Annotated in this window: 56 protein-coding genes (2 of these 56 only partly in view); 27 read left to right on the forward strand and 29 right to left on the reverse strand. The window is 68.2% G+C overall.

Annotated elements, in window-relative coordinates:
- The 4 genes in view from NP4_RS27770 to NP4_RS27785 are tightly spaced (each overlapping or abutting the next) and all read right to left on the reverse strand, a layout consistent with a single transcriptional unit that may run on beyond the window.
- Positions 1-284, reverse strand: partial view of an NAD(P)/FAD-dependent oxidoreductase gene (locus tag NP4_RS27770; RefSeq protein ID WP_068004006.1) — the beginning only. The gene continues 943 nt to the left of window position 1, outside the view; only the first 284 of its 1,227 coding nucleotides appear in the window; it begins with the start codon at positions 282-284; the stop codon falls past the left edge of the window.
- The gene (locus NP4_RS27775; RefSeq protein ID WP_062512194.1) at positions 281-463 is read right to left on the reverse strand and encodes a rubredoxin; all 183 of its coding nucleotides are present in this window, start codon (positions 461-463) and stop codon (positions 281-283) included. The genes NP4_RS27770 and NP4_RS27775 overlap by 4 nt, the downstream gene beginning before the upstream one ends.
- Complete coding sequence (locus NP4_RS27780; protein WP_068004008.1) at positions 460-636, reverse strand: rubredoxin; 177 nt, start codon at positions 634-636, stop codon at positions 460-462. The genes NP4_RS27775 and NP4_RS27780 overlap by 4 nt, the downstream gene beginning before the upstream one ends.
- Positions 633-1,829, reverse strand: coding sequence for an alkane 1-monooxygenase (locus NP4_RS27785; RefSeq protein WP_068004011.1), 1,197 nt, complete (start codon positions 1,827-1,829; stop codon positions 633-635). The genes NP4_RS27780 and NP4_RS27785 overlap by 4 nt, the downstream gene beginning before the upstream one ends.
- A gap of 73 nt (positions 1,830-1,902) precedes the next feature.
- Between NP4_RS27785 and NP4_RS27790 the strand changes: the two genes are divergently transcribed.
- Complete coding sequence (locus NP4_RS27790; protein ID WP_245997590.1) at positions 1,903-2,550, forward strand: TetR/AcrR family transcriptional regulator; 648 nt, start codon at positions 1,903-1,905, stop codon at positions 2,548-2,550.
- Here the strand turns inward: NP4_RS27790 and NP4_RS27795 are convergent.
- Positions 2,540-4,483, reverse strand: a complete 1,944-nt coding sequence (locus NP4_RS27795; protein ID WP_068004016.1) for an AfsR/SARP family transcriptional regulator — start codon at positions 4,481-4,483, stop codon at positions 2,540-2,542. The genes NP4_RS27790 and NP4_RS27795 overlap by 11 nt on opposite strands.
- A gap of 95 nt (positions 4,484-4,578) precedes the next feature.
- On the opposite strand from NP4_RS27795, the gene NP4_RS27800 reads away from it, so the two are divergent.
- Positions 4,579-5,457, forward strand: a complete 879-nt coding sequence (locus NP4_RS27800; RefSeq protein ID WP_068004017.1) for an alpha/beta fold hydrolase — start codon at positions 4,579-4,581, stop codon at positions 5,455-5,457.
- Between the two features lie 20 nt (positions 5,458-5,477).
- Here NP4_RS27800 and NP4_RS27805 read toward each other — a convergent pair whose 3' ends face one another.
- Both NP4_RS27805 and NP4_RS27810 read right to left on the reverse strand, forming a co-directional pair.
- Positions 5,478-6,347, reverse strand: a complete 870-nt coding sequence (locus NP4_RS27805) for an alpha/beta hydrolase (protein WP_068004018.1) — start codon at positions 6,345-6,347, stop codon at positions 5,478-5,480.
- Between the two features lie 34 nt (positions 6,348-6,381).
- A complete protein-coding gene (locus NP4_RS27810; protein ID WP_068004029.1) occupies positions 6,382-6,804 on the reverse strand; it encodes an OsmC family protein in 423 nt (140 codons plus the stop codon).
- A 354-nt stretch (positions 6,805-7,158) separates the two neighbouring features.
- Here NP4_RS27810 and pdxS point away from each other — a divergent pair, with 354 nt between their 5' ends.
- Entirely contained in the window at positions 7,159-8,079 is a 921-nt protein-coding gene (gene pdxS, locus NP4_RS27815) for a pyridoxal 5'-phosphate synthase lyase subunit PdxS (protein WP_062512188.1), read from the forward strand.
- Here the strand turns inward: pdxS and dnaE are convergent, their stop codons facing one another.
- A complete protein-coding gene (gene dnaE, locus NP4_RS27820) occupies positions 8,080-11,592 on the reverse strand; it encodes a DNA polymerase III subunit alpha (protein WP_082876281.1) in 3,513 nt (1,170 codons plus the stop codon).
- Between the two features lie 85 nt (positions 11,593-11,677).
- Here dnaE and NP4_RS27825 point away from each other — a divergent pair, with 85 nt between their 5' ends.
- Positions 11,678-12,619 carry a LysR family transcriptional regulator gene (locus NP4_RS27825; RefSeq protein WP_068004031.1) on the forward strand — a complete coding sequence of 314 codons (942 nt, stop codon included), beginning with the start codon at positions 11,678-11,680 and terminating at the stop codon, positions 12,617-12,619.
- A 55-nt stretch (positions 12,620-12,674) separates the two neighbouring features.
- Here the strand turns inward: NP4_RS27825 and NP4_RS27830 are convergent, their stop codons facing one another.
- The gene (locus tag NP4_RS27830; protein ID WP_068004034.1) at positions 12,675-13,277 is read right to left on the reverse strand and encodes a nucleoside/nucleotide kinase family protein; all 603 of its coding nucleotides are present in this window, start codon (positions 13,275-13,277) and stop codon (positions 12,675-12,677) included.
- Positions 13,278-13,367: 90 nt separating this feature from the next.
- Here NP4_RS27830 and NP4_RS27835 point away from each other — a divergent pair, with 90 nt between their 5' ends.
- Positions 13,368-14,189: an acyl-CoA thioesterase gene (locus tag NP4_RS27835; protein WP_068004037.1), complete on the forward strand. Its 822-nt coding sequence runs from the start codon at positions 13,368-13,370 to the stop codon at positions 14,187-14,189.
- A gap of 6 nt (positions 14,190-14,195) precedes the next feature.
- On the opposite strand, the gene NP4_RS27840 is transcribed toward NP4_RS27835, so the two are convergent.
- A complete protein-coding gene (locus NP4_RS27840) occupies positions 14,196-18,113 on the reverse strand; it encodes a Pls/PosA family non-ribosomal peptide synthetase (RefSeq protein ID WP_068004040.1) in 3,918 nt (1,305 codons plus the stop codon).
- Between the two features lie 225 nt (positions 18,114-18,338).
- On the reverse strand, positions 18,339-19,061 hold the full coding sequence (locus tag NP4_RS27845; protein WP_068004042.1) for a GAP family protein: 723 nt from the start codon (positions 19,059-19,061) through the stop codon (positions 18,339-18,341).
- An 18-nt stretch (positions 19,062-19,079) separates the two neighbouring features.
- Here NP4_RS27845 and NP4_RS27850 point away from each other — a divergent pair, with 18 nt between their 5' ends.
- Positions 19,080-20,366: a sensor histidine kinase gene (locus NP4_RS27850; RefSeq protein ID WP_245997588.1), complete on the forward strand. Its 1,287-nt coding sequence runs from the start codon at positions 19,080-19,082 to the stop codon at positions 20,364-20,366.
- Positions 20,363-21,001, forward strand: coding sequence for a response regulator (locus NP4_RS27855; protein WP_068004044.1), 639 nt, complete (start codon positions 20,363-20,365; stop codon positions 20,999-21,001). The genes NP4_RS27850 and NP4_RS27855 overlap by 4 nt, the downstream gene beginning before the upstream one ends.
- On the opposite strand, the gene NP4_RS27860 is transcribed toward NP4_RS27855, so the two are convergent.
- Positions 20,998-22,797 (reverse strand): APC family permease, encoded by a 1,800-nt coding sequence (locus NP4_RS27860; RefSeq protein ID WP_425464077.1) that lies wholly within the window; start codon positions 22,795-22,797, stop codon positions 20,998-21,000. The genes NP4_RS27855 and NP4_RS27860 overlap by 4 nt on opposite strands.
- A gap of 102 nt (positions 22,798-22,899) precedes the next feature.
- Between NP4_RS27860 and pdxT the strand changes: the two genes are divergently transcribed.
- Both pdxT and NP4_RS27870 read left to right on the forward strand, forming a co-directional pair.
- The gene (gene pdxT / locus NP4_RS27865; protein ID WP_068004046.1) at positions 22,900-23,535 is read left to right on the forward strand and encodes a pyridoxal 5'-phosphate synthase glutaminase subunit PdxT; all 636 of its coding nucleotides are present in this window, start codon (positions 22,900-22,902) and stop codon (positions 23,533-23,535) included.
- Positions 23,536-23,609: 74 nt separating this feature from the next.
- Positions 23,610-24,362 carry a YebC/PmpR family DNA-binding transcriptional regulator gene (locus tag NP4_RS27870; protein ID WP_068004048.1) on the forward strand — a complete coding sequence of 251 codons (753 nt, stop codon included), beginning with the start codon at positions 23,610-23,612 and terminating at the stop codon, positions 24,360-24,362.
- A gap of 69 nt (positions 24,363-24,431) precedes the next feature.
- Here NP4_RS27870 and NP4_RS27875 read toward each other — a convergent pair whose 3' ends face one another.
- Positions 24,432-25,001: a TetR/AcrR family transcriptional regulator gene (locus tag NP4_RS27875; RefSeq protein WP_245997586.1), complete on the reverse strand. Its 570-nt coding sequence runs from the start codon at positions 24,999-25,001 to the stop codon at positions 24,432-24,434.
- Positions 25,002-25,090: 89 nt separating this feature from the next.
- Between NP4_RS27875 and NP4_RS27880 the strand changes: the two genes are divergently transcribed.
- From NP4_RS27880 to NP4_RS27890, 3 genes are read left to right on the forward strand one after another with little or no spacing between them, the layout of a single operon-like run.
- Positions 25,091-26,254, forward strand: a complete 1,164-nt coding sequence (locus tag NP4_RS27880) for a GDSL-type esterase/lipase family protein (protein ID WP_068004053.1) — start codon at positions 25,091-25,093, stop codon at positions 26,252-26,254.
- Positions 26,227-27,291: a hypothetical protein gene (locus NP4_RS27885; protein WP_068004057.1), complete on the forward strand. Its 1,065-nt coding sequence runs from the start codon at positions 26,227-26,229 to the stop codon at positions 27,289-27,291. Before NP4_RS27880 ends, NP4_RS27885 begins: the two co-directional genes overlap by 28 nt.
- A 17-nt stretch (positions 27,292-27,308) precedes the next feature.
- The gene (locus NP4_RS27890; RefSeq protein ID WP_068004060.1) at positions 27,309-27,869 is read left to right on the forward strand and encodes an HIT family protein; all 561 of its coding nucleotides are present in this window, start codon (positions 27,309-27,311) and stop codon (positions 27,867-27,869) included.
- Here the strand turns inward: NP4_RS27890 and NP4_RS27895 are convergent.
- Entirely contained in the window at positions 27,808-29,262 is a 1,455-nt protein-coding gene (locus NP4_RS27895; protein WP_176580399.1) for an alpha/beta hydrolase, read from the reverse strand. The genes NP4_RS27890 and NP4_RS27895 overlap by 62 nt on opposite strands.
- 145 nt (positions 29,263-29,407) lie before the next feature.
- On the opposite strand from NP4_RS27895, the gene NP4_RS27900 reads away from it, so the two are divergent.
- Positions 29,408-29,707 (forward strand): DUF7427 family protein, encoded by a 300-nt coding sequence (locus tag NP4_RS27900; protein ID WP_147287914.1) that lies wholly within the window; start codon positions 29,408-29,410, stop codon positions 29,705-29,707.
- Between the two features lie 57 nt (positions 29,708-29,764).
- Here NP4_RS27900 and NP4_RS27905 read toward each other — a convergent pair whose 3' ends face one another.
- Positions 29,765-31,075 (reverse strand): DUF2254 domain-containing protein, encoded by a 1,311-nt coding sequence (locus NP4_RS27905; RefSeq protein WP_068004066.1) that lies wholly within the window; start codon positions 31,073-31,075, stop codon positions 29,765-29,767.
- 42 nt (positions 31,076-31,117) lie between these two features.
- Between NP4_RS27905 and NP4_RS27910 the strand changes: the two genes are divergently transcribed.
- The 5 genes from NP4_RS27910 (at position 31,118) to ruvB (ending at position 34,472) form a co-directional block, all read left to right on the forward strand.
- Entirely contained in the window at positions 31,118-31,627 is a 510-nt protein-coding gene (locus NP4_RS27910; RefSeq protein WP_068004069.1) for an O-acetyl-ADP-ribose deacetylase, read from the forward strand.
- Between the two features lie 37 nt (positions 31,628-31,664).
- Positions 31,665-32,126, forward strand: coding sequence for an acyl-CoA thioesterase (locus tag NP4_RS27915; protein ID WP_068004072.1), 462 nt, complete (start codon positions 31,665-31,667; stop codon positions 32,124-32,126).
- Positions 32,127-32,209: 83 nt separating this feature from the next.
- A complete protein-coding gene (gene ruvC / locus NP4_RS27920) occupies positions 32,210-32,779 on the forward strand; it encodes a crossover junction endodeoxyribonuclease RuvC (RefSeq protein ID WP_068004076.1) in 570 nt (189 codons plus the stop codon).
- Positions 32,776-33,381, forward strand: coding sequence for a Holliday junction branch migration protein RuvA (ruvA, locus tag NP4_RS27925; protein WP_068004081.1), 606 nt, complete (start codon positions 32,776-32,778; stop codon positions 33,379-33,381). The genes ruvC and ruvA overlap by 4 nt, the downstream gene beginning before the upstream one ends.
- 5 nt (positions 33,382-33,386) lie before the next feature.
- Positions 33,387-34,472 carry a Holliday junction branch migration DNA helicase RuvB gene (gene ruvB, locus NP4_RS27930; protein ID WP_068004082.1) on the forward strand — a complete coding sequence of 362 codons (1,086 nt, stop codon included), beginning with the start codon at positions 33,387-33,389 and terminating at the stop codon, positions 34,470-34,472.
- Here the strand turns inward: ruvB and NP4_RS27935 are convergent, their stop codons facing one another.
- Together NP4_RS27935 and NP4_RS27940 are read right to left on the reverse strand one after the other, a co-directional pair.
- Positions 34,473-35,039 carry a DivIVA domain-containing protein gene (locus tag NP4_RS27935; RefSeq protein ID WP_068004085.1) on the reverse strand — a complete coding sequence of 189 codons (567 nt, stop codon included), beginning with the start codon at positions 35,037-35,039 and terminating at the stop codon, positions 34,473-34,475.
- 61 nt (positions 35,040-35,100) lie between these two features.
- Complete coding sequence (locus NP4_RS27940; RefSeq protein WP_082876286.1) at positions 35,101-35,766, reverse strand: TetR/AcrR family transcriptional regulator; 666 nt, start codon at positions 35,764-35,766, stop codon at positions 35,101-35,103.
- Between the two features lie 36 nt (positions 35,767-35,802).
- Between NP4_RS27940 and NP4_RS27945 the strand changes: the two genes are divergently transcribed.
- From NP4_RS27945 to NP4_RS27975, 7 genes are all read left to right on the forward strand, one after another.
- Positions 35,803-37,296 carry a flavin-containing monooxygenase gene (locus NP4_RS27945; protein WP_068004087.1) on the forward strand — a complete coding sequence of 498 codons (1,494 nt, stop codon included), beginning with the start codon at positions 35,803-35,805 and terminating at the stop codon, positions 37,294-37,296.
- Positions 37,297-37,470: 174 nt separating this feature from the next.
- Positions 37,471-37,857, forward strand: a complete 387-nt coding sequence (gene yajC, locus NP4_RS27950; RefSeq protein ID WP_068004089.1) for a preprotein translocase subunit YajC — start codon at positions 37,471-37,473, stop codon at positions 37,855-37,857.
- A gap of 96 nt (positions 37,858-37,953) precedes the next feature.
- Positions 37,954-39,714 carry a protein translocase subunit SecD gene (gene secD, locus NP4_RS27955; RefSeq protein ID WP_068004092.1) on the forward strand — a complete coding sequence of 587 codons (1,761 nt, stop codon included), beginning with the start codon at positions 37,954-37,956 and terminating at the stop codon, positions 39,712-39,714.
- A 1-nt stretch (position 39,715) separates the two neighbouring features.
- On the forward strand, positions 39,716-40,909 hold the full coding sequence (gene secF, locus NP4_RS27960) for a protein translocase subunit SecF (RefSeq protein WP_068004096.1): 1,194 nt from the start codon (positions 39,716-39,718) through the stop codon (positions 40,907-40,909).
- A 2-nt stretch (positions 40,910-40,911) separates the two neighbouring features.
- On the forward strand, positions 40,912-42,594 hold the full coding sequence (locus NP4_RS27965; RefSeq protein ID WP_068004100.1) for an ABC transporter substrate-binding protein: 1,683 nt from the start codon (positions 40,912-40,914) through the stop codon (positions 42,592-42,594).
- Positions 42,595-42,629: 35 nt separating this feature from the next.
- The gene (locus tag NP4_RS27970; RefSeq protein WP_068004104.1) at positions 42,630-43,202 is read left to right on the forward strand and encodes an adenine phosphoribosyltransferase; all 573 of its coding nucleotides are present in this window, start codon (positions 42,630-42,632) and stop codon (positions 43,200-43,202) included.
- Positions 43,203-43,254: 52 nt separating this feature from the next.
- Entirely contained in the window at positions 43,255-43,665 is a 411-nt protein-coding gene (locus NP4_RS27975; RefSeq protein ID WP_068004107.1) for a hypothetical protein, read from the forward strand.
- A gap of 6 nt (positions 43,666-43,671) precedes the next feature.
- Here NP4_RS27975 and NP4_RS27980 read toward each other — a convergent pair whose 3' ends face one another.
- Positions 43,672-43,974: a hypothetical protein gene (locus tag NP4_RS27980; protein ID WP_068004112.1), complete on the reverse strand. Its 303-nt coding sequence runs from the start codon at positions 43,972-43,974 to the stop codon at positions 43,672-43,674.
- A 93-nt stretch (positions 43,975-44,067) separates the two neighbouring features.
- The gene (locus NP4_RS27985) at positions 44,068-44,667 is read right to left on the reverse strand and encodes a TetR/AcrR family transcriptional regulator (RefSeq protein WP_082876287.1); all 600 of its coding nucleotides are present in this window, start codon (positions 44,665-44,667) and stop codon (positions 44,068-44,070) included.
- 161 nt (positions 44,668-44,828) lie between these two features.
- Here NP4_RS27985 and NP4_RS27990 point away from each other — a divergent pair, with 161 nt between their 5' ends.
- Together NP4_RS27990 and NP4_RS27995 are read left to right on the forward strand one after the other, a co-directional pair.
- Positions 44,829-45,275: a nitroreductase/quinone reductase family protein gene (locus tag NP4_RS27990; RefSeq protein ID WP_082876288.1), complete on the forward strand. Its 447-nt coding sequence runs from the start codon at positions 44,829-44,831 to the stop codon at positions 45,273-45,275.
- Between the two features lie 152 nt (positions 45,276-45,427).
- Positions 45,428-47,029 (forward strand): ABC-F family ATP-binding cassette domain-containing protein, encoded by a 1,602-nt coding sequence (locus NP4_RS27995; RefSeq protein ID WP_068004114.1) that lies wholly within the window; start codon positions 45,428-45,430, stop codon positions 47,027-47,029.
- On the opposite strand, the gene NP4_RS28000 is transcribed toward NP4_RS27995, so the two are convergent.
- From NP4_RS28000 to NP4_RS28045, 10 genes are all read right to left on the reverse strand, one after another.
- Positions 47,007-47,336, reverse strand: a complete 330-nt coding sequence (locus NP4_RS28000) for a YnfA family protein (RefSeq protein WP_373863876.1) — start codon at positions 47,334-47,336, stop codon at positions 47,007-47,009. The two genes, NP4_RS27995 and NP4_RS28000, sit on opposite strands and share 23 nt — an antisense overlap.
- A gap of 119 nt (positions 47,337-47,455) precedes the next feature.
- Positions 47,456-48,637, reverse strand: a complete 1,182-nt coding sequence (locus NP4_RS28005; RefSeq protein WP_082876289.1) for an acyl-CoA dehydrogenase family protein — start codon at positions 48,635-48,637, stop codon at positions 47,456-47,458.
- Positions 48,634-49,257 (reverse strand): flavin reductase family protein, encoded by a 624-nt coding sequence (locus tag NP4_RS42820; protein ID WP_245997584.1) that lies wholly within the window; start codon positions 49,255-49,257, stop codon positions 48,634-48,636. The genes NP4_RS28005 and NP4_RS42820 overlap by 4 nt, the downstream gene beginning before the upstream one ends.
- On the reverse strand, positions 49,257-50,609 hold the full coding sequence (locus NP4_RS28015; protein ID WP_068004115.1) for an FAD-binding oxidoreductase: 1,353 nt from the start codon (positions 50,607-50,609) through the stop codon (positions 49,257-49,259). The genes NP4_RS42820 and NP4_RS28015 overlap by 1 nt, the downstream gene beginning before the upstream one ends.
- A 67-nt stretch (positions 50,610-50,676) precedes the next feature.
- Positions 50,677-51,000 carry an avidin-fold protein gene (locus NP4_RS28020; protein ID WP_068004116.1) on the reverse strand — a complete coding sequence of 108 codons (324 nt, stop codon included), beginning with the start codon at positions 50,998-51,000 and terminating at the stop codon, positions 50,677-50,679.
- Positions 50,997-52,292: an ATP-grasp domain-containing protein gene (locus NP4_RS28025; RefSeq protein ID WP_068004118.1), complete on the reverse strand. Its 1,296-nt coding sequence runs from the start codon at positions 52,290-52,292 to the stop codon at positions 50,997-50,999. Before NP4_RS28025 ends, NP4_RS28020 begins: the two co-directional genes overlap by 4 nt.
- 29 nt (positions 52,293-52,321) lie before the next feature.
- Positions 52,322-53,359, reverse strand: coding sequence for an NAD(P)/FAD-dependent oxidoreductase (locus NP4_RS28030; protein ID WP_068004125.1), 1,038 nt, complete (start codon positions 53,357-53,359; stop codon positions 52,322-52,324).
- A 1-nt stretch (position 53,360) separates the two neighbouring features.
- Entirely contained in the window at positions 53,361-54,884 is a 1,524-nt protein-coding gene (locus tag NP4_RS28035) for a class I tRNA ligase family protein (RefSeq protein ID WP_068004131.1), read from the reverse strand.
- Positions 54,881-55,258, reverse strand: coding sequence for a cupin domain-containing protein (locus NP4_RS28040; protein WP_068004136.1), 378 nt, complete (start codon positions 55,256-55,258; stop codon positions 54,881-54,883). The genes NP4_RS28035 and NP4_RS28040 overlap by 4 nt, the downstream gene beginning before the upstream one ends.
- Positions 55,255-56,140, reverse strand: the 3' portion of a protein-coding gene (locus tag NP4_RS28045) for a SidA/IucD/PvdA family monooxygenase (protein WP_068004142.1). 419 nt of this gene lie beyond the right edge of the window; the window shows 886 of its 1,305 coding nt (coding positions 420-1,305); its start codon lies beyond the right edge, outside the window; the stop codon is at positions 55,255-55,257. Before NP4_RS28045 ends, NP4_RS28040 begins: the two co-directional genes overlap by 4 nt.

The raw sequence follows: 56,140 nt of genomic DNA on the forward strand, positions 1-56,140 counted from the left end.
TCGGCCAATTCGATTCGGGCGCGGGCGGTGTCGAGGCCGTCGACGTGGATGCCGAGGCGGAGATCGATATCGTGGGCACGCCACGCCTCGGCGGTCTCGATCAGCATGCGGCGTTCGTAGGCGGTGCCCGCGAGCAGTTCCTTCGACACCATCGGGCGGCGGTAGGGCAGACTGGTCTCCGCGCCGATCAGCACGATCGCACCGGTGTAGCCCTCGCGGCGCAGGGTTCGCGCGGCGGTGGCGCCCGCGATACCCGCGCCCACGATCACGATGCGTCCGGTCATGCCCGGCTGACCTCCACCATCTCGAAATCGGATTTGGCCGCGCCGCAGTCGGGACACGACCAGTCCTCGGGAATATCGGCCCAGCGGGTACCGGGGTCGATACCGTCCTCGGGCCAGCCGAGGGCCTCGTCGTATTCGAATCCACACTGCAGGCAGCGGAACAGTTTGTAGTCGGTCATCGGAAATCTCCTGTCACGGTGTCGAAATCGACCTTCTCCCGAACCCCACAGTCGGGGCAGCACCAGTCGTCGGGGACCGCGGACCACGGGGTTCCGGCGGGGAAGCCCTCCCGGGGCGCGCCGGAGCGCTCGTCGTAGACGTAGGCGCAGACCGGGCAGCGATAGGCGCTCATGCCCGCACCTCGTACTTCGCGAGCAGCCGATCCCGTTGGCGCGGATGGATATTGGCTCGCGCGATATGGCCGTCGTAGTGGGCCAGTACGCGGTGATCCATCACCCGACGCCATACCGGCGGCAGATAGGCCAGGGTGATCATGCTGGCGTAACCGCTGGGCAGATTCGGCGCGCCGTCCATGCTGCGCAGAATCTGGTAGCGCCGAGTCGGATTCGCGTGATGGTCGCTGTGGCGCTGCAGGTGGTACAGGAAGATATTGGTGACGATGTGATCAGAATTCCAGCTGTGCTCCGGGGTGCAGCGCTCATACCGGCCCGAGGCCGTGCGCCGGCGCAGCAGGCCGTAGTGCTCGAGGTAGTTCACCGTCTCCAGCAGTGAGAAGCCGTAGACCGCCTGCAGCGCCAGGAACGGCAGCACGCCCGGACCGAATACCACCGCCAGCGCACCCCACAGCAGCACCGACAGCAGCCAGGCATTGAGTACATCGTTGCGAATATCCCACGGTCGCTTACCCATTCGATGCAGCCGCGCCCGTTCGAGCGACCACGACGAGCGCAGGCTGCCGAAGACGCTGCGCGGCAGGAACGCCCAGAACGATTCGCCGAGCCGGGCGCTGGCCGGATCCTCCGGCGTGGCCACCCGGACGTGATGGCCGCGATTGTGCTCGATGTAGAAGTGGCCGTAGAACGTCTGCGCCAGGGTGATCTTGGACAGCCAGCGTTCCAATTCGTCCTTCTTGTGGCCCATTTCGTGCGCGGCATTGATGCCGACGCCACCCATCGCGCCGATACTGAACGCCAGGCCGATCTTCGACACCAGGTTCAGTCCGCCGTCGATGCCGAGCCAGGACAGATTCGGCGCGGTCCACAGATATCCGGCCAGCACGAGGCTGATCAGCTGGAACGGGATGTAGGCGTAGACGCAGAAGCGGTAGTAGCGGTCGTTCTCCAGCTGTTCCATCAGCTCCTCGGGCGGATTCTGCCCGTCGGGGCCGAAGAAGCGGTCCAGGATCGGCAACAGCACGTAGACCAGCAGCGGGCCGATCCACCACCACACCGCGGCCGCGCTGTGCCAGCCGAATTGGTTGAACGCCCACACCAGGGCCAGTGCCAGCAGAATCGCGGTGGGCGGGACCAGGCCGAAAAGCCACAGGTAGCGCTTGCGGTCGTGCCAGGTTTCGGATGTCGTCATCGCCGAACTCTCCTCATCGACCTCGCCCGTTTACACTTTCTGGCGAGTTGTATTCATTGAAGACAGTTCATGCTTGGTTGTCAACGATGGAACGTTCGGGGCGATCATGTACGATCGGATCGTGGTCGAAGCGCCGAACTTCCAGACCGAGATGCGTCAGCTGCTGCGCGAACGCGTCATCGACACCGCCCGCCGACTGGTGTGCACCGAGGGCTGGGGTGCGGTGAACATGTCGCGGGTGGCCAAGGAGGTCGGCGTCAGCCGCCCGGTGCTGTACAAGGAGATCGGCACCAAACAGGAGCTGGCCGATGTCGTGGTCCGCCACGAGGTCGACGCGTTCCTGATCGGCATTGCCCGGAGCCTGGCCGCCCATCCGGGAGACCCGGTGGCGGGCGTGCGCGCGGCCGCGGAGTACACGCTGCGCGCCGGTGCGGACAACGCGCTGCTGAAAGCGGTGCTGGCGGGCCGGACCGCGGCCGACACCACCCTGCTGCCGGTGCTGATGACCGAGCCCGAACCCGTACTGGGACGGGCGATTTCGGCGGTGACCGCGACCATGCGCGCACAGTACGGACTCGACCGGCTCGACGACGCGCGATTGGGATCGAGGATGGAGATCATCGTCCGGCTGGCGCTGAGCCACCTGTTCCAGCCGACCGGCACGGTCGAACGCGCCGTCGATCAGATCGGTGTGGTGGCCGCGGCGGTGTTCAGCGACTGAAGGTCTCGTCGAGCGCCGCCAGGATATCGATGACCGGACCGAAGGTGATCATGGCGGTCACGCCGCCCGCGATCTCGCCGCGGAAGGGCTCCAGGGCCGTGCGCGCCCGGCTGGCCAGCGATTCGTCTCCCAGCTGAATCGCGGTGTGCGCGTTGACGGTCCAGAGCGCGTCGTACAGGTGATCGGCGGGCGGTGTGGGTATGTCGGCGGCGGCTCGGCGGGCCGCCGCCGAACTGTCGCGGGCGAGGTCGATGAGGGGTTGGACCCAGGGATGGTAAGGGCCCCAATCGAGTTCGGGATCCGTCGGCGCGGGGCGGTGATGCCGTAGCCGCAGTGCGAGCAGTGCCAGCGGGAACAGGCCCGCTTCGACCCCGGGCATGCCCGCACCGGAAAGATCGTTCGCCACAACGCGATACGCGTGTGCGACCTCGGCCGGATCGTTGGACCGCTGTGCCAGTCGCATCGTCCGGAAAGCCGCGGTGAGAACATGGACCAGTGGGGCCTCCTGGCGGTCGGCGAGCCGTTCGGCCGCCGCCGCATGGTGATTCGCCGTGTCGGTATCGCCGCGGGCCGCGCCGACCTGGATCTTGATGAGATGACCGAGGATCTCGAATGTCGAAAGATCGTGTCGCGCCGAGAGATCGATGAGTTCGCTTGCGATCTCGTCGCGTTCGCCGGTACGCGCCGGGTGTTGGAAGGACTGGATGAAGCGGGCATTGAGCGCGAGCGCCAAGACATTGGGATCGGACAGTTCCCGGGCGAGGCGTTCGGCCTCGATCGCCGCCTCGGCCGCCCAGTGGTCGCGGGTGCCGCGATGTTCCAGGCCGAGGGTCGCCAGCAGACGCGCTCGCAGGGCGGTCGGGGCCCCAGCTCCCAGTTGTCGCAGCGTGCGCCGGGTCGTGGCGACCAGGGCCCGCGCGCGTTCGGGATCGTCGACGCGCGTCCAGATGGTCGGGACGTCGTAGGCGGCGATGACGCGGGCGGTGAGGTCGGGATCGCCGGAACGCTCCGCCTCCGCGACCGCCGCGGCGCGTTGCTGTTGGGCCAGTACGAGATTGGTGCCGCCGGTCAGCGCGGCCGCCCCGGCCACGGTCGTCATCGAGCGCAGGCGGGTGTAGATGCCCGTCGCCTCGGTGCGAGTGAGCAGGCGCAGCCGGTCCTCGTCGCGGGGTGTGGGGCGCAGTTGCGGGGCACGGCCGAGGATGTCGCGTTCGAGATGGTCGAGGCTGTCCGCCGCGTCCAGTCCGAACCGATCGAGCAGCCGGGTGCGCGCGGCGCGCAGCGTGGTCAACGCGTCGACCTGGCGGTCGGCTTGATAGAGGGCGTGGCACAGCAGCACCCACGCCGACTCCCGCCACGGATGCGCGGTGGTGAAGGCGTCCAACTCCGGGACCAGGGCCGCGCCGCGGCCGAGATCCAGCAGTGCCTCGGCACGCAGTTCGACCGCGCGGCTGTGCAATTCGGTCAGGCGGGCGCGTTCGCGCATCAGCCAGGGCGAGGGCTCGAGATCGGCGTACGGTTCGCCCTTCCACTCCGACAGGGCTTCGGTCAAGGCGGCGGCGACCCGGTCGCGGCGCTGATCCCGCACGGCTCGCAGGGTGTCTTCGAAGCGGTGGGCGTCGATGGCGGCTCGCGGAATCCGCAGGGCGTATCCGGTGCCGACGGTTTCGATGGTGTGCGAGCAGGTGCGCGGCCCGCGATCGGGTTCGAGCGCGCGGCGCAGCTCGGAGACGAAGGTGCGGACGGTTCCGGCGGCCGTGGGCGGGGGATCGTCCCAGAGATCGTCGACGAGCAGCGGTAGGGAGACGACCCGACCGCCCGCCGCGATCAGCCGACCCAGCAGTTCGCGGCGACGGCGGCTGCCGACCGCGATCGGGCGGCCCTCGGCGTCGGTGACCGTGATCGGCCCGAGCACCCGGACGAGAATCTCCACGTGCTCATTGTGCTGCGTCGCTGATCCGCTGCTGATTCGGCTGCGCGATCCTGCGGTCGTTCACAGATCCGCCCCCGAGTAAGGAGACGACCACGATGGGCAGCGCAATTCCCGGATTCGACACGACCTCGATCGAGGTGGCCGACGGCATCGCATTGCATGCGGCGATCGGCGGGCAGGGCCCGGCGGTCGTACTGCTGCACGGTCTTCCACAGACGCATCTGATGTGGCGGCACGTCGCGCCCATCCTCGCCGAACACCACACCGTCGTCTGCCCCGATCTGCGCGGGTACGGCGACAGTGACAAGCCCGAGGCGGTCGATGAGAACGTCTACTCCAAGCGAACCATGGCCGCCGATATCGTGGGTCTGGCCGACGCGCTCGGCATCGACCGCTTCGCACTCGTCGGACACGATCGCGGCGGACATGTCGCCTTCCGGGCCGGTCTCGACCATCCGGATCGGATCGGTCACCTCGGCATCCTGGATATCGTCCCGACCCTGGACACCTGGAATGTCCTGCACGGCGTCGACGCGGCGGTGGCCTTCCACCTGTATCTGATGGCCCAGCCGGTCGGCCTGCCCGAGCGGATGATCGCCAACAGCGCCGACGAGTTCTTCGGCTATCTGCTCGACACCTGGTCCGCGAGCCCCGACGCGATACCGGCCGATGTGCGCGCCGAATACCTGCGTGCCTCCCGACAGGCCGTCCCCTCGATCGTCGCGGACTGCCGAGCCACCGCGACCATCGATATCGTCCACGACCGGGCCGACCTCGACGCCGGTAATCGCCTCACCATGCCGGTGACGGTCATCCAGCAGGACTGGGGCACGCAGCTGGGCTTCGACGCGACCGCGATCTGGCACCCCTGGGCCGCCGACCTGCGGCATTTCACCACTCGCGCAGGCCATTTCATGGCCGAACAGGCCCCGGCCGATATCGCCGCCCTGATCGCGGAGTTGCTGCGGCGATAGGCTCGGGCCATGCGGCAGCGCTACGACGCGCCGAACCACTCGAGGGCCAGGTCGGCGACGGCGTCGGGGCGCTCCAGGTGCATGAAATGCCCTGCGTCGTCGAGGATTTCGATGCGGGAACCGGGCGCCAGGCCGGATTCGGCAGCGGCGTAACCCGAGGGCGGGATGCAGCCGTCGTCGGTCGCGCCGAGGACCAGCAGGGGAATCGAGGCGGGCGCTTCGGTTGTCGTCTCCAGGTGGGCCAGCTCCGGATCGTGCAGGCCGCGATCGAAATTGGCGCGGTAGAGGCGCAGGGCGTTGGTCATCAGGACCGGGTCGCCGTAGAGCTCGTGGACCAGCTGCCGGTGCGTGCCCGGATCCAGATTCGGCGACCAGGTCGACCACAGGTAGTCGATGAGGCCGCGATCGGCGGTGACGATATGTTCGGCCAGGCCGGGCAGTTGGAACAGCCAGATGTAGAAGAACCGCCGCAGCTGAGCCGGATCGGTGAACAGGCCGGGCAGCGTCGCGGGCGGGGGCACGGCCATGGTGACGCCGCGGCGCAGCCGTTCCGGCCAGGCCGCGGCGACCCGGGCCACCGCGCCCGCGCCGATATCGTGGCCGATCATGTCGACGCCCGCGGGATCGAGTGCGGCCGCCACGGCCGCGGCGTCGGCGGCCAAGGTGATTCCGCCCGCGTAGGTCAGCTCGGTGGCCGTCGCCGGATGGTGGCCGCGCAAAAACGGCGCGACCACACGCCGCCCGGCGGCGACCAACCGCCGCGCCAGCGGGCCGAAAGTGGCGGGGTGGTCCGGAAATCCGTGCCAGCACAGCACGACCGGACCGGTTCCGGCGGCGAGGGCGGGGAAGTTCAGGCGGTCGGTCTCGATGACGATCTCTTCGAATTCCATTCCGGCGCGTCCTCCCCGGCTCCTCGGTACGGCGTCACTCCACGATCGACGTTACGGGAGTGCCGATTTCGATGGTGCGGCTCACCGTGCACAGGCTGTCGTGCGAGGCGCGGGCCGCGCGGGGCAGGATCTTGCGGGCATTGTCACCGGCCGCGCCCTCGGGGAAGGTGACCTGGAAGCGGACCTCGAGATCGGTCAGATGGCTGCCGAGCTCATCGCCGACCTTGTTCCCCGACACCGCGACGGTGAACTCGTCCGGTTCGGTGTGGCGGCTGGTCGCGACGTCCACATCCACCGCGGTGCAGCCGCCGAGCGCGGCCAGCAGCAGTTCCACCGGGGTGAAATCGGCGTCGTCGCCCGAGCCAAAGACGAGCTCGCCACCGCGGGCATTGATGGCCCGGTAGCGGCCGGTGCTGAGGCGCTCGATCCGCACCGACCGCGAGTTGTCCTTCGTCATGGCAACGACCCTATGCGAAAGGTTTTGTGTCGCAACGATGTGACATGTCTCATGATCGGTTATGGTCGGAACGGGTTTGCCGCGCGCACGGTGCGGTGAAATCCAAGCCTGGAGGTGATGTACCCATGCCGATGTCGTATCTGCTGCACGATTTCCTGCTGCCCTACCTGGGCGAGGATGCCGCCACGTACTGGGCCCAACTGCTGGTTGTGAACCCGATCTAGCCCGGTCGGCGATGCTGTGCGGTAGCTCCTGAGGCCCGACCAGTCCAGTGGTGTCCGACTGGCTATCAAGTGGCCTGGTTCGGCGGCCTAGAATCATGGCGTTCGATTCCGAACGCAGCCGATTCAGCCGATGACTCAGGAGTTTGCCGTGACTACGCCCGAAGCCACCCCGACGACCGGCACCGCCCGCGTGAAGCGCGGCATGGCCGAGATGCTCAAGGGCGGGGTGATCATGGACGTCGTCACCGCCGAGCAGGCCAAGATCGCCGAGGATGCCGGCGCGGTCGCGGTCATGGCCCTCGAGCGGGTGCCCGCCGATATCCGGGCCCAGGGCGGTGTGGCGCGAATGAGCGATCCGGATCTGATCGACGGCATCATCGAGGCCGTCTCGATCCCGGTCATGGCCAAGGCGCGGATCGGCCACTTCGTGGAGGCGCAGGTCCTGCAGAGCCTGGGCGTGGACTACATCGACGAGTCCGAGGTGCTGACCCCGGCCGATTACGAGCATCACATCGATAAGTGGCAGTTCACCGTGCCGTTCGTCTGCGGCGCGACCAATCTGGGCGAGGCGCTGCGCCGGATCACCGAGGGCGCGGCCATGATCCGCTCCAAGGGTGAGGCCGGGACCGGCGACGTCTCCAATGCCACCACCCACATGCGCAAGATCCGCCAGGAGATCCGCCGCCTGCAGTCGCTGCCCGAGGACGAGCTGTTCGTGGCCGCCAAGGAACTGCAGGCCCCCTACGAGCTGGTCCGCGAGATCGCCGAGACCGGCAAGCTGCCGGTCGTGCTGTTCACCGCCGGTGGCATCGCCACCCCGGCCGACGCCGCGATGATGATGCAGCTGGGCGCCGAGGGCGTCTTCGTCGGCTCGGGCATCTTCAAGTCCGGCAATCCGGCCCAGCGCGCCGCGGCCATCGTCAAGGCCACCACCTTCTACGACGATCCGGACGTGCTGGCCAAGGTCTCGCGCGGCCTGGGCGAGGCGATGGTCGGCATCAATGTCGAGGAGATCCCCGAGCCGCATCGCCTGGCCGAGCGCGGTTGGTGATCATTCCAGGCAGCCGGCCCCGAACAGCGCCTTCAGTTCGCCCTTCAGGGCGGGTGAGGGCGCTGTCCGGTATCGGGGGTCGATCGCGAGTAGTCGCGGGCCGGTGCGGGTGAGCAGACGGATGCGCAATTCGGTTGGGCCCGGATGTCTTTCGAGGGTTTCGCGCAGGGTGCGCACGGCTGCCGGAGTACACGCGGGCGTGGGGATGGTGAGGACCAAGGGGCTGTCGCCCACGGCCAGATCGGGAATGGTGACCTGGTCGCCGAGTAGAGATGTGCGGCCGTCGCGCACGGTGACCTGGGCCGCCACCAGCAGCACCGCATCCTCGGCGAGCGCGGTGGCCGCGGTGGCGTAGGCGGCGGGGAAGAACAGGATTTCCGCGCTGGCCTCCAGATCCTCCAGGCGAATGATGGCCCAGGGCTCGCCCCTCTTGGTGATTCGGCGGTCCACGGCCGCGACGATGCCGCCGACGAGGATGCGGCGGCCGTGCGGGAGTTCGCCGATCGTGGACAGCGCGGTATCGCAGCGGGCGCTCAGCGCGGCGGCGACGGTGTCGAGGGGATGCCCGGAGACATAGAGGCCCAGCATTTCTCGTTCGAAGGCGAGCAGCTGTCGGCTGTCCCATTCCGAATCCGGTACGGGGATCTCGAATGTCGTCGCGGTGTCGGCGAGATCGTCGGAGAACAGATCGAATTGGCCACGCGCGGCGGCCTTCTTGGTATTCATCACCGCGTCCACGGCCTCGCCGTGGATCATCGCCAAACCGTGGCGCGGATGGCCGAGGGAGTCGAAAGCGCCCGCCTTGACCAGCGATTCGACGACCTTCTTCGCGCATCCGGCCGCATCGACCTTGTTCAGATAGTCGGCGAAGCTTGTGAACGGCGCGGATCCGCGGGCCCGGACAATGGCCTCGACGACCGGTTCGCCCACATTGCGCACCGCGCCGAGACCGAAGCGGATATCCGGGCCGACGCAGGTGAACGTGGCGGCGGATTCGTTGACATCCGGCGGCAGCACCCGGATTCCGCGTTTGCGGCAGTCGGACAGATAGATCGCGGATTTGTCCTTGTCATCCCCGACCGAGGTGAGCAGGGCGGCCATGAATTCGGCCGGATAGTTGGCCTTGAGATAGGCGGTCCAGTACATCACCAGGCTGTATCCCGCGGCATGGGACTTGTTGTAGGCGTAGCCCGCGAACGGCAACACCGCCTCCCACAGCGCGGTCACCGCGTCGTCGCCGTAGCCGTTGCCGCGCATACCGTTTCGGAAGTTCTCGAATTCGCGCGCCAGCACCTCGGGCTTCTTCTTGCCCATCGCGCGGCGCAGCAGATCGGCCTGGCCCAGGCTGTATCCGGCGACCCGCTGGGCGATCTGCATGATCTGTTCCTGATAGACGATCAGCGCGTAGGTCTCGGCCAGGATCTCGCGCAGCGGCTCGTCGAGTTCGGGGTGAATCGGGGTGACCTGTTCGCGGCCGTTCTTGCGATCGGCGTAGGCCCAGTGCGCGCCCACGCCCATTGGGCCCGGGCGATAGAGGGCGTTGGAGGCGACCAGATCGTTGAATTCGGTGGGCGCCATGCGCAGCAGCAGCTCCCGCATACCGGCCGAATCCAATTGGAAGACACCGAGATTGTCGCCACGCGCGAGCATGGCGTAGGTGGCCGCGTCGTCGAGCGCCACAGCCTCGAGGTCGACGTTCAGGCCGCGGTTGGCCTCGATATTCGTCAGGCAGTCGCCGAGTACGGTCAGGGTGCGCAGCCCGAGGAAATCCATTTTGAGCAGTCCGACGGCCTCGCACGACGGATAGTCCCAGCCGGTGATGATCGCCCCGTCCTGCGGCCGTTTCCACAGCGGTACCACCTCGAGCAGCGGCTGCGAGGACAGGATGACCGCGCACGCGTGCACACCCGCGCCGCGCACCATGCCCTCGAGACCCACGGCGGTGTCGTAGATCTGGCGCACGTTCGGATCGGATTCGATGAGCGCGCGCACCTCGGCGGCCTCGCCGTAGCGTTCGTGGGTGGGATCGGTGATGCCCGAGACCGGGATGTCCTTGGCGGCCACGGCCGGCGGCAGCGATTTGGTGATCCGGTCGGCGATCGCGAAGCCGGGCTGGCCGAAGTGTACGCGGGCCGAATCCTTCAGCGCTGCCTTGGTTTTGATGGTGCCGAAGGTGATGACTTGGGCCACCTTGTCCGAACCCCAGCGCTGTGTGGCGTAGCGGATCATCTCGCCGCGGCGGCGGTCGTCGAAGTCGATATCGATATCGGGGGCCGACGGGCGTTCGGGATTGAGGAAGCGTTCGAACAGCAGGCCGTGTTCGAGGGGGTCGATATTGGTGATCGACAGCGCCCACGCCACCAGCGATCCGGCCGCCGAACCGCGTCCCGGACCGACCCGGATGCCGACCTCGCGGGCATGGGCGACGAGATCGCCGACCACCAGGAAGTAGGCCGAGAAACCCTTCTCCGCAATGACTTCCAGTTCGTAGGCGGCGCGCCGGTGGTAGTCGGCGGGGACGTCTCGGAGGCGGTGGCGCAGTCCGGCGTCGACCTCGTGGCACAGCCAGCTGTCCTCGGTGTGGCCGTCGGGGACGGGGAATACCGGCATGCGGTCGCGGAAATCGAAGACCTCGTCGTAGGGTTCGATGCGTTCGGCGACGGCCAGGGTGGTATCGCAGGCGCCGGGGACCTCCTCGTCCCACAGCGCGCGCATCTCCGCCGCCGATTTCAGGTAGTAGCCGTCGCCGTCGAAGCGGAAGCGGGCCGGATCCGACAGCGTTTTACCCGTCTGTACGCAGAGCATGGCCTCGTGGGCGGCGGCCTGTTCCTTGCGGATGTAGTGACAATCGTTGGTGGCCAAGGCCGTCAGGCCCGTCTTCGCGCCGACGGCCAGCAGCTCCGCGCGCACGCGGCGTTCGATGGTCAGGCCGTGGTCCATCACCTCGAGGAAGAAGTTCTCCGGGCCGAAGATCTCGCGCCAGCGCCCGGCGGCGTGCCAGGCTTCGTCGAAATGCCCCAGGCGCAAACGGGTTTGGACCTCGCCGGAGGGGCAGCCGGTGGTGGCGATGATGCCCTCGGCGTATTCGGCGATGAGTTCGGCGTCCATGCGGGGCCATTTGCCGAGTTGGCCCTCGAGGGAGGCCAGCGACGACAAACGGAACAGATTGCGCAGTCCCACGGCGTTTTTCGCGAACATGGTCATATGCAGATAGGCGCCGGAGCCGGAGACGTCGTCGGATTTCTGCGACGGATCGCCCCAGCGCACGCGCTCGGCGGAGAATCGCGATCCGGGCGCGATATAGGCCTCGATGCCGATGATCGGGGTGATGCCGGATGTCTTCGCCTGCCGGAAGAATTCCGAGGCCCCGTACATGTTGCCGTGATCGGTCATGCCCACCGCGGGCATGCCCAGGCGCTGCGCCTCGGCGAACAGCGGGCCTATCTTGGCCATGCCGTCGAGCATCGAGTACTCGGTGTGGTTGTGGAGATGAACGAAGGAAGCGTCGGTCACGAGGGCATTCGAGCAAGGTGGTCGGGTATTCGTCGAACAAGTGACACGCTAGGGTGGACAACTGTCGGTTGTAGCAGGAGGTTTCGTGACCGATCTGGATCCGGCGGCGGTGCGCGCCTTCGTCGCCGCGGTGGACGAGGGGCAGTTCAGCCACGCGGCCGATGTGCTGGGTATTACGCAGCAGGCGGTGTCGAAGCGAATCGCCAAGCTGGAGAGCCAATTCGAGGTGGCGCTGTTCGATCGCGGGCCGGGTGGCATCACCGTGACCGATGCGGGAAATCGGTTGCTGCCCTATGCCAGATCGCTGCTCGCCGTGATCGACGAGGCGGTGGCGGCCGTGCGGGGACGGCCGCTGCGGGTGGCGGTGCTGGGGGAGCGGCAGCCCGCCATGGAGTTGATGCGCTACTACCTGGATCGCAATCCGGACTGCGATACCGAGGTCGTATTGTCCAACCTCTTCGCGACCTCTCGCGACGCGGTGGCGACTGGACGGGCCGACGCGGCATTCGCGCGTCCGTTCGGTGGGCCGCGCCCGCTACCGCTCGAAATCGACGCCGCCCCGGCCTATTTGGAGCCACTACACCTGCTGGTGGGCCGTGGCCATCCGCTCGCGGCGCGATCGACGATCACCCTCGCGGAGGCGAGCGCCTATCCCGCGTGGGTTCCGGGGGCCTCGGTCCCGTCGGAGTGGGCCGACTACTACCGCAATCTGGCCGAATTCAGCGGCGTTGTCGTCGAGACCGGCGATCGACCCGAGCCGATGGATCCGATACTGCGGCGCGTCGCGGCGTCGGAGCACCTGACCACCTTCACCGGCGAGGGCTTCCTCACCCCGCTGCACCCGGCGATCCGGCGGCTGCGCATCGTCGACCCGACTCCGGCCTATCCGCACGCGCTGCTGTGGTCGCGCGCGAACACCCATCCGGCCCTGCCGCGCCTGATCGCCCACTTCCGCGCGACCTACAACGGCGATATAGCCCCGCACTGCTGGGTTCCGGACGCCGATCGGGCGCTGTTCACGGGTTGAGGTCAGCCGTTGGCGACCGTGTGCCCACCCGAGGTTTCGGCCGGTCGCGCATAACCTAGCGCCGGACGGCGGGGCGGTCGCGGTGATCCCAGGCCACGAGAAGATCCGGGTCTTCGTGGCGCTCGCGGTGGTGCAGGATCGCGTCGATGGTGAACGCGTCGGCCGGGGCGGTTCGGCGGCGTAGGGCTCCCTCGGACAGGCGTAGTTCCACCGACAGGTCGAAATTCAGGTTGCGGCCCAGCAGCATTGGGCCTGCGATTATGAGGATCAGGTTGGGTTCGGCGGGGGTGATCGGGGCTCGGGCGGAGCGGTCGGTGGATTCGTTCCAGAGGGCGGGGAGCCAGTGGGCGTGGGTGCGGAGGGACTGGAGGACCTCGCGGTCGAGGGCGGGGTAGTCGAACCAGGCGGTGCGGTAGGACATTTCGTCGCGGCCGTATTCCAGGCGCAGGGAGGCGGGGCGGATGTAATCGTGCAGCGAGACGACCGCGGCGGGTCGGCCATGGGTGCGGATTCGGTCGGTGAGGGTGTGGGCGAAGGTGAGCGGGTCCGCGGCGTCGGCTCCGTCGATCGCGACGATCGCGCGCCCGGACAGGGCGAGGATACGGTCGGTGAGATCGTCGACCAGTGCGGCGACGGTGACGGGAGTGAATGCGGGCATCCGACCATCATGCCGACTCGCCCGAGGGGTGCGGCGCGGGTGTATTCGCTATCGCATAGCCTGAGCTGGTTGGTTCCCGGAAGGACGGTTATGGCGACGATCGAAGAGGCGCTCGAGATCGAGCAGCTCGAGCTGAACATCTTTCGTGGCGCGTCCACCAAGACCCAGCTGCCGCGGACATTCGGCGGGCAGGTTGCCGGGCAGGCGCTGGTATCGGCGGTGCGGACGGTCGAGCCGCGGTATCAGGTGCATTCGCTGCACGGATACTTTCTGCGGCCGGGCAATCCCTCGCAGCCGACGGTCTATCTGGTCGACCGGATCCGCGACGGGCGTTCGTTCTGCACGCGGCGGGTGACCGGGGTGCAGAACGGCGAGGCGATCTTCACCATGTCCGCGTCGTTCCACAGCGGCGACGCGGGACCGGTGCATCAGGACGAGATGCCGAAAGTGCCGCCGCCGCACGATCTTCCCGACGCCCAGGTCACCCTGTCCCCGGAACGGCTGTGGGCCATGCGCGAATGGGAGCACTGGGATATCCGAACCGTCCCGGCCGATCGGGTGTACCGCCGCGACGGAATGGCCTCCCAGCAGCAGGTGTGGTTCCGCTACCGCCACCCGCTGCCCGACGATCCGCTGTTCCACGTCTGCACGCTGGCCTATATGAGCGATATGACGCTGCTGGGCTCGTCCAAGGTGACCCATCCGGACGAGCCCACGCAGAACGCCTCGCTCGATCACGCCATGTGGTTCCTGCGTCCGTTCCGCGCCGACGAATGGCTGCTCTACGACCAGAATTCGCCCTCGGCCGGATTCGGTCGCGCGCTCACCGGCGGGCGGATCTTCAACGAGCGCGGCGAACTGGTCGCCGCGGTCGTGCAGGAGGGCCTGATCCGGACGCCGCGCGAGGGCTGAGCCCGCTCACGCGGCGGCCTGCCGGGCCACGGTGATATCGCGCGGCTGGGCCGGAATGCCGCCCCAGCGCGTACCCGCGCCGAGATGTTCCCCCTTCATCAGCAGCGACAGCGGATCGAGCACCACATCGTCGCCGACGACCGAGTCGTAGAGCACGATCGCCCGGGTGCCGACCGTCGCGCCGGACCCGACGGTCACCGTGGACATCTTCATCACCCGGTCCTCGAACAGATGCGTCTGCAGCGATACCTGATGCCCCACGGCCGCATCGTCGCCGACCACGACCAGATCGAATTCGGTGAGGAAGGTCGTGCCCATCCAGGTGCGTCGCCCGATATCGGCGCCGAACCAGCGCAACAGGATCGGCAGGAACGGCGTCCCGGTCAGCATTCCGAGGCAGGCGGGCACGGCAGCGGATTCGAACAGACCGGTGACGAATTCGGTCCGGCGCACGAACAGATCCCACAGCGGTTCCACTCGTGGGCGATAGCGGCCGACGACCGCGCGTTTGACCGCCGCGCACACTCCGACGATTCCGACCGCGACGGCTCCGGCCAGCAGCGGCGACAGCAGCGCGGTCACCACGAAACCACGCCCGGCCAGCGTTGACAGGCCCGTCACGTACACATACGACCCCGCGGCGAGCACACTCGCGGGCACGGTGGCCCGGAAGAATTCGATGAGCAGCCGCTGACGGACCAGCCGCGCCGAAGGCTCGTAGGTCGTGGATTCCGGGAAGTCGCCGGAGTCCTGCCGCGCGGGCAGGCGCATGGCCGGTGAGCCGAGCCAGGCGGTGCCGTCGGGCACCCCGGTATGCGGCGGCAGCGTGCTGACCCCGACCAGTGCGCCCTCGCCGACCCGCGCCCCGGCGGATACGACGGCCGCGTTGCCGATGAACGAGCGACGCCCGACCGTGGTGGGCGCGAACGAGATCCAGCCGCGGCCGAAGGTGGCCGCGCCGACACTGGCCATATCGGCGACGAAGGTGCCCTCGCCCAGTTCGAGCAGATCCGGATCGATATGGGCCGCGTTCGACACCTCCGCACCCCGCCCGATCCGCGCGCCCAGCAACCGCAGCCACGGCACCGTGTAGAGCGTGGCGTAGAGGGTGTGGGTGTTTTGCAGACTGAACTCGAACAGCTTGTCCGCCACCCATTTTCGAATGCCCAGCGCGGAGCGGGCGGGATGGATTCCGGCGGGCAGGCCCGGCAGCACCAGCCGCTTGCCGATCGCGACCATCGCACAGACCGTCGCCACGAAGACCGGACCCGAGGCCAGCGCGGCGAGCAATCCGGCGAGGAAGTCGAAGCGCACCAGCGCCCACGACACCAGCAGCGCGGCGGGCACGATCATGATGATCGCGGCGAGCTCGAGCGCGAATGCGGCCAGCGCGTAGGCGCTCAGCTGCGGCCGTGTCCACGGCACCCGGCGCGGGGGAGCGGACAGGATCGCCTCGATGCCGTCGGACAATCGTTCGGTCGGGGCCGCGGGCGAACCGGCCCAGCGCGCTCCGGCCGGTACGGTCGCGTCGAGAGCGGACTGCTGTCCCAGGGCCGCGCCGGATTCCAGGCGCGCGCCCGGTCCGAGGATCGCGTGCGCGCCGACGAACGCGTCGGGGCCGACGGTGATCGGCGCGACGATCACCCAGCCGCCCTCGACCCGCCACGGCCACAGCGTCACGCCATAGCCGATCGCCGCGCCGGGTCCGATGTCCAGCAGTGCGGGCAGGCTCACCGAGCGGGTGCCGATATGCGCACCGCGCCCGATCCGCGCGCCGAGCAGGCGCAGATACAGATTGCCCAGTGGTGAGCCGGACAGCACGGGCAGTGGGCCGAAACCGAGTAGCAGATGGGCCGCCCAGATTCGCAGATAGGTCGGTCCCCACAGTGGATATCGGCCGGGCCGAATGCCGAGCGTCAGGAGGCGACCGGCCACGATCGGCACCACCCAGCGCACGGTGAGGTAGGTGAACAGCAGCGTCGCGAGCAGTTCGGCGAGCACGGTCGAGGTCGGCGAGCGATTGTCGGCGATGTCGAACCACACCACCGGCAGGCTGGTCACCAGCAGCATCAGATACAGCACGGCCAGCTGCGCGAACCCGCCGCGGGCGACGGTGGTGTCGCTGTGCCGCAACGGTTTCGAGGCGGGCGCTGCCGGCGCTGGCGTGGAGGCGGGCAGGTGCGCGGCCATGGCCCGGACGGTCGGATGCTGGTACAGGTCGCGCAGTGCGGCGTGGACGACAGCGCCGCTGGCGCGAAGTTTCGACACCACCCGCGCGGCCAGCAGGGAGTGTCCGCCGAGCTCGGTGAAGAAATCGGCTGTGACCGAAAGGGATTCGGGGGGAATGCCGAGCGCCCCGGCCCAGATGTCGCGGATGGCCGCTTCGGTGGGATCGGCGGGGGCCACGACCGGCCCGGAGCCCACGAAGCGGTGGGTGGTCGGCGCCGGGAGTTGTCGGCGGTCCACCTTGCCCGACGGCATGGTCGGCAGGGCGGGCAGCGTTTCGACGTAGGAGGCGACCATATAGGCGGGCAACCGATCCCGCATACGTTCGTAGAGTCGTGAGCGCAATGCCTCGGTGTCCGCGGCCGGTACGACATAGGCGGCCAGTTCGGGGCCGTCGGTTCCGGGCGTGGTGGCCACGACCGCCTCGGTGACCGCGGGATCCTGCATCAGCACCGATTCGATCTCGCCGAGGTCGATGCGGTGGCCGCGAATCTTCACCTCGGCGTCGGCGCGGCCCAGATATTCGATATTGCCGTCCGCGTCGAACCGGCCGAGATCGCCGGTGCGATAGAGCCTTCCGTCCGGTTCGGCGGGGTGAGGCAGGAATCGGTCGGCGGTCAGATCCGGTCGGCCGAGATAGCCGAGGGCGACTCCCGGCCCGCCGACGCAGATTTCGCCGATCTCGCCCTCTCCCATTTCGTTGCCATCGTCGTCGAGCAGCACGATCGAATAGGTCGGCAGGGCGCGGCCGATGGTGACCGGGCGGCCCGGCAGCAGTTCGCCGACGGTGGCGGTGACGGTGGCCTCGGTGGGCCCGTAGGTGTTGAGCATGCGGCGGCCGGGGCGGGCCCAGCGGTCCACCAGGTAGGCGGGACAGGCCTCGCCGCCCACCAGAATCGTGCGGATATTTGGCAATTCGCGGGGAATCGTGGCCAGCAGCGTTGGTACGCAATACAGCATCGTCACCCGGGCGGACTCGAGGAAATCGGCCAGCTCACCGCCCAGGCGACGGGAATCGGTCGGTCCCGCAACGATTGTCGCGCCGCGTGCCCAGGTCAACCAGATCTCCTCGATGGAGAAGTCGAACGAGATGGTCATGCCCTGGTAGACACGGTCATCGGGGCGCACGTCGTAGACCTCCGGCGCCACGTCGAGGAAGTTGCAGATGCTCGACTGCCCGATCAGCACGCCCTTCGGGCGACCGCTCGAACCGGAGGTATAGATCACGTACGCCACCGGATCGGCCGGGGGCTCGATCGGATCGGGACGAGTCCTCGGCGCGCGCGAAATGGCCGCGGAATCGGCGTCCACGCGAACGATGCCGGGCCGCAGTCCATTCAACAGATGGTCGAATTCCGATGAGGTCACCACGACCTCGACATCCGCATCGTCGACGATATAGGCGACCCGATCCGCCGGTGCGCCCGGATCGATCGGAACGAATGTGGCACCGGCTTTTCCGATGCCCAACAGTGCGGTGTAGGTATGAACGGAACGTGACAGCAGAATTGCCACACGTGTGTTTGCGGTGACTCCGAGAGTACGAAGATGATGGGCCAAACGATTCGCCTGCGAATCCAATTCGGCGTACGTGAGGATCGAATCCTCACATTCCAGTGCTACCGCATTCGGCGCGGTATCGCAGCTGGACTCGAAGGTGTGATGCATCCGAGGGGCGTCGAGCACAGGGTTCTCCATCGAAATCGGCGGCGCTGGCGCCCGGAACCCCAAATTTCCCACATGCGACTCATGTTGCCATGCGCTTGCAGTGCCGTAAAGGAAAGATTAAGCACGCTGCGTCGGGACATATTTGCCCTTGGTATAACCCCTCTTCGAGTCGGCTCGGGAATGCGGTCAATTCCGACATTGGGAATGTAACGCACCGGTTCGGGTGGTGCACCACACAAAATGCCGACCGTGGATCTAACGCGCGAGCAATCGGTGGATCACCTCATTGTGCGCGAGGCCGCCGATGGCATTGCGAGCCAAGACGATCCCCGCGATCGCCAGGGCCCAGCCGGTCGCGCTGTCGGCGTAGCGCGACAGCAGCCGATCCAGTTTCGCCAGCATCGGCTCGATGGTCGAATGCAGCAGTGACCGTCCGGCCGTCAGCAGCAGCGCCGGGACGATCATCACCGCGCTGTATCCGGCCAGCAGGGCGATCGACGCAGCGGTCGGCAGCTCGCTCGCGACCAGCAGTCCGATCGCGGCCAGATACGGCACCATCGAAAACGCCTCCAGCACACCGGCGCTCACCGCGAGTACGGCCAGTCCGCCCGCCGAGCTCTGGCGCTCGAGCGCGCGGGTGCGCCAGGCCGCGGTGCGATCGGGTTCGCCGCGCTCGCGGCGCTTCTTGGAGTCGAAGCGCCACGACACCGCGAACAGTGCCACGCCGACCAGCAACTCCGCCACCAGGACGGGCACGCTGTGCGCGAGCCCGCCGAAGCGCTCGAGGCCCGCGCCCGCGACGGTCAGCAGCAGTACGCCGAGCAGGAAGTAGAACACCGCGATGGCGACCAGATAACTCAGCATTCGTCGCGCGGGTGGCCGATCGGGAGCCAGCAGCAGCCAGATCGGGACGATGAGGGTGCCGATGCTGGTGCTGTCCACCAGCGCCAGGCCGATCAGGGCCGGGATCAGAATCATGCCCCTCAGGGTCGGGCCGTGGCGGCCGCGCCGGCGTCGGGCATCGGATCGACCGGTCGTCATCACTTCGGCGGATCGCTGGGCCCGCGCGCGCTGTGCTGTGATGGTCGGATGAAGCAGTGGGACGCGCTGCCCGCCGCCGCGCGGGATGCCTCGGCCGCACTGTTGTTGCTGGTCGTCGGTGCGACGCTGTATCTGTCGGGCCTGTATCCCATGTCCGATACGAGCACCGACACCCCGTTGACCGCTCGCTTCGGCGTGCTCGCCCTGCTGTGTGCGGCGGCCCTGCTGCGGCGGCGGACGCCGCTGGTGGCGCTGGGATTCGGACTGGTGCCCGTCGCGATCGATGTGACCCTCGGCGCGACGACGCCGATTCTCGTCGGATTCGGCGATCTGATCTACGCGGCCTGTCTGTACGGGTCGCGGCGGGTGTCGCGCTTCGTGGTGGCGGCCTGTGTGACGGTCGCGGTCGGCTTCGTGATCGCGGTCGCGGTGATGGTCGGTCAATGGCGGGCGGTGATGCTCGCGATCGCGGTGGTGTCGCTGCTGCTGGCCACCCCGATCTGGTGGGCGCTGTCGGTGCGTCATCACAAGGAGATGGCCGAGACCGAACGGGCGCGCGTGCAGGCCATGACGCTGATCGCCGAACTCGACCGCCGCGCGGCGGTCGCCGACGAACGCAAGACCATGGCCCGCGATCTGCACGATGTGATCGCCGGTCACCTGTCGGCCATCGCGATCCAGTCCGAGGCCGCGCTCGGTGTGCTCGCCACGCGCGACGCCGATGCGGCGATCACCGGCGTCCTCGGTTCGATCCGCGCCAACAGTGTCAGCGCGCTGCAGGAGATGCGCACCATGATCGGGCTGCTGCGCCGCGACGACGGCGCCGAGGATGTCGCCGCCCCACGCGGACTGGCTCAGCTGCCGCTGGTCGTCGACGCCGCTCGATCGGCGGGAATCGTTGTGCGCGTGCGCAACTCGCTGATCGATGCGACCCTGCCCAGTGCGGTGGATCAGGCCGCGTATCGCATCATCCAGGAGGCGCTGACCAATGCGATGAAACATGCGCCGGGCCGGGAGGTGGATATCGAGGTGCTCGCCGAACGCGGCGCGCTGACGGTGTCGGTGCGCAATCCGCTGGCCGCGCGCCCGCCGCGCGCCGAGGATGATCATCCCCGGCGCGGTCTGCTCAATATGGGTGAACGCGCCGCCGCGCTCGGCGGAAACCTCACGGCGGGACCGGATTCGGGCCTGTGGGTGGTGCGGGCCCGGTTACCGCTGCTCGAAACCTCGGAGTTGATATGACGATTCGGGTGCTGATCGCCGACGATCACGGCGCGATCCGCGCCGGGCTGCGGCTGATCCTGGAATCCGCGGACGGCTTCGAGGTGGTCGGCGAGGCCGCCGACGGCGATGTGGCCGTGGCCCAGGCGAACGCGCTGCGGCCGGATGTGGTGCTGATGGATGTGCGTATGCCCGGTGTGGACGGTATCGCCGCGACCGAGCGCATCACCGCCGACGGCCTCGCCCGGGTGCTCATTCTGACCACCTTCGATCTGGACGAATACGTTTTCCGCACACTGCGCGCGGGCGCGGCGGGTTTCGTGCTGAAATCGGCGTCGGGCCCGGCCATTCTGGACGCGGTGCGCGCGGTGGCGGCCGGGGACGGGGTGCTGGCGCCGGAGGTGACCGCGTCGGTCATCTCGGCCTTCGCCGCCAGCGCCCCACCCGCACAACAGAATCCGAACCGCTTCGCCGATCTCACCGAGCGCGAGCGCGAGGTGCTGGACTGCCTGGGCGAGGGACTGTCCAACGCGCAGATCGCGACCCGGCTGTTCATCGGCGAGGCGACGGTGAAGACGCATGTCTCGCGGGTGCTCACCAAACTCGGTGTGCGATCGCGGGTTCAGGCCGCCATCGTCGCCCGCGAGGCGGGTTAGGCCGCCTGCACCCGCAGATGGCACACCACGGTGTCGGGCAGTCGCCGCAGCTGGCGTTCCAACTCGTCGCTGCGATGGCTCGGCAGGACGCGGTCCCAGCCACTGGGCGGATCGACCTCGGCGATCAGCACCACCCTGCGGCGGCCCTGGAAATTATCGCGGACATAGCGGGCGACCGGGCCGCCGACCGTGCAGTCACCGGCATCGATGATCTCCAGCGGCACCTCCGGATGCCAGGCCTCCCACGCCTTGGTGAACGCGGTCGTATTCGCGCCGGGCAGGCAGACATGCACCGCGACCACATGGTGGCTCAGCGACAGCGCGGCCGACAGCGCCTCGCGGCTCAGCTCGGATACCTCCGAAACCGGTACCACGATCACGGTTCCGGTCGGGCTCGGCTGTGCGGGGACACAACCCGCGCCGCGGGTCCCGTCGATCTTGCGGTAGGCCGAACGGATGCGTTCCATGCCGAAGACCAGCAGCGGCAGCACCAGCACGATCAGCCACGCACCCTCGGTGAATTTCATCGCCGTGGTCACCACGGCCGCGACGAAGGTGAGCACCGCGCCGAAGGCATTGAGCGCCAAGCGCCAACCGCGTTCGCCGCGTAGGAGCCAGTGCCGCACCATACCCGCCTGGGCGATGGTGAAGCCGACGAAGACGCCGATCGCGAACAGCGGCACGAGCGCGTTCATATTGCCCTCGGAGGCGATCAGCAGGACCGCCGCGCACAGGCCGAGGGTCAGCACGCCGTAGCGGTAGACCTGCCGGGGCGTGGCCACGGCGAAGCGGTGCGGCAGGCAGTTGTCGTCGGCGAGGATCTTGGTCAGCGTGGGCAGTCCGCCGTAGGAGGTGTTGGCGGCCAAGGCGAGCAGCACCACGGTCGCGAATTGCACGATGTAGTAGGCCGCGCCGTGGCCGAGGGCGGCCTCGGTCAGCTGCGACAGCACGGTCGTGCCCTCGACCGGATGGATCGAGAACTTCCCGATCAGCGTCGCCAGTCCGATCAGCATGACGCCCAGCAGCACACCGAGCGCGACCTCGGCCCGCTGCGCGCGGCGCACCCGTGGCTGTTCGAACGAGGGCACCGCGTTGGCGATCGCTTCCACGCCGGTCAGTGCCGCGCAACCGCTGGAGAAGGCCTTGAGCAGCAACAGGATTCCGATGGTCCGGGTGTCGGTCACCGCGGCCGCGGCGGTCGTGACGCTCGCGGGCTCATCGCGCACCAGGCCCGCGATGATCACGGTCAGAATGCCGACCACGAAGACGGCGGTCGGGGCCATGAACGCCCGCGCGCTCTCGCGGATGCCCGCGAGATTCAGGGCGGTGATACCGATCAGCACCGCCAGGCAGATCCAGACGGTGTAGGGCAGCAGCGCCGGAATCGCGGAGGTGAGCGCGGCGGTACCGGCCGCGATGGAGACGGCGACATTGAGGATGTAGTCGACGATGAGCGAGGCGGCGGCCACCAGGCTGGTGCGGTGGCCGAGATGGGTTTTCGCCACGGCATAGGCCCCACCGCCGTCGGGGAAGGCGGCGATCACCTGGCGGTAGGAGGCGATGAGAACGGTCAGCAGGACGACGATCGCCAGGGTCACCGGCAGGGTCATCCCGAGACCCGCGCTGCCCGCGGCGGCCAGGACCAGCACGATCGCCTCGGGGCCGTAGGCCACCGACGCCATCGCGTCCAGGGACAGACCGGCCAATCCGGTGGAAACCGTGAGACCTCGACGGGGTAACGGAGGCTCACTCGGCCCGCCGTCGACGGGCTCGGAACGCGGTAGAACTTCGGTCACCTGGGCGAGTGTTCCCCTGGTCCGAACGACCGAACAGTTCCCTTGCGAATCCTTGACGGGTGGGTGAGCAGAACCACACGGATTACCGCCGCGGGCAGGGGTATGGTCTGCGCCTCGTATGCTCGGCTTGTGAGACCGACCATTGGTGTGCTGGCGTTGCAGGGTGATGTGCGCGAGCACTTCCACGCGCTGGCCGAATGCGGCGCCGAAGCGGTGAATGTGCGCCGGGAGTCCGAATTGGCCGCCGTCGACGCGCTGGTGCTGCCGGGTGGCGAATCGACCGCGATCAGCAAGCTGCTCGAGGTGTTCGGGCTGCTGGAACCGTTGCGGCAGCGGCTGCGCGAGGGCATGCCCGCCTTCGGGTCGTGCGCGGGGATGATCCTGCTGGCGAGTGAGGTGCTCGATACCCGCCCGGACGCGCAGTCGCTGTCGGGTATCGATATGACCGTGCGGCGCAATGCCTTCGGGCGGCAGGTCGATTCGTTCGAGGCCGATCTGGATTTCGCGGGTCTCGACGACGGTCCGGTGCGCGCGGTGTTCATTCGCGCGCCGTGGGTCGAGCGGGCCGGTGACGGGGTCGAGGTGCTGGCCCGGGTACCGGCCGGACCCGCCGAGGGGCGGATCGTCGCGGTGCGGCAGGGCAATGTGCTGGCCACCTCCTTCCATCCCGAGGTGACCGGTGATCTGCGCGTGCACCGTATGTTCGTGGAATCGGTACTGACGCCTGCCGACCGGTGAACGACAGTGGCCCTGGCAGTAGACTGGAACAGTTGTCTGCCTGGACCTCGACACTCGACTGAAGGAAGTAGGGCATGAGCGGCCACTCCAAATGGGCCACCACCAAGCACAAGAAGGCGGCTATCGACGCCAAGCGTGGCAAGATGTTCGCGAAGTTGATCAAGAACATCGAGGTTGCCGCGCGTCAGGGTGGTGGTGACCCTGGAGGAAACCCCACGCTCTGGGACGCCATTCAGACAGCGAAGAAGAACTCCGTCCCCAGCGACAATATCGAGCGCGCCCGCAAGCGCGGCGGTGGCGAAGAGGTGGGCGGCGCCGATTGGCAGACCATCATGTACGAGGGTTACGGCCCCAATGGCGTCGCCGTGCTGATCGAATGCCTCACCGACAATCGCAATCGCGCCGCCGGTGAGGTGCGCGTGGCCATGACCCGCAACGGCGGCAGCATGGCCGATCCGGGTTCGGTGGCGTATCTGTTCAGCCGCAAGGGCGTGGTGACCCTCGAGAAGAACGGGCTGTCGGAGGACGACGTGCTCGCCGCGGTGCTCGACGCGGGGGCGGAGGATGTCAACGACCTCGGCGATTCGTTCGAGATCATCAGCGAGCCGGGCGATCTCATCGCCGTACGCACCGCGCTGCAGCAGGCCGGAATCGACTACGACTCCGCGGAATCGGGCTTCCAGCCCGCTACCACGGTCGCGGTCGACGCCGACGGCGCGCGCAAGGTCTTCAAACTCGTCGACGCGCTGGAAGACAGCGACGATGTGCAGAACGTGTACACCAATGTCGATATCTCCGACGACATTCTGGCCGAGCTGGACGCCTAGTCCACGGTTGTAGCTCGAAGGCCGCCTTCCTCGGCTGGGGAAGGCGGCCTTCTGCGTTGTGCGACAGGCTCATTCGTCCGGCCGGTCGTCATCAATCCCCGGCCAGCCGCGGAGCAGATGGTCCAGGCCGCGCAGGGCTTGGAACCAGGACTCGTCGGCGGTGCGGGTGTGGTGGGCGAAACCGCCCGTGCGCTCGAGACTGACATAGCCGTGGAAGGTGCTGTGCAGCAGGCGAACCGCATCGGTCTCGGCGGGTTCGGGTAGCGCGTAGGCGCGCAGGATCGCGCGGGTGAGATCGGAGTGCCGCCGGGCCGCGGCCGCGGTGTGTTCGTTCACGGGGAGTTGGGCCGCGGCGTAGCGGCCGGGATGGTCGGTGGCGTAGGCGCGGTAGGCGGCGGCGAAGGCGATCAGCGCCTCGACGCCCGCGCGGCCCGCCAGGGCCTCGGTGACCCGGTCGGCGAGTTCGGTCAGGGCGAGTGCGGACACTCTGGTTCGCAGATCCTCGCCGTTTTTCAGATGTGCGTAGAGATTCGCGTCGCGGACGTCGAGGCTGCGGGCGAGTGCGGCGACGGTCAGATTGTCGAAGCCGATCTCGTCGGCCAGCGCGGCCGCCGCGTGGGTCAGCTGATCGACGGTCATCCGCGCTCGTGGCATGAGTAGTACTCCCGATGTGATTAGTAAAGCAAAGTGTTTGCCTAATTGCTTTAGGAAGTCTAGCGTGCCGTGTCGTGAACGACTGGATCAGTACCCCGATCGACCTCGCGCTGCTGCGTGGCGCCCTCGACCTCGAGACCACCGAGCGCGGGGTGATACCGCATCGGCTGCCCGCGCGTGCGCGTCGTCAGTTTCCCGATGACTTCTTGACGATCGTCGAGGCGCAGGCCGCGGGTGTGCGGCTGGTATTCCGAAGCGAGTGCCGCGCAATCGAATTGGAGGTGCTGGCGACGCGGGTCGGCTGGCCGGGCGTGGCGATCGCGGCGGGCGGTTACGAACTGCTCGTCGACGGGCGGCCGGTCGCGGTCGCGCCCGCGAGCGGTGGCCGGGTGGTGGGCGCCGACGGTGTCGAGATCGAGTCCGGTCGCGCCGGGACCGTGCGTTTCGCGGGACTGTCCGGCGCGGACAAGGACATCGAGATCTGGCTGCCGCACAGTGAGGCCGCCGAGCTGATCGCCCTGCGGACCGATGCCCCGGTGCGGCCGCTGCCGACCGGCGCACGCCCGGTGTGGCTGCATCACGGCAGCTCGATCAGCCATGGCTCCAATTCCGCCCGGCCGACCGGGACCTGGCCCGCGGTCGCGGCCGCGCTCGGCGGGGTGGATCTGGTGAATCTGGGGCTGCGCGGTAACGCGCTACTGGATCAGTTCACCGCGCGCACCCTGCGCGATACGCCCGCCGACCTGATCAGCATCAAGATCGGAATCAATCTGACCAACACCGACGCGATGCGATTACGCGCGTTCGGGCCCGCGGTGCACGGCTTCCTCGACACCATCCGCGAGGGGCAGCCGGATACGCCGCTGTTGGTCGTCTCCCCGCTGCTGTGCCCCATTCAGGAGCACACGCCCGGGCCCGTCGCGCCGGATTTCTCCACCGGGCGGGTGCGCTTCCACGCCCTCGGTGATCCGGAAGAGGTCCGGTCGGGACGGTTGACGCTCAGCGTCATTCGCGCCGAACTCGCCCGCCTGATCGCTCGCCGCGCGACCGGCGATCCGAATCTGCACTATCTCGACGGCCGCGAACTCTACGGCGAGGCCGAGGCCGCCGAACTACCGCTGCCCGATGATCTGCATCCGGATTCCGCGGGACATCGGCGCATCGGGGAGAACTTCGCCCGGTTCGCCGCCGAGTCTGCCAAGGTGGGCGGATGGGGAGGTGGTTGGTCGCGGTCCTGATGGTGATCGCGGTTGGCACGGCCTGTGATTCGGGCACGTCGTCGACGTGGACCGAGCTGTCGATGCCCGCGCCCGGGGCGCGGGTGTCGGCGATCGTCGCGGTCGGGAACGAGGTGCTGGTGAGCGGGGCGCTGGGCGGACATCCCGGCGCGTGGATCGGTTCCGACGGAAAGCGTTGGCGGGCGGTGCGTCTCGAGGCGCACAGCGGGTACGCGCCTGCGGCCGAGTTGATTTCGGTGGGCGTGGGGGAGCGGGTGGTGGCGCTGGGGCAGGCTTTCGGTGGGGCACATTCGAATCCGCGCATGACGATCTGGAGCGGGGACGCGGGCGCACTGGTCGAGTATCCGCAGGCTTTCGAATTGTTCGGTGGCCCACACGCCATCGCCGTGACGGCCGCGGCGACGATCGGCGGCACCGATCTGCTGATCGGTGAATGGGACGGTCCCGGCGGCCGCTACGGTTCGGCGGTCTGGCTGTCTCGCGACGGCCGCACCTGGCAGCGCAGCGCCGAGGATCCGGCGCTGTCCTCGGCTCCGGGCGAGCAGACCGGCGCGGCCGGAGTCGCCACGGGCCCAGCGGGTTTCGTCATCGCCGGTAACACCTTGCGTGACGGCGTCCTGATCCCCCTGGTCTGGACCTCACCCGACGGCCGCGCCTGGCAGCGCCGAGAACTGTCGGGCGCCGCCGCGATCGCCACCCGCGCGGCCTGCGACACCGCGGGCTGCGCGACAGCCGGTCAATCCGTCGCCTCCCCCCGACTGCTGTGCTGGCCCGACCCCACCGCCCCACCCGTCCCCGGCCCCACCGCGAGCCGACTCGAACTCTCCCAACTGTTCATCCACGACAACCGGATACTCGCCACCGCCCGCCTCGACGGCCGAGCCCACCTCCTGTCCGTCCACCGCGATTGCACGGTCTGGCAAGACATTCCACTCCCCACCACCGCCGGCGAGGCCCGCCTGGGCACCCTCCCCGACGGCCGTCTACTCCTGGCCACCGCCGACACGAGCGGCAGCAGACTCTGGACCACTCGATGACCCGAAAGGAAGCCCCTGTGCGGGAACGGATCTCGTTCGACGTCGACGACTACATCCGCCGTGTCCAATCCAGTCCGTGCTTCGTCTGTGCCATCGTCGCGGGCGAACACGATTCGGACCTGGAACAGATCATCGCCGAGGACGAGGAGAACATCGCCTTCCTCTGCCGGTATCCGACCCTGCTCGGCCATGTCCTGGTCGCCCCGAAACTCCACCGCGAGCACCTGTTCCGCGATCTCGACGAGGCCGCCTACCTGCGGCTGATGTCGATGGTCCATCGGGTCGCCCGCGCGGTCGAACAGGCGGTCCCGGTCGAGCGCAGCTATCTGCTCAGTCTCGGTAGCCAACAGGGCAATTCCCATCTGCATCTGCACATCGCCCCGCTGCCGCCGGATGTGCCCTATCGGGAGCAGCAGCTGCACGCGATGATGGCCGAGAACGGGGTGCTGGCGTGGTCACGGGAGCAGGCGTTCGCACTGGCCGATCGGTTACGGGCGGCGCTGGCCCAGGCGGGATTCACTCGTTCGCCGGAACCGGCAGGCCCACTCTCGCCGCCACCCAGGGCAGCGAGGAGCTGAAGGCCGCTGAGGCGAATTGCCAGGTGTGGCCGCCCTGCGTGGTGTGGATGGTGCAGTCGATGTTCTCGGATCTGCCGGTGGTGCAGAGTTTTTCGGCGGCGCCTACCTCGCCGGTGTCCATGGGGGCGTCCACGCCGCCGAAGCCGATTTGGTCCTCGTCGACCTTCGGGCGGGTGAAATGGCCCGCGCCGCCGCGGTTTCCGCTGCGCGGGGGTGGGGTGAGGTCGTCGAACAGGCCCGCGAGGCCCTGGTAGGGGCCGTGTTCGGTCATGACGGTGATGGGGTCGAATTTGGCCCATGCGGTGGCGTCTCCGCCGTAGAGGCGGTTGATGGTCTGTTCCTTGTTGCCCGAGGCGGGGCCGATATCGCCCGCGATGTCGACGAAGGTGTGGAACAGGTCCGGATGCATGACGGTCAGGTCGACCGCGCAGGTGCCGCCCATGGACCAGCCGATGACCGCCCAGTTCGCCGGGTCGCGGGAGGCGTTGAAGGTCGATTCGACATAGGGCGGAACGTCTTCGGTGAGGTGGCGGGCGGCATTTCCGCGGGGGCCGTCGACGCATTCGGTGTCGTTGTTGAAGCTGCCGCTGGAGTCGACGAAGACCAGGATGGGTGCGCGGCCGCCGTCGGCGGCGGTGAACTTATCGATCTCGGGCATGATCTGGCCGCTGCGCAGCCAGTCGCCGGGGGTGTTGAACTCGCCGCCGATCATCATCACCGCGGGCAGCGTCGGCGGCTGGTCGCCGGTGAACCACGCCGGGGGCAGGTAGACGTATTCGGTGCGGTGATTGAAATCGCTGGCGTCATCGGGAATCCGCACCGGCACAACCACTCCCGTGGCCATCGGTTTCCCGCGCAGGCCCGGCAGCGCCGCGAGGTCGGTCTGATGCGGTAGCGGTCCGGCGGTCAGGGCGCTCCACGCGGATTGGACGGTGGGGTAGTAGCCGACCCACTGATTGAGCACCACCCCGGTACTGAGCACGGCCATCGGCACGGCCAAAATCGCCGCGGCGCGCTGCCACCAGCGACCGTTCGGCCAGCCGAGGACGGCCACCGCGAGCGCGGCGATCATGGCCGCGACGGCCACCCACAGCAGAATCGGCGCGGGATCCGAGGCCAGGCCCTGATCGGTCAGATACAGCCACGCGCCGACGGCCGCGGCCACGCCCAGGGCCAGGCAGAGCGGCATCCGGATCAACCACCAGCGCCGGGTCAGGCGGGTGATCGCGACGATCAGCAGCGCGATCGCGATCAGCTCGATGGTGACCGGCAGCCAGCCGTGCAGCAGCGACAGGCCGCGATGAAATCCGGCATAGGGGTTGAGATTCGCCGAGGGCAGCCGGGGCGGCGGGGGCGGGGCCACGGCCGGGGTTGCTGGCGTCGTCGTCGGCACGTCCATGGGCGCAGGGAACACGGCCGTCATTCTCGAGCAGTTTCCTCGAGGTCGGCTGTGAACCACCTCCGAGTCCCATGACAGCATAGTTTGCAAGGTCCGTTTGGACTTTGAAAAAGTCCAAACGGACTCTAATATGTTCCGTATGGACCTCTTGTATCGAAGCGTGATCACCCGGATGCCGAGTATTCGGGGTGGTCACGCCTTCGCGGCGTTCACGATCGCGTGGGTCGTCTATGACGCGGTCGCGCCGCAGGGGGAGATGCTCACCGATGCCGCCCGCCGCATACACGCCCGATATCCGCTGCTGTGGACGGCCGCGGTGGCGGTGACCGCCACACATCTGCTCGACGGCTTCCGGGCCGCGGGCGTACCGCAACTCGACCCCTATACCCAGGTGGCGCGGGCCGCCCGCGCGCTGATCACGCGTCAGGCGCGCCCGTGACCGATCTGGCCTACAAGGCGATTCCCGCACCGGTGGTGGCCGGTCGGCTCGGTGAGCTCAGGTCGACGCGAGTTCGGCGCGCAGGCTGCGGCAGCGGCGCAGCACATCCTCGCGGTCGGCGGGTTCGGGGATCTCGGGGACCGCGCGCTCGATCATGGCCGCCTGTTCGAGCACCACGCGGCGGCGGTCGGGGTCGGTGACGCGATCGGCGATCTGGGCCAGCGCGTCGAGCTGGCGAATCATGATGGCGGGCGCGCCGCGACCGGATTGGCGGATCTTCTCGAACGCCCGCTGCACCAGGCGCTCATAGCTGACCTGGGCGGCGATCACCCGGATGTGGCCGTCGCGATCGCGGCGGACCGGATCGGGATTCCAGGACACCGCGATTCGCGACAGACAATCGCCGAGCCAGTCGACACAGGTCAGGACCGTGAAGGTGTCATTGGTCGTGGTGGCCATGGCCCGTAGCGCGATCTCGACGATCTGATCGATGCCGAAGGAGACGTCCTGCACCAGCGTGCGGGTCGAGCCGGTGACATGGCCGCGGGCGAACCGCGCGCCGATCCGCGCGGCCGCCTCGGCGGGCCACACCGTCGCGACCACCTGACCCTCGGTGACGAAATGCCCTGGGCGATAGGGCAGGTGGATGACCGCGTGCTGTTCGGCCGCGAGCCGCACCAACTGGTCGTAGCGGATGTACTGCAGATAACCGCTGTTGGTGGTGCGCACCTCGCCCCCGGAGGCGGCCATCGATGCCAGTACCTGTTCGACCGTCGGCCCGCGTTCGGCCGCGGGTGCGGTGGTGTCCTGATTGGCGGCGGCGGCCGTGAGCACCTCGCGGGCGATATCGGCGATCACATTCGGCAGCTGGATCTGACCGGCGATGTGATTGATGAAGTAGATGAGCACCGCCAGATCGATCACCAGCGAGGCGATCGAGACCGTCGCGCAGATATGCGGTACGAAATCCGGCCCGACCGCCACCAGCGCCGCGACCGCGTAGACGAAGGTCGCCACGAAGGTGCCCAGGGTCAGCTGGGTGCCGCGATCGCGAATGAAGTTGCGCAGCATGCGCGGTCCGAACTGGGTCGATGCCAGTGTCAGCGCCACGATCGTGATCGAGAAGACCACGCCGACGACGGTGATGTTGGCGGCCGCGATCGCGGTGAGCACCTGCCGCGCGGCGTCGGGCGTGCCGCCGAGCACCCAGCCGGGCATCTCGTAGTCGTTGCGATAGGCGAGCCGGTCGAGCATCAAAGTCAGCGCGAACAGCGCCACCGCGACCAGAACCTCCAGCGTGGGCACGAACCACAGATTGGTGCGCAATCGCTCGCGCCACCGATCCGCCTCGAGTGAGATCCCGCGCACGAGGCAGAACTTACCCGCCCGAACGGCGGTGACAATGGATTCATGACCGAACTGGCGCTGATTCTCGGCGATATCACCGAGCAGGAAGTGGACGCCGTGGTGAATGCGGCGAATTCGTCGCTGCTCGGCGGCGGCGGTGTGGACGGGGCCATTCACGCCAAGGGTGGACCCGCGATCCTCGCCGCGTGCCGGGAGGTGCGGGCCTCGGCGTATCCGGACGGCCTGCCCACCGGTCGGGCCGTCGCCACCACGGCCGGGGAGTTGCCCGCGCGGTGGGTGATCCACACCGTCGGTCCGGTCTATTCGGCGCGGGAGGATCGCGCGGCGCAACTGGCGGCCTGCTACCGCGAATCCCTGCGGGTCGCCGATGAATTGGGCGTTCGCACGCTCGCGTTCCCGGCGATCTCCACGGGAATCTACGGGTGGCCGCTCCACGACGGGGCACGTATCGCGGTACAGACCGTACGGTCGGTGGAGACTTCGGTCGAGCAGGTGCGATTCGTACTGTTCTCCGCCGACGCCTACGACGCCTTCGATGCGCGCCTGCGCTGACCCGGAACTTGTCGGTGCCATCTGAAAGGGTGGTCCGGTGGTCAACACGCAAGAGCCGTTCTCGATCCGGATAGACGTGCGCATCTCCGATGTCGATCCGCAGTTGCACGTCACCGGTCCCGCCTATCAGCAGTACGCCGATCATTCCCGCTTCGAATGTGTCCAGGCCGCGGGCATTTCGGTGGAGCGTTTGCTCGCCGACGGCCTCGGCCCGGTGAATCTGGAGACGACCATTCGCTACCACCGCGAACTGCGCGCCGGTGACAGCGTCGACGTCACGTGCGCGTGGTTGTGGTCGGCGGGTAAGACCTACCGCGTCGAACACATCCTCACCCGCGCCGACGGCGAATTGTCCGCCACCGTCAGCTATCTGAGCGGTCTGCTGGACCTGCGCACCCGGCGCCTGGTCGCCGACCCGGCCGTCGAATGGGCCCGCCGCGCGGCCGATCCGACCCTGCTCGGACTGCCCGCCTCCCTGCAAGCGGCGCAAGGGGTTTGACCGGGGCCCGTGTCGGTGGCCGGGGTGGCCGCGGGGAACCGCTAGACTTCGAACAACTGTTCGCGGATCGGAGGGGTGCTTTCGTGCGGGTGATGGGTGTCGACCCCGGGCTCACCCGGTGCGGTGTGAGCATCGTCGAGGGTGGGCTCGGCAGACAGGTCACGGCGCTGGCCGTGGACGTCATCCGTACTCCGCCGGAGATGGATCTGGCTGAGCGGCTGCTGGGAGTGGCCGATGCGGCCGAGCGGTGGATGGACACCCACGAACCCGAGGCCGTGGCGATCGAGCGGGTGTTCTCCCAGCACAATGTTCGCACCGCGATGGGCACGGCCCAGGCGGGCGGGGTCATCGCGCTGGCGGCCGCCCGGCGGGGGATTCCGGTGCACTTCCACACGCCGAGTCAGGTCAAGGCCGCGGTCACCGGTAACGGCTCGGCCGACAAGGCTCAGGTGACCGCCATGGTGACCCGGATCCTGGGCCTGGCGACGGCCCCGAAACCCGCCGACGCCGCCGACGCGCTGGCGTTGGCGATCTGCCACTGCTGGCGCGCGCCCATGCTGGAACGAATGGCCAAGGCGGAGGCGCTCGCCGCGGAACAGCAGCGCAAATACACGGAAAGACTTGCCCAGCAACGGAAGGCGGTGACCGGGTGATCGCGTCGGTACGCGGTGAGGTACTCGAGATCGGACTCGACCACGCGGTGCTCGAGGCCGCGGGTGTGGGCTACCGGCTCAATGCCACACCCTCGACGCTGGCCGGGTTGACCCGCGGCGAGGAGGCGCGGCTCTACACCGCGATGATCGTGCGCGAGGATTCCATGACGCTGTTCGGCTTCGCCGATACCGAGGCGCGCGATCTGTTCGGGCTGCTGCAGACCGTATCCGGGGTCGGGCCGCGGCTGGCGATGGCGGTGCTCGCGGTGCTCGAACCCGAGGCGCTGCGCAAGGCCCTGGCCGAGAGCAATATCGCCGCGCTCACCCGGGTGCCCGGCATCGGCAAGCGCGGCGCCGAGCGGATGGTGGTGGAACTGCGCGACAAGGTGGATCTGGTTCCCGTGCAATCGGGTCCGCCCGGCGCCGGGCCCGCACCGATCGTCACGCCGGTGCGCGATCAGGTCATCGAGGCGCTGGTCGGTCTCGGCTTCCCGGTCAAACAGGCCGAACCCGCCGTCGACGGCGTACTCGCCGATCATCCGGAGCTGGACACCTCCAAGGCGCTGCGGGCGGCGCTGGGGCTGCTGGGTAAGAACCGGTAGGGCCCATGAGCGAGGAATTCCCCGACGACACCGAATCCCCCGTCAGCCCCGACTATTTGAAATCCGACGGCGAGATCGAGGCCAGCCTGCGCCCGAAATCGCTGGACGACTTCATCGGCCAGCCGCGCGTGCGCGAGCAGTTGGCGTTGGTGCTGCGCGGTGCTACCCAGCGCGGTGGCACGCCCGATCACGTACTGCTGTCGGGCCCACCGGGTCTGGGCAAGACGAGTATGGCCATGATCATCGCCGGCGAACTGGGCTCCGCGCTGCGCATCACCTCCGGTCCGGCTCTCGAGCGGGCCGGTGATCTCGCGGCCATGCTGAGCAATCTCGTCGAGGGCGATGTGCTGTTCATCGATGAGATCCATCGCATGGCCCGGCCCGCCGAGGAGATGCTGTATCTGGCGATGGAGGATTTCCGGGTCGACGTGGTGGTCGGCAAGGGTCCGGGCGCGACGTCGATTCCCCTGGACATCGCGCCGTTCACCCTGGTGGGCGCGACCACTCGCTCCGGCGCGCTGACCGGACCGCTGCGCGACCGCTTCGGCTTCACCGGCCATATGGACTTCTACGAACCCCATGAGCTGCAACAGATTCTGCGTCGCTCCGCGAGCATTCTCGGCGTGCGCATCGAATCCGACGCGGCCGCCGAGATCGCCGGCCGCTCGCGCGGCACGCCCCGCATCGCCAATCGCCTGCTGCGCCGGGTGCGCGATTACGCCGAGGTGCGCGCCGACGGTCTGGTCACCCGCGAGGTGGCCCAGGCCGCCCTCGCGGTCTACGACGTAGACAGCCTCGGCCTGGATCGCCTCGACCGCGCGGTGCTGGCCTCGCTGGTCCGCAGCTTCGGCGGCGGCCCGGTGGGCGTATCCACCCTCGCCGTCGCGGTGGGGGAGGAGGCCACCACGGTCGAAGAGGTCTGCGAGCCGTTTCTGGTACGCGCGGGCATGATCGCCCGCACCCCCCGCGGCCGCGTCGCCACCGCCGCGGCCTGGGAGCATCTGGGCCTGGTTCCCCCGCCGGATCTGGTGTTCGGTTCCATCGAGGTCCGCGGCCGCGAATCCCACCCGACCCTGGACGTTTTCGACTGATCAGTGCGGCGCGGTCTCGCGCGCCGCCTCCTCGGCCCGCAGAGTGCGAACCACCACATCGAGGAATGAGTCGACCTCCTCGATGCTGTAGGCGGCCGTACCCGCGTGGGCCAGGCCGAAATTCACGGTCCGGACGTCCTCACTGGTCAGGCCGTTCGGTCCGATATGGGCCAGGGTGGTGGTGATGCGATCGAGGAAGACGTCCACCTCGTCGGCCGCGTAGCCCGCGTGATCGTGCGGCGGACCCGAAAAGCGCAGGCGCTGAATATCGTCGGGGGTGAGCAGGGCCTCGCCGCCGGGATGGCGCTTGGCGCCGCGGCGGGCGAATTCCAGTTCCACGCAGACGGTGTCGAGGAATTCGTCGACCTCGTCGCGGTCGTAGCCGCGGTGACCCAGGGCGGCGGTGGTGAATTCGTGCCCGCGCAGTTGGGCGGCGGTCAGGATCGCGCGGCCGAGGAAGGCCTGGGCGATGCGCTCGCAGAAGGCGTCCACCTCGGCGGCGTCGTAGCCGCGGTGGCCGAACGGGGCCCTGCCGAATCGCCTGCGCCGCACCTCGTCGGGAGTCACCTGCTCATTCTCGCAACAGGGCGGGCGGTCTGTTATCCGGGCCGGGATATTCCGGCCGGAATCACTCCTTGCGCACGCCGTCGATGAGCAGTCGTCGGATCGCCTCGATCATGTCCCCGCCCACCTCGGTGTCCGGATCGCGCAGTCCGTGCACGATGGGCACCAGGATCATGCCGGTCACCGCCTTGGCGGTATTGGCGGTGTCCAGATCGGCGCGCAGATAGCCCATTTCGACGCCGTGTTCGAGATAGGCCGCGGTCAGCGCGTCGGCGGTGTCGAGCAGGCCGTACAGCCGGGTGGTCAGCTCGGCGTCGATGCCGGTCGCCTGGAACAGCAGCAGCTGCGCGACCCGGCGATCGTCGAGAAAGATCTTGAACAGCGCGTCGCCGATGCGCTCGACCTGATTGCGGTACTCCGCGAGGCTGGTGGCCGCGTCCGGGGCGTTGTCGGTACTCAGCGATTCGATGATCTGGGCGGCCAGATCATCGATGACGTGGTCGATGATGTCGCGTTTATTGGCGAAGTAGCGATAGAAGGTGCCGTGCCCGATGCCCAGCCGAGCGGCGATATCCGCGATTCCCGTTGCGTGATAACCCTTTTCGGCAAAACACGCGAAGGCGGTATCGATGATCTCCTGACGGAGCTCGGCCTTGCGGCGCTCGAGATGGGTGGATGGCTTCGACACCTCGCTGATGATACGTTGTTCCGGAACGGAATGATGTGTCATTCTGTACCAGGTACTTGAATTCACAGGAGGTTCGGCGTGGCACCTCAGTACGACGCCGTCGTGGTCGGGGCCGGATTCGGCGGGATGGGTGCGGGCATTCAGCTCGACCGGCTCGGGCTGAGCAATTACGTCATCCTCGAGCGCGAGGACGATATGGGCGGCACCTGGCATGTCAACCGGTATCCGGGGCTGGCCGTGGATATCGCCTCGGTGACCTACTCGTATTCGTTCGAACCCAATCCGCACTGGTCGCGGCTGTTCGCGCCGGGGTCCGAACTCAAGCGTTACGCCGAACACGTGGCCGACAAGTACGACCTGCGCCGGCGCATGCGGTTCAACCAGGTCGTCGGTGGCGCCCGCTGGGATGAGGAACATCAGCAGTGGACCGTCTCGGTCGAGGGTGGTGAGACGCTCACCGCGAAGTATCTCCTCGCCGCCACCGGCTTCCTGTCCCAGCCCTACACCCCGCCGTTCCCCGGCATCGACACCTTCGCGGGCAAGATCATCCACACCACGGCGTGGGACGACGACTACGACCTGACCGGTCGCAAGGCCGCGATCATCGGCACCGGCGCCACGGCCGTGCAGCTGGTGCCGGAGGTGGCCAAGAAGGCGGCCGAGCTGACCGTCTTCCAGCGCACCCCGATCTGGGTGGTGCCCAAGATCGACACCGCGATCCCCAAGGCCGTACAGGGGCTGTTCGAGCGGATCCCGTTGACGCAGAAGGCCGCTCGGTTGATCAACACCAGCGCGCTCGAGCTGCTGATGGTGGTCGGCGTACTGCACTACAAGCAGGCCAAACTCGGTAACAAGGGCGCGGCGCTGCTGGCCAAGGCCCATCTGCGCGCCCAGGTGCGCGACAAGGAGACCCGCCGCAAGCTCACCCCGGACTACGACTTCGGCTGCAAGCGGCCGACGTTCTCCAACACCTACTTCAAGACCTTCAATCTGCCGCACGTGCGTCTCGAGACCAATTCGATCGACCATGTCGTCGCCGACGGCATCGTCACCGCCGACGGGCACAAGACCGAGATCGACACCCTCATCCTGGCCACCGGCTTCAATCTGTGGGATGTGAACTTCCCGGCCATCGAGATCATCGGCCGCGATGGGCGTAATCTCGGAAAGTTCTGGCGCGACAACCGGTTCCAGGCCTACGAGGGCATCACCGTCCCGAAGTTCCCCAACTTCCTGAGCCTCAACAGTCCCTACTCCTACAGCGGGCTGTCCTACTTCACCACCATCGAGGCCCAGATGAAGCATATGAATCGCCTGTTCACGGAGATGTTCCGGCGAGGCGAGCGGGTCTTCGAGGTGAGCGAGCAGGCCAATACCCGCTTCCTGGACTACGTCACGCGCAAACTCGACTCCTCGGTGTTCTACGGCGGCAGCTGCGCCACGGCCCGCAGCTACTACTTCAACCAGCACGGCGAGGCCGCCCTACTGCGCCCGAACAGCACCCTGACCACCCACCGCGAGGCCGCGAACTTCCCGCTCGACGACTACGTCTACGGATCCCACGCCGCCTAGCTCGCGAGCCGTGTGGGCCCGGAGTCGGGCCCATACAGGATCCCCGGCGTGCAACCCCTATAAATTCCTCCCGGCGTGCTTTTGGCCGGGAGGATGTGGCGGCATAGTCCGGTCCTGGCACACTGTGGGGGTAAACACTCATCCGCATCCAAAGACTAGGGACCGACTACGACGATGGAATACCTGTTTCCGCTGCTGCTGGTAGCTCTGCTCGTGCCGATGTTCCTCGGTGTCCGCCGCCAGAAGCGCGAGGCGGAGAAGGTCGCCGACATGCAGCAGAGCCTGAAGGTCGGTGACCGGGTCACCACCACGTCGGGGCTGTACGGCACCGTTGTCGACGTGGACGACACCTCCGTCGATCTGGAGATCGCCGAAGATGTCGTGACCACCTGGCTGCGCGCCGCGATCCGCGATGTGCGCACCGACGACGCCGCCACGACGGCCGCCGAGGACGCCACCACCACCGAAACCGCCGAGGCCGCGCCCGCGCAGGACAAGCCCGCGCCGGCCGCGACGGAGGAATCGGTGGAGGACACCAACTCTCGGTTGACCAAGGAGTGATCCGTTAGCGCTGCTACACCGCCGTGCACGGCGGTGTAGCAGCGCTGTAGCGTGTCCGCACACGTTCCCCTCGACATCGCCTAGGAGACAACGACAGTGCCACCTTCCAAGGGAACGGGGCATCCGCTGCGATTGCTCGGCGCCTACGCCGCGCTGTTGGCGGTGATCTACGGCCTGGTGTTCTTCACCGCCGATCAGTCCGTCAAGCCCAAGCTCGGCATCGACCTGCAGGGCGGGACCCGGGTCACGCTCACCGCGCGCACTCCCGACGGCAACCGGCCCAGCCAGGACAGCCTCAAACAGGCGCAGCAGATCATCGAGTCCCGAGTGAACGGACTCGGCGTCGCGGGCTCCGAGGTCGTCATCGACGGCGACAACCTGGTCATCACGGTGCCGGGGGACAACAGCGGACAGGCCAAATCGCTGGCCACCACCGCCAAGCTCTACATTCGCCCGGTGCTGCAGGCCGGTCAGCCGGTCAACAAGGGCGGCCAGCCGCAGCCGGGTCAGCCGCAGGCCGGTCTGCCGGGTCAGCCCGGTCAGGTTCCCCCGCCCGCCGATCAGCCGAATCCGGCCGGTAACCCCGCCCCCGCGCCCGAATCCGCGCCGCAGGGCGAGGCCCCGCAGAACCGCGTCTTCCCGCAGCAGGCCCCCGAGCCGCCGCCCGGCGACACCCCGGCCCCGCCCGCGCCGCCCACGACTTCGCCCGCGCCGCAACCGAATCAGAATCTGACCCGGGCGCAGCAGACGCAGAAGGAGATCGCGGCCGCCAAGGAACTGCGGCAGAGCAAGGATCCGCAGGTTCAGCAGCAGGCACTGGCCTCGCTGGACTGCAGCAAGCCCGATCCGCTGACCGGTAACGACGATCCGGCGCTGCCACTGGTCACCTGTTCCACCGACGGCAATCAGGTCTACCTGCTCGCGCCCAGCCGCATCGATGGCCAGGACATCGCCAACGCCGCGGCCAACTTCAGCGCGCAGCAGTCGCAGTGGTCGGTGGATCTCGAGTTCAAGAACTCCGACGCCTGGGCCAAGTTGACCGAGGAGTACCTGCAGAAGCAGATCGCCTTCTCCCTCGACACCAAGGTGATCAGCGCGCCGGTCGTGCAGCAGGGTCCGCAGTTGGGCGGCCGCACCTCCATCACCGGCAACTTCAACGCCTCGACGGCCAAGGAATTGGCCAACCAGCTGAAGTACGGTTCGCTGCCGCTGTCGTTCGCGACCTCCGAGGCCGAGACCGTCTCCGCGACACTGGGTCTGTCCTCCCTGCGCGCGGGTCTGATCGCGGGCGCGATCGGTCTGGTGGCGGTGCTGCTGTACTGCCTGCTCTACTACCGCATGCTCGGCTTCCTGGCCGGATTCTCGCTGGTGGCATCGGGTTTCGCGGTGTACGGCATCATCGTGCTGCTGGGCAGGTGGATCAACTTCACCCTGGACCTGGCCGGTATCGCGGGTCTGATCATCGGTATCGGTATGACAGCCGACTCGTTCGTGGTGTTCTTCGAACGCATCAAGGACGAGATGCGCGAGGGCCGCAGCTTCCGCTCGGCCGTTCCGCGCGGCTGGGCCCGCGCCCAGCGCACCAACCTGTCGGGTAAGACCGTCAGCCTGATCGCCTCGGCGGTGCTCTACATCCTGGCCGCCGGTCAGGTCCGGGGCTTCGCCTTCACCCTCGGTCTGACCACCGTCCTCGACGTGATCGTGCTGTACCTGGTCACCTCGCCGTTGATGATGATGGCCTCGCGCTCGCCGTTCTGGGCCAAACCGTCGGTCAACGGTCTGGGCGCGGTGCAGGAACTGGCCCGCGAACGCAAGGCCGCCGCGGGCATTCTCGCGAGCGCCGGTAAGGAGGCGTGAGATGAGCAACTCCAGCCCCGTCCTGGACACCGTCGACGAGCCGATCGAGCAGAGCGGTCCGCAGCACGGATTCTTCGAGCGGCTCTACACCGGAACCGGCGGTTTCCAGATCGTCGGGCGGCGTCGGCTGTACTACGCGGTCGCCGCGGCGCTCATGCTGATCGCGCTGCTGAGTATCGGCCTGAAGGGTTTCACCCTCGGCATCGACTTCGCCGGTGGCACGCGAATCCAGGTGCCCGCCTCGGGTCAGATGAGCACCACCCAGGTGTCCGATGTCTACAACAAGGCGCTGGGCCACAGCCCGGTGACCGTGCAGAAGGTCGGTTCGGGATCGGCCGCGTCGTTCGAGATCCGCTCCGACACCCTGACCGCCACCCAGCAGGACACCGTGCAGGGCGCGCTGTTCGACGCGTTCCATCCGAAGGATTCCTCGGGTGCGGAGAGCCGCAACGCGATCAGCATCGCCGAGATCAGCGAGACCTGGGGCGGCCAGGTGACCCGCAAGGCGCTGATCGCGCTGGTGGTGTTCGTCCTGCTGACGATGGTCTACATCGCGATCCGATTCGAACGCGATATGTCGCTGGCGGCCATCGCCTCGCTGCTGTTCAATCTCGTCGTGACCGCGGGCATCTACTCGATCGTCGGCTTCGAGGTGACCCCCGCGGCGGTGATCGGTCTGCTGACCATCCTCGGCTACGTGCTCTACGACAACGTGGTCGTGTTCGACAAGGTCGAGGAGAACACTCGCGGCGTCCTGCACCTGTCCCGGCGCACCTATGGTGAGCAGGCCAATCTCGCGGCCAACCAGACGCTGATGCGCTCGATCAACACCACCGTCATCGGCATTCTGCCGATCATCGGCATGCTGGTGATCGCGGTGTGGCTGCTGGGTGTCGGCACGCTCAAGGATCTGGCGCTGGTGCAGCTGGTCGGCATGATCGTCGGCGCGTACTCCTCGATCTTCTTCGCGGTGCCGCTGCTGGTATCGATCAAGGAGCGGTTCGGTCCGGTCGCCGCGCACACCAAACGGGTGCTGGCCAAGCGGTCCAATGCCGCGCAGGCCCGGGTGCGCGAGGCCGCGGCGGAGCGGGCCGGGGCGATCAGCGGCCCGGTGCGCGCGCCGCGCGAGACCGGTTCGGGCGCACCGAGACCGGGGGCGCGGCCCAGTGGGAAACGGCACAAGAGAAGGCACTGAGTATGCGCAGGCGGTTCACTCGTCAGCTGGCCGCAGCGCTGACCGCGAGCGCACTCGTCACGGGTGCGCTCGCGGGGTGCTCCAGTAAGAATCAGCTGCCCTCGATCGGCTACGCGGTCGACGCGGCGCCGGTCAGCTACAACGGCGGCAGCGCGCTCGGCGCGAACGGCGGTGCGGCCGCGGTCTTCTCGCGGGTGCTGACCGGATTCTTCTACACCGGCCCGGAGGGACAGCCGGTCGCCGACACCGACTACGGCACCGCCAAGGAGGTGCCCGGCGAGGCGCAGACCATCCAGTATCGGCTCAATCCGGACGGCAAGTATTCCGATGGCGTACCCACCTCCTGCGACGATCTGGTGCTCGAATGGGCCGCGCGCAGTGGGCGTTTCAATCAGTTCGAGGCCGCGTCCACGCTCGGCTACTCCGATATCGAGCGGGTGGAATGCCAGCCCGGTTCCAAGGACGCGACCGTCGTATTCCGCCCCGATCGGCACTTCCTGGCGTGGAAGACGCTGTTCAACGCCGGTGATCTGATGCCCGCGCATATCGCCGCGCAGGCCGCGGGCATTCCGAATGTGGTGTCGGTGGTGCAATCCGGCGATCGCGCGCCGCTGGATCGGCTCGCGCAGTTCTGGAATACCGGCTGGGCGTTGAAGCCCGGGAGCATCGATACCAAGCTGTTGCCGTCCTCGGGTCCCTACCGCATCGAATCATTCAGTGACAGCGATGGTCTGGTGTTGGTGAAAAACGACAAGTGGTGGGGCAATGCCGCGAAGACGCCGCGCATCGTGGTGTGGACTCGCGCCAACGATCTGGCGAAGAAGATCTCCGACAAGGCCGTCGGCGTGATCGACGTCGGCGCGGGCTCGATCAAGGATCTGGGCCTGAACGGATTCTCGGTCGATCAGCTGCCGGGCCGCGGGGCCGAGCAGCTGGTGCTGGCGACGACCGGGCTTTTCGGCTCCGCCGATGTGCGCCGGGCCTTCGCGGCGTGTGTGCCGCGCCAGGCGCTGTTCGACAAGCTGGGCCATCCCGGCTTCGATGTCAAGGACGGCGTGGGCGCCGGGCCGTTGAATTCCCGGACGGTGCAGGCGGACTCGCCGTACTACCCGGCGATCGGCAAACCGGCCGATAAGTACCGCACCGGTGACGCGGCGGCCGCGCGGCAGGGCCTGGGCGGCGTCCAGAATCCGACCGTGCGGATCGGCTACCGCAAGCCCGACGACCGGCGCGCGCAGACCATCGCGATGATCGCCGACGCGTGCAAACCGGCCGGTATCACCGTGGTCGACGCCGGCACACCGGATTTCGTGCCCACCCAGCTCGGCGAGGGCAAGGTGGACGCGGTGCTGGCCGGTACGGCGGCCGCGCCGGGACCGGCCGGATCGCTGCCCGGGATCGAGGCCGCGGCGGCGTTGCGCGGCGGTCAGGGACTGAATTTCGGACGTTACGGGAACGGGCGTTACGATGCGATCGTGGATCAGCTTGCGGCGGATGATAATTCGACGAACGTGCTGAACCTCGACAGCGAGGCGGAGAATCTGCTGTGGAACGAGATGCCGTCGATTCCGCTGTTCGCCACGCCGCGCACGATCGCATTCGGTGAGGGGATGGAGAACGGCATCGCGAACCCCACCAAGGCCGGTGCGGGTTGGAATATGGACCGCTGGGTGTTGCAGCGGTGAGCGTCCCCGGGCGCGCGATGAGGGAGTGGGTGTAGATGAGCAAGCATGGAATGGTGGATACCGAGGAGGCCGCGGGCGTGCGCCTGGGCCGCGCCTCGGAGGCCGTGCAGCGGCTGACTCGCTGGCACGACGACTTCCCCACCCCCGGTGTGCGTTTCGCCGATCTGACGCCGGTCTTCGCCGACGCCGAGGGATTCCACGCGGTCATCGATTGTCTGGGTGCGGTCGCCGCCGATGTCGATCTGGTCGCGGGCGTGGATGCCCGCGGCTTCCTGCTGGGCGCGGGTGTGGCCGCGGCGCTCGGCACCGGTGTGGTGGCGGTGCGCAAGGCGGGCAAGCTGCCCCCGCCCGTGCTCTCGCGCGAGTACACCCTCGAATACGGTTCGGCCGCCCTGGAGATCCCGGCCGACGGTGTGCGGCTGTCGGGTCGCCGGGTGCTGCTGCTCGACGATGTGCTCGCCACCGGCGGCACGCTGGCCGCGGCCGCGGAACTGTTCAGCTCCGCGGGCGCCGAGGTGGCGGCCGCGGCGGTCGTGTTGGAGCTGAGCTTCCTGGGCGGGCGGGAGCGCCAGGGCGACTATCCGCTCACCTCGATCGTGCGGCTGTGAGTGTGCGCGCGTCTGTTGTGACCGCCCCGGCGGATCGTTAAGCTCTGCCCTCATGAGCCGCCGCCGAAGCACGCGCCTGTCCGTCGCGCTCATCGGTTCCGTGGGGGTCGTGTTCGCCGTCGGCGCCGCCACGGCCTCGGCCTCTCCGTCGGCCGCCCTGCACGGCGGCGCCACGATCGCGGCCCATGTAACCGGTGAGCGGTCCGGCCAGGTGTGCCGGATCGCGGCCACGGGGATCGAAATGCCATGGCGGCCGGTCGGTTCCGACGGCTCGGTCGACCTCGACACCGGTCCGGTGCGCGCGGGTCGCCACACGGCCCGGGTGGTCTGCGAGGATCCCGGAATCGGCGACGCCTCGCAGCATTCGGTGGGCCGTGCGGAGGAGGTGTTCACCGGACACTGGGCGCCGGCCTTCGAATTCCTCCACCATCACCGCCTCGAGGTCCTCACCCCGCGCGGCTGAGGATTCCTAGAAGCGGGCCACCAGGCGGGCGATGAATCCGGTCACCACGAGCCAGAACACCGCGGCCAGACCGTAATTGATGACGATGTCGAGCTTGCCGTTACCGGTGTTGAACAGGCCGGGGAAGAACAGCGCCAGCGGTTCGGCCAGTGATTTGATGAAGCCGAAGAAGCGATTTCCCGGATTCGCGTTCAGGACCAGCATCAGGATGTAGACGCCCTCGATGAGGGCGAAGATCCCGCCGACCGCGCTGATGATTGCCGCCGCGCCGCCGCCACGAGTGCCGCGATAGGTGCGATATCTGTACATGCCACGGACGTGCCCGCTTTCTCCTCGCCCGAAACGGACACGCCGGGGAAGTTCGGGGGGCTTGACGCGTGAATTTTTCGCGCGCGCCCTCCGTCACCCCCCGAGGACCTGTGCCACGATCGCGCGAATATCGCTGCGCTCGGGCGGATTCGGCGCGGTCATCGACTGTAGGCACAGCCCGTTGAGCGCGGCCTGCAGCGCGGCCGCGCGCACCGGGCCGAGTAGTGGCGTCATCGCGTCGACGGTGATCGCGGCGCTGCGGGCGGCGAGTTCGCGCAGCGCCGGGCGACGCAGTGCCGCGAGGTAGAGCTCGTATTCGACGACGGCGTTGATCCGGCCGGGCCCGGTGGTGCTGAGTACGACGCTGTCGGTGAGGGCCTCGATCAGCTCCTCGGTGGTGTCATCGGCGTGTTTGTCCGTCCAGACCCGCATGAAGCAGGCGAATCGGTCGACCGCGCGCTGCAATCCGACCCGGATCAGCGCCTCGCGGTCCTTGTAGTGGTAGGTCGTCGAGCTCAGCGAGATATCGGCGCGCTCGGCGATGGCACGGTGGCTCAGGCCCTCGATGCCGCGCTCCGCGATGAGTTCCTCGACCACCTCTGCGATGCGCCGCGGCCGATCGGGATCGTGGCGGCGCGGGCGGCGGGTGCGGGCGGCGGCTTCTGGGCTCGACATCGAAACCTCGCTGATCATTTGTACAAGTGTGCGAAACGGTACTCCAGCAGGCGCGATTTCGAGGCCACTACCTGCGGTTTCCCCTAAAAGAGAGCGCCGCTCTTGACGAGCGGGTCGGCCATGGTGCAAACTGTGTTCACAACAGAGAGCGCTGCTCTCGAAAATAGGAGAAGAACGCTATGAGCACCACCCGCTACATCGGCCCCACCGGACTCGATCCCGTCATGAACAAGATCGCCAATCAACTTCCCAGGTTCGGGATCAGCGTCATGGGTTCGCGACTGCTGGCCGTGCGCGGCCGCAAGTCGGGCGAGTGGCGCACGACCATGGTCAACCTGCTGGTCGACGCGGACGGCCATCGCTACCTGGTGGCCCCGCGCGGCAACACCCAGTGGGTCCGCAACCTGCGCGCCGCCGAGGGCAACGGCGAACTGCGCCTGGGCCGCAAGGTCGAAGCGTTCACCGCCGCCGAACTCGCCGATGCCGACAAGGTCCCGGTCCTGCGGCTGTACCTGAAGAAGTGGGGCTGGGAGGTCGGCAAGTTCTTCGAGGGCGTCACCAAGAACGCCACCGACGAGGAGCTGGCCGCCATCGCCCCGGGCTTCCCGGTCTTCCGAATCAATTGAGCCGCAACGGGGGTTGCGCGTTGTCATTTCGTCCGCTAACTTATTTCGAGTCTTATCCCCGTTGATCGGAGACGTGCCGTTGCTGTTCTGAGGTAGCCCCGAGTGGCTCGCTTTCGCGCGCCGCATCCTTTGCCACCTCCAGGAGCACGCACATGTCTATTACTTTCGCTATTTCCGATCTCACCTTCGCATGGCCCGACGGCACTCCCGTCTTCGACGGCCTCGACGCGGTGCTCGGACCCGGGCATATCGGTCTGGTCGGCAGCAACGGTGCGGGTAAGTCCACGCTGTTTCGGCTGATCGCCGGTGAGCTGCGGCCCACCCGCGGCTCGATCACCGTCCCGGGGCGGCTCGGATATCTGCGCCAGGATCTCGGCCTGGCCGCGGGTCAGCGGGTCGACGCGGTACTCGGGATCGCCGAGGTCCGAAAGGCGTTGCATCGCATCGAATCCGGTGAGGGCGACGAGTCCGACTTCGAAATCGTCGGTAGCCGTTGGGATGTCGAGGAGCAGGCCGTGGCATTGCTCGGGCGGCTCGGACTGCACTATCTGGCCGGTGATGTGGCACAACTGGATCGGCGGCTGGACACCCTGTCCGGCGGCGAGACCGTACTGCTGGGCCTGGTGGCCGAGCTGCTGGCCGAACCGGATGTGCTGCTGCTGGACGAGCCGACCAACAATCTCGACACCGCCGCGCGTGCGCGACTCTACGAGGTGGTCGGTCAGTTCCCGGGCACGGTGCTCACCGTCAGCCACGATCGCGAACTGCTCGCCCGGGTCACCACCGTCGCCGAACTGCGCGGCGGTGAGATCCGTTCGTTCGGCGGCAATTTCGACGATTACCAGGCGATCATCGAGGCCGAGCAGGAGGCCGCCCGGGCGGCCATCCGCGACGCGCGCAGCGATGTGCGCAAGCAGTCGCGCGAACTGGTCGACGCCCGCATCAAGATCGACCGCCGCAAGCGGTACGGGCAGAAGATGTACGAGCAGAAGCGCGAGCCGAAAATCGTTATGGGACAGCGCAAACGCGAGGCCGAGGTCTCGGCGGGCAAACTGCGCAACAGCCATATCGCGAAGGTGGAGGAGGCCAAGGAGACCCTCGCCCAGGCGCAGGAACTGCTGCGCGACGACCGCGAGATCCGCGTGGATCTGCCCGGCACCCGGCTCTATCCGGGGCAGGACGTCATCGACCTGGACGAGGTGGAGCTGGCCAACGGGCCGGTGGTGTCGCTGACGGTGACCGGTCCGGAACGGATCGCGCTCACCGGCCGCAACGGTGCGGGCAAGACCACGCTGCTGCGGGCCATCGTCGCCGAGTCGCCGAAGGTGCCGTGGCGGCTGCTGCCGCAGCGGCTGAACATCTTCGACGAGAACCGCTCGGTGTTCGAGAACGTCTCGGCCGCAACGCCGCACGCCTCGGCCGAGCAGGTACGAGCGCAGCTGGCCCGGTTCCTGTTCCGTGGCGCCGACGCCGATGTGGCGGCGGGCGCGCTGTCGGGAGGTGAGCGGTTGCGTGCGGCGCTGGCGATGCTGCTGCTCGCCGATCCGGCGCCGCGGCTGCTGCTGCTCGACGAGCCGACCAACAATCTCGATCTGCCCAGCCTGCGTCATCTCACCGAGGCGCTGGCGGGTTTCGAGGGCGCGCTCATCGTGGTCAGCCACGATCAGCGGTTCCTCGACGAGATCGGGGTGACCCGGCGACTCGAGCTCACCGCGGACGGCCTGATCGATCTCAGCGACGAGGCGCGTACATGATGACGCCCACGCCGGCGAGGCAGATCAGCGCGCCGAGCACGTCGTAGCGGTCGGGCCGGAATCCGTCCACGGCCATGCCCCAGGCCAGGGATCCGGCGACGAAGATGCCCCCGTAGGCCGCGAGGATGCGACCGAAGTTGGGATCCGGCTGGAAGGTGGCGACGAACCCGTAGGCGCCCAGGGCGATGATGCCCGCGGCGATCCACACCACCCCGCGGTGTTCGCGCCACCCCTGCCAGATCAGCCACGCACCGCCGATCTCGGCGAGCGCGGCCAATCCGAACAACAGCAACGAGCGAGCAATCAACACCCGCAAACCGTACCCAATCGCCGCACCCTTTCCCGCGCCTCGCACCCGTTGCGGGCAGCTGGAACGGGTGCGAAGGGGCAGAAAGGGTGCGGCGTTCGGAGATCGCGGGGTGGGGGTCAGCTGGTGAGGCCGAGGGCTAGGCGGAAGCTGGGGGTGCCGCCGGTGAGGTGGGCGCCCGCTGATTGGAGGATGCGGTCCTGGGCTACGACGTGCTGGCACATCGTTGTGGTGTCGCGCAGCCAGCGGTCCAGGGGGGACGGTTTGTAGATCGAGGAGGTTTGGCGCAGATCGTAGAGCCGCAACACTATCGAACGCGCCGTTCGGAAGGCGTGTACGCGCGAAAGGGGCAGCGCGGCACGTTCTTCCGGGGTCAGGTCGTCGAGAGTGCCGCCGGCGGACAGGACTTCCCACTCCCGGCGCATCGCGGTGTACACCCCGGACCGGGTGGCGTGGAAGTCGGCCTCGCATTCGGCGAGGGTGACCTGCAGCCGGTAATCGTCGGCGCGCGCGGCGGATTCGGTGCGCACGTAGTCCAGTGCGGCGCGGGCCACGCCCAGCGGCACACCCGGCATATTGCGCATATGCACCTCGGGCTGGGCCAGCGGTCCGGCCGCGACGTGCACCTCGGAGAACACCAGGCTGTGCTCGGCCGGGACGAATACGTCGGTGATGGTGTAGTCCGAGCTGCCGCTGCCCGCCAGGCCGGTGGTGTACCAGGTGTCGAGCACCTCGACCTGATCGCGCGGCACCATCATCAGCCGCGAGTCGTGGTTGCCGAACTCGTCCGGTTCGGGCTTGCCGTCGCGGAAGATGAACGCGCCCGAGACGACCCAGTCGGCGTGGTTGATACCGCTGCCGAACTGCCAGCGACCGGTCAGGCGATAGCCGCCGGGCACGATCTCGGCGTGGCCGACCGGGAACAGCAGTCCGGCCGTGGCCATGTCCAGGCTCGGAAACATCTCCCGCGCAACGGGTTCGGCGAGGAAGTTGGCGTACAGGCCGGTATCCGAACCGATCATGGCGCACCAGCCCACCGAGGCGTCGCCGTAGGCCAGCGCCTCGATCACCTCGGTCTGCTCGACCGAGTTGAGTTCCGGTCCGCCCCAGGACTTCGCGAAGCCCATACGGAACACACCGGCATCGCGCAGCAGTTCGACGATATCGTCGGGCATGCGGCGCAGCCGCTCGATCTCCTCCGCGCGCTCGCGCACGATCGGCGCGATCGCCTGGGCGCGGGCCAGAATCTCCGCGGCCGCGGGGCCGCGCTCGGTGAGACGGGGTTCGTCGACGATGGTCACGGGGTGCCTCCTGGGCGGGGGGAGTGGTCGAAAACGTGAAAACGGCCGTTGGCGAACAGCAGTCGCGCGCCCGGCTCGTCGGTGCCGGCCGCGACCACCGCCCCGATGAACAGGGTGTGGTCGCCGACCTCGTAGGTGCGATCGAGTACGCATTCCAGCCAGCCCGGCGCGTCGAGCAGCAGCGCGCCGGTGCGGACGCCGGGCCGGGTGGGCAGGGCGGCCAGGGCCGCGGTGCGGGTCTCGCGATCGCGCGCGAACGAGCCCGCGACCGTGGCGGATTCGCCGTGCAGAATGCAGACGTTCCATTCCCTGGTGGCCAGCAGATCCGCGCCGAATCGTGAGTCGCGCCGCAGCGAGATCGCCACCAGCGGCGGTTCCAGCGACAGCGAGACCAGCGAATTGACCGTCACGGCGTCGTGCGCGCCGTCGCGATGGGTGGTGACCACGGCCACCCCCGTCACGAAGTTGCGCATGGCGCCGCGCAGGTCGATCTCCGCCCGAGCACCGGCCGGTCGCAGCACCGGTGCAGCGGAACTCGGTTCGGCCCAGTCCAATTCGGACTCCGACCAGGCCACCGCGGGCTCCACGAACTGCTCGCCCGCGCGCTGCGACAGGGTCATCACGATCCCACCGCCTGGCAGAAGTCGAAGACGCCGTCGGGGTCGTAGCGGTGTTTGATATCGGACAGGCGCAGGTAGTTCGGCCCGTAATAGGCCGAGCGCCAACCGGTCAGCGACGGATCGGTGAAATTGACATACGCCGCGTCGGCGGCGTGCGCGCCCATCTCACCGTGCAGCCCGTCGAGCCATTCCAGATTGGTCCACACCGTCCGGGACGGATCGGTCATGCTCCACGAGGTGTCCATGGAGATCAGGAACAGCACATCGCGATGCGGAAACGCGGTGTCCGACACCGGGACCCGATTGATCGCGCCGCCCCAGGTGAACAGCGCCACCCCCGCGCCGTCCGGATTGGCGCTGCCGGGCCAGCGATCGAGCGCCGCGATGATCGTCTCGATCCCGGCCTCGGTCAACGGTTTCGGCGTGGTGCGGGTGCGCACGGCGAACGGATCCCCGGAGGTCTCGTGATGCAGGAACTCCTTGGCATCCCAGTACGACATGTCGGAGATATCGCAGTGCCGCGGCGCGGCGGTGGCGATGGCGGGCGCCAGCAGATCGCGCAATTCGCTTGCGGGACCGAGATGCTGGCCGATCACCGACACCGTGCCGAGACTGTCGCCGGCGCGGCTGACGCCGATCCGGGCGGAGAACTCATCGGGTGCCGCCGCCATGACCTCCTGCATGATCGCGAGCACCTCGCGGGCGTGCGGCCAATCCCACAGCAGCAGGCAGGTGGAACTGGGCACCGGCTCGCAGGCCTGGAAGGTGAACGAGGTGTTCACCCCGAAATTGCCGCCACCGCCGCCGCGACACGCCCAGAACAGGTCGGCGTTCTCGGTGGCGTTACAGCGGACCAGGGTGCCGTCGGCGAGCACGATCTCGGTTTCCACCAGCGTGTCGGCGGTCAGCCCGAAGGCCCGCGAGACCACCGATACGCCGCCGCCGAGGGTGAGGCCGCCGATGCCGACCTCATTCGAATTCCCCAGCGGGATGGCGAGATCGTACTGCTCGAGGACCTCGTAGATCGCGCCGCCGCGGGTGCCGCCGCCGACGGTGATCCGCCCGGCGTCGGCGTCGACGGAGATCGTGTCGAGCGCCCGCAGATCCAGCACCAGCCCGGTGCCGGTGGAGAATCCGGCGTAGCTGTGCCCGCCGCCGCGCACGACCAGCGACTCCCCGGACTCGCGCGCCCAGCGCACCGCCGTGCGCACATCGGCGACATCGCGCACCGACAGCGCCGCGCTGGGCCGCACATCGGCGTAGCGCTTGTTGAACGGGGCGGTGGCCGCCTCGAATCCGGGATCACCCGGATACCGCAGGCGGCCGCCCACGAGCTCCTGTAGCCCGTTCATGACTCCGCCTCGCTGGCGCTCGGCTCCGTCATGACCGGGCACCCGGCTGTGCCTATTGTTCGCTCGCTCACCTGACCTCCTCCAAATAGGAGATCCCGGCAGAACCATTGGGCCCGTAGCGTTCCCACTCCTCGCGCAGCCGCAGCACGCCCTCGGGGCTGTGTTCGGGTGTGGTGCGGGTGAATCCGGTGATGATCTCGCCGTCGACGAGCACCATGGTGTAGACCAGTCGCAGCACCCCGGCGGCGTCGACCGTGCCGTTCACCGCGCCGCGGCGGACCTTGCCGCCGGAGAAGTGCGCCCACACCAGATCCCCGCTCTGGTGGTAGCGGGCGACCACGCCGTCATCGGCCTCGGGGTTGCGGAAGCGGCGGCCCTCGTAATTGATCATTCGTCTGCGTCCAGGAGTCCGTGGGGCAGGGTGAAGGTCTCACCCTCGGGCAGCGGGTCGAGCGGCTCACCGTCGAGGACGACGAGATCGGCCGCGGCGTCGAGCAATTCGTCACAGCGGCGCGGATCCGACGCCTCGCACACCACGAACGAATGCCGCGCGATGTAGCCGCCGGGCGGCAGCCGCAACTTGTCGCCGGGTTCGACCATGGCCGCCGCGGTCACCAGACCGGGCGCGTGCTGGGGAACGGTCACCGAACGCACCTTGCGGTCGCGATCCGGATAACCGAAGCGGATGCCCGCCACCGCGCTGCGGGTCGGGGTCAGGGTGGGGCGACGGCCGCTGGCGATGTCGACCAGCACCTCGCCCGGGTCGATGCCGGTCGCGGTCTTGCCCAGGAAGGGAATCAGATCGCCGCCGAGGCGCCCGTTGATCTCGATGATCAACGGGCCGCGCTCGGTGAGGCGCACCTCGCTGTGGGTGATGCCGTTGTCCACCCCCAATTCCCGATGAGCCCGGGCGAGAGTCCCGATCAGCGCCTCGTCGCGCAGCAACGGGTCGTCAGCGTCGACGATATGCCCGACCTCTTCGAAATACGGTTCCAGTCCGGTGCGTTTGCGGGCCAGGAACATCGGCGTGTACTCGCCCTTGTAGACGGCCGCGTCGATGCTGATCTCGGGTCCGATCGCGAACTCCTCGACCAGGGCCGTGCCTTTGAACGGCTCGTCGCCGATGGTGCTGGCCCCGGCCGCGATGCCGAAGGCGGCGTCGAGCTCGCCCTCGTTCGCGGCCAGCACCACACCCATGCTCGCGCCCAGCGCCTGCGGCTTGACCACCACCGGGTAGCCGATCCGCGCCGCGGCCGCGCGGGCCTGCTCGACATTGTGGGTCAGCTCGAATTTCGGCTGCAGCATGCCGGCCGCGGTGAGCACCGAGCGGGTGTGGTTCTTGTCCCGGCAGCCCCGTACGCCCTGCGAGCTCAGCCCGGGCACGCCCAACTCCTCGGCCAGATCGGCCGCGGGCTGAACCAGCGGCTCGTCCCAGCACATGAGTCCGACGATGCGTCGGCGCTTGGCGATCTCGCGACCGCGCTCGGCCAGGATCTCGTGGTCGAACAGGTTGGCGACGGCGAACTCGTCGAAGTACTCACGCTGCCAGGTGGGCTCGATATTGTTCAGCAGCACCAGATCCAGGCCGTGCGCGCGGGCCCGGGCGTGCAGCGAGCGGACGAGATACTCGCGGTACAGCTGCAATCCGCTGCCGATGGCCAGCAGGGCGTCGTTGGTGGTCATGATCTTCCTTCTCCTGTACGGCGTTTCGGCTAGGCGGCCACGGCGGTGGCCGCGAGTTCGGCGATGCGGTCGGCGACCAGGGGCGCGGTGCGGAAGCCGTCGCCGCCGACGGCCGCCCGCGCCCAGACCGCGGGACCGACCTGTTCCAGGTCCGCGCCGCCGGTGCGTGCGTCGACGGTGTAGTGGCAATGTCGCACGGCGACAACGGGATAGCGGTGCGGTGCGGTGAGCAGACGTTCCCGGCAGCGATCCGCGGCGGCCCGGTCGAGTTCGTCGTCCTCGGCCAGATGTCTCACCGTGCGGCACATACCGGTGGCGCTGAGCTTGAGCAGGGTCCCGTCACCGGGCGGCAGCAGCCAGCCGGTGCCGTCGTCGCCGACCCCGCCCGCGGTGGGCGCCTGCTCCCACCAGTTCGCCCATTCCTGCGGCGGCCGCGCGTAGACGATGGTCTGGCGGTGGATCTCGGTCGCGGTGGGTACCAGATCCCGGGTCCAGGCGCCCGCCGCGACGAGTACGAAATCGCCCGCGACCCAGGACTTGTCGGCCAGGCGCAGCCGCGCGCCGTCGGTGTCGACCTCCACGACCTCGGTCCACGGTCGCAGCGTGACCGCCGGATGGCGGCGCAGCCAGCGGACCGCGGCGTGCAGCACCCGTTCGGCCAGCAGCACGCCCGCGTCGAGTTCGTGCACGCCCACATATCCGTCCGGAAAGACGATGTGCGGCAACCGGTTCGGATCAAGGATCGCGATCCGCATCCCGGACCGCGCGGCGGCCGCCGCGGCGGTGTCGACGCGGTCGGCGGACCAGCCGCTGACCACACCCACCCGCCGGTAGAACCGGCCGCCGAGCAATTGCTGCAGCTGCATCCATCGCTGATGCAGATCCGTTGCGGCGCCGCTGTTCTCGGTCGTCAGCGCGCGCAGCGCCCGATGCTGGTCGAATGAGCTCGACCCGTGATTGGGCACGGGACCGCGATCGATCACGGTGACCCGATGCCCGGCGCGCACACACCGGATGGCGGTGACCAGTCCGGTGATGCCGGCGCCGGCGATGACGACCGAGCCCATCTCAACCCTCCGTGGTGATCAGACGGGGCAGCGAGATCGGCGTCACGGTGTCGCGCACCGCGATGCCGACCAGTGAGCGCTCCGGTAGCGCCGCACCCAGATCGATGAGAATCGGTGCGGCGCAGCGCAACAGCACTTCCGCCTCGTGACACAGATCCCCGTCGGTGAGTTCGGCGCGGTCGAGCCGCTCCAACTGCTGGGTGAGGATGGCCGCGGCCCGGCTCAGGCTGAACCGGGGCAGCTCGTAGGCCGAGCGGAACCGGTCCAGAATGCGCACCGCCGAGGTGCGCGAGCGCCCGGTCACCGGCAGCGGCCCGCCGCCGACATATGGTTCCACCCGCTCGGCGATCCGATTCCACGGTTCCACCAACCGGATTCGGGTCAGCCGGTCCAACTCCTCGCGATTGAAGCTGGTGCGCTGGAACTCCGGGCTGTCACAGGCCAGGTGGAAGCGGATCAGATCGCGCGGCACCTGCTCGGCCAGATCGCGGCCCCACACCAGATGTCCACGGCTGGTGGAGAACTTCTCCCGGTTCAGCTCGTAGAACTCGTTGGTGAGGAAGCGGGTCGGCAGCGGATAGTCCGTGCCGAAGGCCAGCAGCATCGCCAGACCGGAGATCGCGAACGGGTGAACGTTGTCCACGCCGAGGAAGTACACGATCTCGGTGCCCGCCTCGCGCCGCCACAGTTCGTCCTCGGCGCTCGGCGCGAGTCCGGCCTGTTCGGCGGCCAGCATGGAGCAGTACATGGTCCAGGCCACCGGTTCGGCGTTCGGATTGATCACCTGGCCGGGCAGTCCGGGCGCGGGGATACCCCACGACAGCGGATAGGTGACCGGGAACTCCGGCAGCGGCTTGGCCAGGATCTCGTCGATGACCTGGGCCGCGCGCGGCCGCAGCGAACCGGAGATGCGGTCGAAATGCGCCCGCAGCCGACCCCGGTACTCCTCGGCGGGCAGTACCAGCACCTCGGCGGTGCGGAATTCGATGGGCTCGTCGGGATCCCGGGTGGAGAACGGATCCAGCAGATCGGCGGCCGCGACCGGATGCCCGCAGGTCTCGCACAGTCCACCGCAGCTGTCGGCCAGGCAGATCGGGCACACCCCCGCGACGTGTCCGTCGACGAGGTACTCCCCGGTGCGCACCGCGTACGGGAACTTCATGTCCCGCAACTTCAATCGGCCCGAATCGCGCAGCTGCGTCACCACGCGCCCCACGAACGAGGTGAACCGTTCCTCCCAGCCGGTGAACCCGTCCACACCGATGCCCAGCGCACCGAGGGTGGCCTCGACCTCCTTGGCCGAGCGGCGCACCAGCGCCTCGGGCGTCGTGCCCAGGCGTCGCGCGGTGGTGACCACGAAGGTCGAGGTGTCCTGGACGCCGGTGCCGAACACCACGGTGCGGCCGGTGGCGCGGGCGTAGCGGGCGTAGACGTCCGCGGCCAGGAACGGACCCGCGATATGCCCCAGGTGCAGATCGCCGTTGGCGGTCGGCGCGGGGGAGATGATGATGGTGGGACCGGTCATGACTGCTCCTGCTCGTGGCGAGCGAGGAACCGATCGGACATGTCGGTGTCCCACCAGATGGCGTACCACTCGAAGTCCTCGTCGCCCACGTTGTGCACGTAGTGGTAGGTGCCGGGCTGATGGTGGGCCAGATCGCCCGCGACGAAATCGCGCCGCACGCCGTCCTCCTCGAGGACGGCCCGGCCCTTCATCGCGATGAACAGCTCGTACTCGTGATGGGAATGCGGATCGGAGGCCTGGCCGGGGCTCAGAACGCACCACGCGCCCTCGAAGGGAGCGTTGAGCAGTTCCCACGGCAGCAGCCGCTGCGAGGCCACGCCGTAGGCGACCTCCAGATTCTCGCGGTCGAGACCGCGGATCTCGAACTCTCTCATGCCGTGCGCACCTCGGCCACGGGCCGCTCGCCGAGTTCGGCGCGCCGATCGACCAGATCGTCGACGATGTCCTGCGACCGGTTGGCCAGCACACTGATCAGGGTGTCGGAGATGCCGTGCGTGGCCTCGTTCATACCCTGCAGATACACCGCGCCCCAGGCGTGTTCGCCGATATCCCAGCGGTAGCGGCGGCTCACCTCGATCGTGCTGACGCCGATGCGGTCGCCCAGATCACGGACCATCGCGGGCATCTCCGGCTGATAGCCGGTGCCCAGCAGCACCAGATCCGAACGCAGCTCATCGATCTGGCCGCTGCGCAGATCGCGCAGCGACAGCACAATCTCGTCGCCGTCGGCCTGCGCGCCCACCACATCGGTCATCGGGATGACGCGGGAACGCTGATGGCCGTAGAGCTTTTGCTGGTAGAGCATCGAGTACAGCTCGTCCAGGAACGGCGGGGCCAGACCCGCGTAGTTGGTGAGATGGACCTCGTCGAGGATGCGCCGCCGGGCCTCGGCGTCGCAATAATAGAACTCGTCGACGAAGGACGGATAGAACAGCTCGTTGACGAATTTGCTCGTCTGGTAGTTCTGCAGGCCGATCGACCGCATGATCATCGTCGGGCGGCAACCGGGCAGATCGCTGTGCACCGACATGAACATCTCGGCCGCGCTCTGCGCCCCGCCGATCACCACCGGCCGGGTCACCTCGCGGCCCTCGGCCACGATTTCGGCGATGCGGGTGGCGTACTGGGTGCTGTGGATGACCTTGTCGGTCGGCAGCCCCGCGAATTCGGCCGGGATGCGCGCATCGCGTCCGGTGCCGAAAACCAGGTCGCGACAGGCGATCCGGTCGCCGCTGGTCAGATATACCGTCCAGCCC

Source organism: Nocardia pseudobrasiliensis NBRC 108224, assembly GCF_001613105.1.
GTDB classification, from domain to species: Bacteria; Actinomycetota; Actinomycetes; order Mycobacteriales; family Mycobacteriaceae; genus Nocardia; species Nocardia pseudobrasiliensis.

What these genes read in the sequence shown, in the direction of transcription:
- NP4_RS27845 (WP_068004042.1), bottom strand. Translation starts at nt 19,061, where the DNA reads ATGATTCTGATCCCGGCCCTGATCGGCCTGGCGCTGGTGGACAGCACC.
- NP4_RS27785 (WP_068004011.1), bottom strand. Translation starts at nt 1,829, where the DNA reads ATGACGACATCCGAAACCTGGCACGACCGCAAGCGCTACCTGTGGCTT.
- NP4_RS27800 (WP_068004017.1), top strand. Translation starts at nt 4,579, where the DNA reads ATGGGCAGCGCAATTCCCGGATTCGACACGACCTCGATCGAGGTGGCC.
- NP4_RS27840 (WP_068004040.1), bottom strand. Translation starts at nt 18,113, where the DNA reads ATGGAGAACCCTGTGCTCGACGCCCCTCGGATGCATCACACCTTCGAG.
- pdxS (WP_062512188.1), top strand. Translation starts at nt 7,159, where the DNA reads ATGACTCAGGAGTTTGCCGTGACTACGCCCGAAGCCACCCCGACGACC.
- NP4_RS27910 (WP_068004069.1), top strand. Translation starts at nt 31,118, where the DNA reads ATGACCGAACTGGCGCTGATTCTCGGCGATATCACCGAGCAGGAAGTG.
- NP4_RS27975 (WP_068004107.1), top strand. Translation starts at nt 43,255, where the DNA reads ATGAGCCGCCGCCGAAGCACGCGCCTGTCCGTCGCGCTCATCGGTTCC.
- NP4_RS27780 (WP_068004008.1), bottom strand. Translation starts at nt 636, where the DNA reads ATGAGCGCCTATCGCTGCCCGGTCTGCGCCTACGTCTACGACGAGCGC.
- NP4_RS27990 (WP_082876288.1), top strand. Translation starts at nt 44,829, where the DNA reads ATGAGCACCACCCGCTACATCGGCCCCACCGGACTCGATCCCGTCATG.
- NP4_RS27995 (WP_068004114.1), top strand. Translation starts at nt 45,428, where the DNA reads ATGTCTATTACTTTCGCTATTTCCGATCTCACCTTCGCATGGCCCGAC.
- NP4_RS27940 (WP_082876286.1), bottom strand. Translation starts at nt 35,766, where the DNA reads ATGACACATCATTCCGTTCCGGAACAACGTATCATCAGCGAGGTGTCG.
- NP4_RS42820 (WP_245997584.1), bottom strand. Translation starts at nt 49,257, where the DNA reads ATGACCCTGTCGCAGCGCGCGGGCGAGCAGTTCGTGGAGCCCGCGGTG.
- NP4_RS28015 (WP_068004115.1), bottom strand. Translation starts at nt 50,609, where the DNA reads ATGAACGGGCTACAGGAGCTCGTGGGCGGCCGCCTGCGGTATCCGGGT.
- NP4_RS28020 (WP_068004116.1), bottom strand. Translation starts at nt 51,000, where the DNA reads ATGATCAATTACGAGGGCCGCCGCTTCCGCAACCCCGAGGCCGATGAC.
- NP4_RS27980 (WP_068004112.1), bottom strand. Translation starts at nt 43,974, where the DNA reads ATGTACAGATATCGCACCTATCGCGGCACTCGTGGCGGCGGCGCGGCG.
- NP4_RS27830 (WP_068004034.1), bottom strand. Translation starts at nt 13,277, where the DNA reads ATGCCCGCATTCACTCCCGTCACCGTCGCCGCACTGGTCGACGATCTC.
- NP4_RS27875 (WP_245997586.1), bottom strand. Translation starts at nt 25,001, where the DNA reads ATGACCGTCGATCAGCTGACCCACGCGGCGGCCGCGCTGGCCGACGAG.
- NP4_RS27885 (WP_068004057.1), top strand. Translation starts at nt 26,227, where the DNA reads ATGGGGAGGTGGTTGGTCGCGGTCCTGATGGTGATCGCGGTTGGCACG.
- ruvB (WP_068004082.1), top strand. Translation starts at nt 33,387, where the DNA reads ATGAGCGAGGAATTCCCCGACGACACCGAATCCCCCGTCAGCCCCGAC.
- NP4_RS28040 (WP_068004136.1), bottom strand. Translation starts at nt 55,258, where the DNA reads ATGAGAGAGTTCGAGATCCGCGGTCTCGACCGCGAGAATCTGGAGGTC.
- NP4_RS28025 (WP_068004118.1), bottom strand. Translation starts at nt 52,292, where the DNA reads ATGACCACCAACGACGCCCTGCTGGCCATCGGCAGCGGATTGCAGCTG.
- NP4_RS27810 (WP_068004029.1), bottom strand. Translation starts at nt 6,804, where the DNA reads ATGACGAAGGACAACTCGCGGTCGGTGCGGATCGAGCGCCTCAGCACC.
- pdxT (WP_068004046.1), top strand. Translation starts at nt 22,900, where the DNA reads ATGGTCTGCGCCTCGTATGCTCGGCTTGTGAGACCGACCATTGGTGTG.
- yajC (WP_068004089.1), top strand. Translation starts at nt 37,471, where the DNA reads ATGGAATACCTGTTTCCGCTGCTGCTGGTAGCTCTGCTCGTGCCGATG.
- NP4_RS27900 (WP_147287914.1), top strand. Translation starts at nt 29,408, where the DNA reads ATGGACCTCTTGTATCGAAGCGTGATCACCCGGATGCCGAGTATTCGG.
- NP4_RS27965 (WP_068004100.1), top strand. Translation starts at nt 40,912, where the DNA reads ATGCGCAGGCGGTTCACTCGTCAGCTGGCCGCAGCGCTGACCGCGAGC.
- NP4_RS27855 (WP_068004044.1), top strand. Translation starts at nt 20,363, where the DNA reads ATGACGATTCGGGTGCTGATCGCCGACGATCACGGCGCGATCCGCGCC.
- NP4_RS27775 (WP_062512194.1), bottom strand. Translation starts at nt 463, where the DNA reads ATGACCGACTACAAACTGTTCCGCTGCCTGCAGTGTGGATTCGAATAC.
- NP4_RS27870 (WP_068004048.1), top strand. Translation starts at nt 23,610, where the DNA reads ATGAGCGGCCACTCCAAATGGGCCACCACCAAGCACAAGAAGGCGGCT.
- NP4_RS27970 (WP_068004104.1), top strand. Translation starts at nt 42,630, where the DNA reads ATGAGCAAGCATGGAATGGTGGATACCGAGGAGGCCGCGGGCGTGCGC.
- NP4_RS28035 (WP_068004131.1), bottom strand. Translation starts at nt 54,884, where the DNA reads ATGACCGGTCCCACCATCATCATCTCCCCCGCGCCGACCGCCAACGGC.
- NP4_RS27835 (WP_068004037.1), top strand. Translation starts at nt 13,368, where the DNA reads ATGGCGACGATCGAAGAGGCGCTCGAGATCGAGCAGCTCGAGCTGAAC.
- NP4_RS28030 (WP_068004125.1), bottom strand. Translation starts at nt 53,359, where the DNA reads ATGGGCTCGGTCGTCATCGCCGGCGCCGGCATCACCGGACTGGTCACC.
- NP4_RS27985 (WP_082876287.1), bottom strand. Translation starts at nt 44,667, where the DNA reads ATGATCAGCGAGGTTTCGATGTCGAGCCCAGAAGCCGCCGCCCGCACC.
- secF (WP_068004096.1), top strand. Translation starts at nt 39,716, where the DNA reads ATGAGCAACTCCAGCCCCGTCCTGGACACCGTCGACGAGCCGATCGAG.
- NP4_RS27805 (WP_068004018.1), bottom strand. Translation starts at nt 6,347, where the DNA reads ATGGAATTCGAAGAGATCGTCATCGAGACCGACCGCCTGAACTTCCCC.